General features: G+C 48.4%; 50 protein-coding genes and 1 pseudogene (2 of these 51 cut by a window edge). 13 read left to right on the forward strand and 38 right to left on the reverse strand.

The features are described 5' to 3' along the window. A protein-coding gene (locus H065_RS0103580; protein ID WP_017811648.1) for a sensor domain-containing diguanylate cyclase crosses the window boundary here: on the forward strand, positions 1 to 1,646 show its 3' portion. The gene continues 898 nt to the left of window position 1, outside the view; the window shows 1,646 of its 2,544 coding nt (coding positions 899-2,544); the start codon falls outside the window, past its left edge; the stop codon is at positions 1,644 to 1,646. Between the two features lie 482 nt (positions 1,647 to 2,128). After that, the gene (locus H065_RS0103585; RefSeq protein WP_017811649.1) at positions 2,129 to 3,130 is read left to right on the forward strand and encodes a cation diffusion facilitator family transporter; all 1,002 of its coding nucleotides are present in this window, start codon (positions 2,129 to 2,131) and stop codon (positions 3,128 to 3,130) included. Between the two features lie 64 nt (positions 3,131 to 3,194). Here the strand turns inward: H065_RS0103585 and H065_RS0103590 are convergent, their stop codons facing one another. Next, on the reverse strand, positions 3,195 to 3,857 hold the full coding sequence (locus tag H065_RS0103590) for a C40 family peptidase (RefSeq protein WP_051058682.1): 663 nt from the start codon (positions 3,855 to 3,857) through the stop codon (positions 3,195 to 3,197). Positions 3,858 to 4,085: 228 nt separating this feature from the next. On the opposite strand from H065_RS0103590, the gene H065_RS0103595 reads away from it, so the two are divergent. Further along, positions 4,086 to 5,018: a dipeptidase gene (locus tag H065_RS0103595; protein ID WP_017811651.1), complete on the forward strand. Its 933-nt coding sequence runs from the start codon at positions 4,086 to 4,088 to the stop codon at positions 5,016 to 5,018. A gap of 227 nt (positions 5,019 to 5,245) precedes the next feature. Here H065_RS0103595 and H065_RS0103600 read toward each other — a convergent pair whose 3' ends face one another. After that, entirely contained in the window at positions 5,246 to 5,479 is a 234-nt protein-coding gene (locus H065_RS0103600; RefSeq protein ID WP_017811652.1) for a hypothetical protein, read from the reverse strand. Positions 5,480 to 5,836: 357 nt separating this feature from the next. Here H065_RS0103600 and H065_RS25135 point away from each other — a divergent pair, with 357 nt between their 5' ends. Together H065_RS25135 and H065_RS0103610 are read left to right on the forward strand one after the other, a co-directional pair. Then, complete coding sequence (locus H065_RS25135; RefSeq protein WP_017811653.1) at positions 5,837 to 6,430, forward strand: sigma-70 family RNA polymerase sigma factor; 594 nt, start codon at positions 5,837 to 5,839, stop codon at positions 6,428 to 6,430. Further along, positions 6,427 to 7,506 (forward strand): hypothetical protein, encoded by a 1,080-nt coding sequence (locus H065_RS0103610; RefSeq protein WP_017811654.1) that lies wholly within the window; start codon positions 6,427 to 6,429, stop codon positions 7,504 to 7,506. Before H065_RS25135 ends, H065_RS0103610 begins: the two co-directional genes overlap by 4 nt. Before the next feature lie 108 nt (positions 7,507 to 7,614). On the opposite strand, the gene H065_RS0103615 is transcribed toward H065_RS0103610, so the two are convergent. From H065_RS0103615 to H065_RS0103635, 5 genes are all read right to left on the reverse strand, one after another. Further along, positions 7,615 to 8,355, reverse strand: a complete 741-nt coding sequence (locus tag H065_RS0103615) for a hypothetical protein (RefSeq protein ID WP_152425792.1) — start codon at positions 8,353 to 8,355, stop codon at positions 7,615 to 7,617. Positions 8,356 to 8,699: 344 nt separating this feature from the next. After that, entirely contained in the window at positions 8,700 to 9,698 is a 999-nt protein-coding gene (locus H065_RS0103620) for a Gfo/Idh/MocA family protein (RefSeq protein ID WP_017811656.1), read from the reverse strand. A gap of 714 nt (positions 9,699 to 10,412) precedes the next feature. Then, positions 10,413 to 10,931 carry a hypothetical protein gene (locus tag H065_RS0103625; protein WP_017811657.1) on the reverse strand — a complete coding sequence of 173 codons (519 nt, stop codon included), beginning with the start codon at positions 10,929 to 10,931 and terminating at the stop codon, positions 10,413 to 10,415. Between the two features lie 190 nt (positions 10,932 to 11,121). Then, entirely contained in the window at positions 11,122 to 12,627 is a 1,506-nt protein-coding gene (locus tag H065_RS0103630; protein WP_017811658.1) for an alpha-glucosidase/alpha-galactosidase, read from the reverse strand. Between the two features lie 172 nt (positions 12,628 to 12,799). Next, on the reverse strand, positions 12,800 to 13,987 hold the full coding sequence (locus H065_RS0103635; RefSeq protein WP_017811659.1) for an AraC family transcriptional regulator: 1,188 nt from the start codon (positions 13,985 to 13,987) through the stop codon (positions 12,800 to 12,802). 236 nt (positions 13,988 to 14,223) lie between these two features. On the opposite strand from H065_RS0103635, the gene H065_RS0103645 reads away from it, so the two are divergent. Then, positions 14,224 to 15,393, forward strand: a complete 1,170-nt coding sequence (locus tag H065_RS0103645; protein ID WP_017811661.1) for a stalk domain-containing protein — start codon at positions 14,224 to 14,226, stop codon at positions 15,391 to 15,393. A 121-nt stretch (positions 15,394 to 15,514) separates the two neighbouring features. Beyond that, a pseudogene (locus tag H065_RS28530) lies at positions 15,515 to 15,967 on the forward strand (stalk domain-containing protein); the annotation flags it as partial. Positions 15,968 to 16,099: 132 nt separating this feature from the next. Here H065_RS28530 and H065_RS28535 read toward each other — a convergent pair. Both H065_RS28535 and H065_RS0103655 read right to left on the reverse strand, forming a co-directional pair. Next, positions 16,100 to 16,618, reverse strand: a complete 519-nt coding sequence (locus H065_RS28535; protein WP_443146856.1) for a poly-gamma-glutamate hydrolase family protein — start codon at positions 16,616 to 16,618, stop codon at positions 16,100 to 16,102. 420 nt (positions 16,619 to 17,038) lie between these two features. Beyond that, on the reverse strand, positions 17,039 to 18,445 hold the full coding sequence (locus H065_RS0103655; RefSeq protein WP_017811663.1) for an NAD-dependent malic enzyme: 1,407 nt from the start codon (positions 18,443 to 18,445) through the stop codon (positions 17,039 to 17,041). Positions 18,446 to 18,788: 343 nt separating this feature from the next. Here H065_RS0103655 and H065_RS0103660 point away from each other — a divergent pair, with 343 nt between their 5' ends. Beyond that, positions 18,789 to 19,325, forward strand: coding sequence for a hypothetical protein (locus H065_RS0103660; RefSeq protein WP_017811664.1), 537 nt, complete (start codon positions 18,789 to 18,791; stop codon positions 19,323 to 19,325). A 239-nt stretch (positions 19,326 to 19,564) separates the two neighbouring features. Here the strand turns inward: H065_RS0103660 and H065_RS0103665 are convergent, their stop codons facing one another. The 3 genes from H065_RS0103665 to H065_RS25140 form a co-directional block, all read right to left on the reverse strand. Beyond that, positions 19,565 to 20,422: a MetQ/NlpA family ABC transporter substrate-binding protein gene (locus H065_RS0103665; RefSeq protein WP_152425798.1), complete on the reverse strand. Its 858-nt coding sequence runs from the start codon at positions 20,420 to 20,422 to the stop codon at positions 19,565 to 19,567. A gap of 138 nt (positions 20,423 to 20,560) precedes the next feature. Further along, a complete protein-coding gene (locus tag H065_RS0103670; RefSeq protein WP_017811666.1) occupies positions 20,561 to 21,241 on the reverse strand; it encodes a methionine ABC transporter permease in 681 nt (226 codons plus the stop codon). Continuing rightward, complete coding sequence (locus H065_RS25140) at positions 21,234 to 22,043, reverse strand: methionine ABC transporter ATP-binding protein (protein WP_017811667.1); 810 nt, start codon at positions 22,041 to 22,043, stop codon at positions 21,234 to 21,236. The genes H065_RS0103670 and H065_RS25140 overlap by 8 nt, the downstream gene beginning before the upstream one ends. Before the next feature lie 215 nt (positions 22,044 to 22,258). Here H065_RS25140 and H065_RS0103680 point away from each other — a divergent pair, with 215 nt between their 5' ends. Beyond that, positions 22,259 to 22,858, forward strand: a complete 600-nt coding sequence (locus tag H065_RS0103680) for a hypothetical protein (RefSeq protein WP_017811668.1) — start codon at positions 22,259 to 22,261, stop codon at positions 22,856 to 22,858. Positions 22,859 to 23,121: 263 nt separating this feature from the next. Here the strand turns inward: H065_RS0103680 and nirD are convergent, their stop codons facing one another. From nirD to H065_RS0103765, 16 genes are all read right to left on the reverse strand, one after another. Next, entirely contained in the window at positions 23,122 to 23,442 is a 321-nt protein-coding gene (gene nirD / locus H065_RS0103685; protein WP_017811669.1) for a nitrite reductase small subunit NirD, read from the reverse strand. Positions 23,443 to 23,534: 92 nt separating this feature from the next. After that, positions 23,535 to 25,958, reverse strand: a complete 2,424-nt coding sequence (gene nirB, locus H065_RS0103690; RefSeq protein WP_017811670.1) for a nitrite reductase large subunit NirB — start codon at positions 25,956 to 25,958, stop codon at positions 23,535 to 23,537. 492 nt (positions 25,959 to 26,450) lie between these two features. Beyond that, positions 26,451 to 28,133 (reverse strand): alpha-keto acid decarboxylase family protein, encoded by a 1,683-nt coding sequence (locus H065_RS0103695; RefSeq protein ID WP_017811671.1) that lies wholly within the window; start codon positions 28,131 to 28,133, stop codon positions 26,451 to 26,453. Between the two features lie 536 nt (positions 28,134 to 28,669). Next, the gene (locus H065_RS0103705; protein ID WP_017811672.1) at positions 28,670 to 29,152 is read right to left on the reverse strand and encodes a 2-thiouracil desulfurase family protein; all 483 of its coding nucleotides are present in this window, start codon (positions 29,150 to 29,152) and stop codon (positions 28,670 to 28,672) included. A 99-nt stretch (positions 29,153 to 29,251) separates the two neighbouring features. After that, positions 29,252 to 29,869, reverse strand: coding sequence for an SLOG family protein (locus H065_RS0103710; RefSeq protein WP_017811673.1), 618 nt, complete (start codon positions 29,867 to 29,869; stop codon positions 29,252 to 29,254). Between the two features lie 125 nt (positions 29,870 to 29,994). Beyond that, positions 29,995 to 30,207 carry a hypothetical protein gene (locus H065_RS0103715; protein ID WP_017811674.1) on the reverse strand — a complete coding sequence of 71 codons (213 nt, stop codon included), beginning with the start codon at positions 30,205 to 30,207 and terminating at the stop codon, positions 29,995 to 29,997. Positions 30,208 to 30,364: 157 nt separating this feature from the next. After that, positions 30,365 to 31,120 (reverse strand): hypothetical protein, encoded by a 756-nt coding sequence (locus H065_RS0103720; protein WP_017811675.1) that lies wholly within the window; start codon positions 31,118 to 31,120, stop codon positions 30,365 to 30,367. A 37-nt stretch (positions 31,121 to 31,157) separates the two neighbouring features. Continuing rightward, entirely contained in the window at positions 31,158 to 31,943 is a 786-nt protein-coding gene (locus tag H065_RS0103725) for a glucose 1-dehydrogenase (RefSeq protein ID WP_017811676.1), read from the reverse strand. Between the two features lie 236 nt (positions 31,944 to 32,179). Then, positions 32,180 to 33,406, reverse strand: a complete 1,227-nt coding sequence (locus tag H065_RS0103730; RefSeq protein ID WP_017811677.1) for a VWA domain-containing protein — start codon at positions 33,404 to 33,406, stop codon at positions 32,180 to 32,182. Between the two features lie 101 nt (positions 33,407 to 33,507). Further along, complete coding sequence (locus tag H065_RS0103735) at positions 33,508 to 35,823, reverse strand: DUF5682 family protein (RefSeq protein ID WP_051058687.1); 2,316 nt, start codon at positions 35,821 to 35,823, stop codon at positions 33,508 to 33,510. A 62-nt stretch (positions 35,824 to 35,885) separates the two neighbouring features. Then, positions 35,886 to 36,986, reverse strand: coding sequence for an AAA family ATPase (locus H065_RS0103740; RefSeq protein ID WP_017811679.1), 1,101 nt, complete (start codon positions 36,984 to 36,986; stop codon positions 35,886 to 35,888). Continuing rightward, positions 36,983 to 38,851, reverse strand: a complete 1,869-nt coding sequence (locus H065_RS0103745; RefSeq protein ID WP_017811680.1) for a HEAT repeat domain-containing protein — start codon at positions 38,849 to 38,851, stop codon at positions 36,983 to 36,985. Before H065_RS0103745 ends, H065_RS0103740 begins: the two co-directional genes overlap by 4 nt. Before the next feature lie 19 nt (positions 38,852 to 38,870). Next, positions 38,871 to 40,325, reverse strand: a complete 1,455-nt coding sequence (locus H065_RS0103750; protein WP_017811681.1) for an SWIM zinc finger family protein — start codon at positions 40,323 to 40,325, stop codon at positions 38,871 to 38,873. A gap of 124 nt (positions 40,326 to 40,449) precedes the next feature. Continuing rightward, positions 40,450 to 41,235, reverse strand: a complete 786-nt coding sequence (locus H065_RS0103755) for an SMI1/KNR4 family protein (RefSeq protein WP_017811682.1) — start codon at positions 41,233 to 41,235, stop codon at positions 40,450 to 40,452. A gap of 215 nt (positions 41,236 to 41,450) precedes the next feature. After that, positions 41,451 to 42,221, reverse strand: coding sequence for a type I 3-dehydroquinate dehydratase (aroD, locus tag H065_RS0103760; RefSeq protein WP_017811683.1), 771 nt, complete (start codon positions 42,219 to 42,221; stop codon positions 41,451 to 41,453). A 270-nt stretch (positions 42,222 to 42,491) separates the two neighbouring features. Next, complete coding sequence (locus tag H065_RS0103765) at positions 42,492 to 43,502, reverse strand: potassium channel family protein (RefSeq protein ID WP_017811684.1); 1,011 nt, start codon at positions 43,500 to 43,502, stop codon at positions 42,492 to 42,494. Between the two features lie 109 nt (positions 43,503 to 43,611). Between H065_RS0103765 and H065_RS0103770 the strand changes: the two genes are divergently transcribed. Both H065_RS0103770 and H065_RS25150 read left to right on the forward strand, forming a co-directional pair. Continuing rightward, positions 43,612 to 44,220, forward strand: coding sequence for a TVP38/TMEM64 family protein (locus H065_RS0103770; protein ID WP_017811685.1), 609 nt, complete (start codon positions 43,612 to 43,614; stop codon positions 44,218 to 44,220). A 96-nt stretch (positions 44,221 to 44,316) separates the two neighbouring features. Then, positions 44,317 to 44,982, forward strand: coding sequence for a TVP38/TMEM64 family protein (locus H065_RS25150; protein ID WP_017811686.1), 666 nt, complete (start codon positions 44,317 to 44,319; stop codon positions 44,980 to 44,982). 212 nt (positions 44,983 to 45,194) lie between these two features. On the opposite strand, the gene H065_RS0103780 is transcribed toward H065_RS25150, so the two are convergent. Then, the gene (locus H065_RS0103780) at positions 45,195 to 45,953 is read right to left on the reverse strand and encodes an MBL fold metallo-hydrolase (protein WP_017811687.1); all 759 of its coding nucleotides are present in this window, start codon (positions 45,951 to 45,953) and stop codon (positions 45,195 to 45,197) included. Positions 45,954 to 46,091: 138 nt separating this feature from the next. Here H065_RS0103780 and H065_RS0103785 point away from each other — a divergent pair, with 138 nt between their 5' ends. After that, on the forward strand, positions 46,092 to 46,499 hold the full coding sequence (locus H065_RS0103785) for an Lrp/AsnC family transcriptional regulator (protein ID WP_017811688.1): 408 nt from the start codon (positions 46,092 to 46,094) through the stop codon (positions 46,497 to 46,499). Between the two features lie 174 nt (positions 46,500 to 46,673). Here the strand turns inward: H065_RS0103785 and H065_RS0103790 are convergent, their stop codons facing one another. The 9 genes from H065_RS0103790 to H065_RS0103830 all read right to left on the reverse strand — a co-directional run bounded on the left by H065_RS0103790 (position 46,674) and on the right by H065_RS0103830 (position 57,113). After that, positions 46,674 to 48,287: a gamma-glutamyltransferase family protein gene (locus H065_RS0103790; protein WP_017811689.1), complete on the reverse strand. Its 1,614-nt coding sequence runs from the start codon at positions 48,285 to 48,287 to the stop codon at positions 46,674 to 46,676. A 23-nt stretch (positions 48,288 to 48,310) separates the two neighbouring features. Continuing rightward, positions 48,311 to 49,192 carry an aminoglycoside phosphotransferase family protein gene (locus H065_RS25155; protein ID WP_017811690.1) on the reverse strand — a complete coding sequence of 294 codons (882 nt, stop codon included), beginning with the start codon at positions 49,190 to 49,192 and terminating at the stop codon, positions 48,311 to 48,313. A gap of 274 nt (positions 49,193 to 49,466) precedes the next feature. After that, positions 49,467 to 50,015, reverse strand: a complete 549-nt coding sequence (locus H065_RS0103800) for a type 4a pilus biogenesis protein PilO (RefSeq protein WP_017811691.1) — start codon at positions 50,013 to 50,015, stop codon at positions 49,467 to 49,469. After that, positions 49,999 to 51,561: a pilus assembly protein PilM gene (gene pilM / locus H065_RS0103805; RefSeq protein WP_017811692.1), complete on the reverse strand. Its 1,563-nt coding sequence runs from the start codon at positions 51,559 to 51,561 to the stop codon at positions 49,999 to 50,001. The genes H065_RS0103800 and pilM overlap by 17 nt, the downstream gene beginning before the upstream one ends. 10 nt (positions 51,562 to 51,571) lie before the next feature. After that, positions 51,572 to 52,327: a prepilin peptidase gene (locus tag H065_RS0103810; protein ID WP_017811693.1), complete on the reverse strand. Its 756-nt coding sequence runs from the start codon at positions 52,325 to 52,327 to the stop codon at positions 51,572 to 51,574. A 265-nt stretch (positions 52,328 to 52,592) separates the two neighbouring features. After that, positions 52,593 to 53,081 (reverse strand): prepilin-type N-terminal cleavage/methylation domain-containing protein, encoded by a 489-nt coding sequence (locus H065_RS0103815; protein ID WP_017811694.1) that lies wholly within the window; start codon positions 53,079 to 53,081, stop codon positions 52,593 to 52,595. Positions 53,082 to 53,152: 71 nt separating this feature from the next. Next, on the reverse strand, positions 53,153 to 54,361 hold the full coding sequence (locus tag H065_RS0103820; protein ID WP_017811695.1) for a type II secretion system F family protein: 1,209 nt from the start codon (positions 54,359 to 54,361) through the stop codon (positions 53,153 to 53,155). Next, positions 54,361 to 55,410 carry a type IV pilus twitching motility protein PilT gene (locus tag H065_RS0103825; protein WP_017811696.1) on the reverse strand — a complete coding sequence of 350 codons (1,050 nt, stop codon included), beginning with the start codon at positions 55,408 to 55,410 and terminating at the stop codon, positions 54,361 to 54,363. The genes H065_RS0103820 and H065_RS0103825 overlap by 1 nt, the downstream gene beginning before the upstream one ends. Before the next feature lie 38 nt (positions 55,411 to 55,448). Further along, complete coding sequence (locus H065_RS0103830; protein ID WP_017811697.1) at positions 55,449 to 57,113, reverse strand: GspE/PulE family protein; 1,665 nt, start codon at positions 57,111 to 57,113, stop codon at positions 55,449 to 55,451. Positions 57,114 to 57,363: 250 nt separating this feature from the next. Here H065_RS0103830 and H065_RS26815 point away from each other — a divergent pair, with 250 nt between their 5' ends. Beyond that, positions 57,364 to 57,671, forward strand: the start of a protein-coding gene (locus H065_RS26815; protein WP_017811698.1) for a DUF5057 domain-containing protein. It continues 4,213 nt past the right edge of the window; the window shows 308 of its 4,521 coding nt (coding positions 1-308); the start codon lies at positions 57,364 to 57,366; its stop codon lies beyond the right edge, outside the window.

The following is a 57,671-nucleotide window of genomic DNA, read 5'->3' on the forward strand; positions in this document are numbered from 1 at the left end:
TGTGGGGACTGATTACCTGTCACCACTATTCACCTAAATATATTTCCCATCGTCTGCGCAATCTGTGCAACTTCCTTGGTTCGTTCTTCTCCAGTGAGCTCTACCAGCGCCAGCAGCTGGACAGCTACGAAGGCGAATTGCAGCTGCGCAAACAGGCACTGCGTATCTCCAGCATCTTCACCGGGGCTACCAATGCCGTACGTGTCGCTGAACAGCTGCAGGATGAAGAGGAAACGTTGCTCGACCTCATGAGCGCTTCGGGTGCTGCAGTCAGCTACCAGGATAAGCTGCTGCTGTATGGTGTTACACCAAGCCCGGGCCAGATACGTGAACTGGCCGGTTGGCTGGGCAGCCGTTCCCGGGATTACGCTTATGCGACTTCCCGTCTGAGTCTTGAATATGAATCGGCCAAAACCTACAAGGACAAAGCTTCCGGTGCGTTATACCTGGCCATTTCACCTGGTCAGCAAAACTACATTATCTGGTTCCGCCCGGAAGTGGTACAAGTTGTCGACTGGGCAGGCGATCCAGCCAAAGCGGTAATTCAGGAAGACGATGGCGTTCGCCTGTCGCCGCGCAAATCGTTTGAGAAATGGAGACAGGTTGTACAGTCTACTTCTCTGCCTTGGCAGAACAAGGAACTGAATATTCTCCCGGAACTCAAGTCCATTGTGCACCAGCAGACCGAGAACCAATTGCGCCAGATCGAAGATCAGGCTCTCCAGGATGCCCGTACGCTGCGCCGTAATGAACAGCGGTATATGCAGCTGATGGAAATGTCGCCGGTCGCCTTCTTTACCCTAACGAATCGGCATATTATTTATTCCAATAACCAGGCAGCCGAGCTGCTCGGAGTTGGGCAATCCAGCGAACTGGTCGGGCGCGACTTCCTGCAGTTTGTTCAGGATAATTTCAAATCGGATATGATCAGTTATCTGGATCAGTTGGAGCAGAATCTGATCCATATGATCTCCAATAATTCCTGCTTCCAGAACGTAGAAGGTGAATCGATCAAGCTGGAACTTACTCTGGCTTCGATCAGCTATGGCAGCAAGCCATCTGTCATGATCATCGCACGCGAAGCCCAGCAGGAAGCCGGACTTACCGAAGCCTACACCGTCATGAGTGATCAGCTGCAGAGCTATATGGCTACCGATCCGCTGACCGATATGCCCAACCGTATTGCCTTTGAAAAGAAAATGCTGGATGACTGGTATACCGCTATCCAGCAAAATCAGCAGGTATCCCTGCTGCTGATCGACATCGACGATCTGCGTGAATATAATGCGATCCACGGATTGAATGGTGGCGATCTCTGCGTTCAATGGGTCGGCGATGTACTGAATGTAGTCAGTTCTAAATATAGCGCCGATATTGCCCGCTTCAGTGGCGGCACCTTTATGATGAAAATCCAGGGTTGTGCCGAAGAGCAGGTCTTCGAACTCGCTGACGAAATCCGCAGTAATGTACTTGCTCTGCAAATTCCGACAGATATGTCCAACTCAGGCGAATACATCACTGTCAGCGTCGGCGGAATCATCCTTACTCCAGACCCGCTGATGCATCCAACCGATCTGATCCTGCGTGCTGAAGAAGCGCTTATGCAGGCGAAGAATATGGGCAAAAATCAGGTTTCCTTTCTTTAATTTATTCAGCTGACCAGAAAGTGGTTCTGACAGCAGCATATTCACCCTCTATCCGTTTGTGGATAGAGGGTATTTTATTATGTCATGTGCTAGATGACTGTATGTGCCTGAGCATATGATTGTGGACGAAATACTCCTGCTATGCAGGTAGCGGTTGTCGGGATCTCCATTCTTAACCGGAGGGAATGGTAGAATTTCTTTCCGAAGCGGTTTCTCACCAAATCATTCACCAAAAATGCCGACTCCTCAATATTTTTTCAGAACCTTCCAGTATATCGCCAAAACAAATTGTTATCCGCATACCAAGCCGCTTCAAAATTGCTAATTTTATGACAGTTATGACTCAATACATATGTTATTTGTAGAACATAACCTCCCTCCTCCACATCTCGTTTCATTTGGAGAAAGGTTTAGCTTTGGATATAATCGGTTAGATTCGTCCTATACTCATACATAATTCATTGACGGCAAGGAGGGCTATTGTGGCTCAGGTAACAGAGAAAGAAACTATCGGTTCACTTATCAAAAAAGGCAACAAATCGTCAGCGATCGCCATGATCGGCAATGCCATTATCGCCCTGTTCAAAGGCGGGGCTTTTCTATTCAGCGGCAGCGGCGCCATGTTCGCTTCGGCGATGCATTCTCTGGCAGATGCGGTAAACCAGGGGTTTGTATTTGTCGGCAGTATTCTTTCGGAGAAGAAACCGACTCCGCGGTTCCCAACCGGATTTGGTCGGGTAATTAATATCTTCTGTATGATCGCGGTGATCGTGGTCACGATTATGGCTTATGAGACGATTCATGAAGGCATTCATCTGCTTCAGCATCCGGCTACTTCATCAGGCGGTGCGTGGCTGAATATTGTGGTGCTAATCATCAATATTCTCGTCGATGGCATGATTCTGATCAAAGCCATGAAAGAGATTATTCATGAATCACGTGCTCCCGAAGCGCATGGATTCGGCATTGTCAGCAGTGCATTCCGTAATGTAGGTCGTGCTGCACCGCCGACACGTCTTGTATTCTATGAAGATATTGTCGCTGTGCTGGGTGCTCTGCTGGCACTGATCTCGGTCGTTGTGATCTCACTGACCAACTTTGCACTACTGGATGGTGTCGTAACCCTGCTGATCGGCTGTCTGATGATTGCAGTCGCTTTCCGGGTTGGTTATGACAATATGATCGGTCTGATCGGAGTTGCGGCTCCACAGGATGTAGCAGATAAAGTAACGGCTACCATCTTCGCAGACAGCCATGTAGCGGATATCCAGTCGCTGCGCATTATCCAGGAAGGACGCTATTATCATGTGGATGGCGTTATCGAACTGATCAAAGGTCTGACACTGGCCGATGCGGATGATATCAAGCTGCGGGTACAACAGTCACTGCTGGTGAATCCGGATATCGCGGATGCAGCACTCAGTATTATTGAAGATGATAGTATACAGAGCTGGAAAGCAGGCAAGACCGAGACTGAAACTTAATAAACAGACTATACTCGTAATCAAAATAAGCTGCAGTGTCTATTAGAGACGCTGCAGCTTATTTTTACGGGTTGGCAGGTGCTTCGCGGTAGTAGCTGGCGATCATGTCCAGCTCCTTCGACTTCACGATACGGAAGGGATAAATGTAACCCTGCCGCGTCTTTGTTCTTCCTTTGGCCCAGATATCGATCCCGCTGGTGAACAGGTACGCCTGATAAATGAACTTGGAGCAATAATTGTGCTGAACATTATCCAGACCGGTATGGAGCCGGTAAGCTGTCACCTGCCGATAATGCTCCTGCGCCCAGCGGGCCGCCTGCTCTCCTGCCTCTGGCTGTCTGGAGCGGAATACGACGAACCGGTCACCTACATAGAAGCGCTTGATATACCATTCTACCGTGTCCGAGAATACCGGGCCAAACGGATGCACATGATATACACGTCCATCCAGTCCAAGTATGCCCATATGTCCGGCGTAATAGGTCGATTCAGAGCTGGGGGTGTAAATAATATCGCCTGGCAGTAGCGGTGTCTCTCGGATACGGGAGACCGGAAGATCGTGCTGCTGACGCCGAACAGCAGCGCGGCGGCGCGGCACCTCTACCAATGTACGATGCAATACTCCGCCTACAGCCAGGTAGATTTCTGCCCACTTGATCCGGTTATCATGATCTTTATCAAACAATCGTCGTCCCAGGGATTGTATAGGTTGATACCATTTTCTCATGCTGCACCTCGAATGTATGGATACAGGATAACGGGATAGGCAAACCAACCGTACGGCTTCAACTATCGCAGTCATCCCTGCCTTTCTTTTTTTGAAATTCACTTTGGTGGAATCTTTGCTGGCTCTCTCTTCTTATACCCGGCTATGCGGCTCCCTTTACCATCTCGTCTTTATATGTTGTAATTAGAAACAATATATTCCAAATAATAGTTAGGGAGGCTGGGCAGCATGCATGTTATCGATCTTCATTGTGATGCATTATATAAGATATGGGAATCCGGTGGCAAGCTTCACTATACAGATGCACCAGAATTGGAGACCAATCGTAATCGTCTACTAGAGGGACAGGTACGTCTGCAGGGATATGCCGTATTCGTAGATCCTGAGCTGCCGGATCCGCTAAAGTTCCAGTCCTGTCTGGATCAGATCCATTATTTCTATGCCGAAGTACTGGAAAAGCATCCGGAAATCGTACATATCACCGACTGGAGCCAGATTTCCAGATTACAGCCTGGTCAGATCGGTGCATTACTAACACTCGAAGGTGTCGATCCGATCGGTAATGATCTGCACAAAATGCATCTGCTCTACCGGCTCGGCGTGTGTTCGGTAGGACTCACCTGGAATTATGCCAATCTGGCAGCAGATGGCGCACTGGAACCACGTGGAGCGGGACTGACGACTTTTGGCAGGGAACTGGTCACCATGTACAACAAATATAATATGCTAACCGATGTGAGTCATCTGTGCGAGCGTGCTTTCTGGGATGTTATCGAAATCGCCGATCACCCTATCGCCAGTCACTCCAATGCACGCGCCCTGCTCGATCATCCACGCAATCTGACCGATGAACAGGCGCTGGCTATGTTTGGTCGGCAGGCAATGGTGCATGTCGTGTACTGTCCCTACTTTGTACAGGATACCGAGATTGTCACTATTTCGCAGCTGATTACACATATCGATCATTTCTGTGCACTGGGCGGGGTACAGCATATCGGTCTGGGTTCGGATTTTGACGGGATCTACACACATATTCAGGGACTGGAGCATGCAGGTCAGACGCAGCGCTTGATTGATGAGCTGCTCAAACATTATACGGAAGAACAGGTGCGAGGGTTCGCCCACGAGAACTTTATCAGACATTTGCCCATGTCTGTCTAGCAGGAATGCCTTTGGGCAGGTGCGTACTGTCCGATAGACAGGGAAAACAGATACGATGATATAGACAGAAGATGCCAAAGAAAGCCTGATCGGTCAGTACTTCTGACGATCAGGCTTTCTTTGGTACAAGCTCGAAATAAGCTTTACTTTAATTTACTTGTGATGTTGGTACACCTACTGTCTGCGCAGCTCGTTCATTCTTGATGATTTATAGTCATTACAGGCAGTTACATAAACGCACGAATAAAATAAAACACCGGAATCGCTACAACGTAAAAGGCAGCCCGCTGAATTCGCTGTTCGCGTGGAATGGTGAGCAGGCTAATAACAACCCCCGCAGCCAGCAGTACGACACCTGTCATCACCGCCATCCGGGTCTGGAAAATAATGTAGACTGCCAGAGCAGCGAGAATAAGCAGCGAACCTACCCATTTGTTAACGCTTGCATTCATTGTGTTCATTGAATACACCTCAAGTCAAAAGGATTAGGGATCAAGGCGGTCCACTGCGTTCCCGGAGTGTCTCACCGAAAGCAGAAAGTAGTCAGGCAACCTGCCAAATAAGTGGATAAAATCCTGTATTGTGTAAAAGGAGATCAGCGTAATGTAAAACGAGGATGTTTCTATTATGTATTTCAACCAAAATCGCAGGTTTCTATCAAACAATATACATATTTAGCAAAAAAATATATAAATAGCCCCGGCTGGAGTAGATCTATCTGTTTTATGACAGGCTAAAATATTATTTTTCTCCAAAACCGAACCTTTTTCGCATAGCGGACCAATATAGAGTATACATATCAGGAGGTGAGCACGACGATGAATGAGCTGGAATTGCAGGATTGCCTGCATCAGATGGAACAGGGAGACCGTGACGCATTTCGTACATTTTATGCGACATACAAAGATTACATTTACCGAACCGTGCTGCTGCTGGTGAATCGGCGCGAAGATGCTGCTGACGTAGTAAGTGAAGTATACATGGCCCTTTTCCGGTCGCTGCAGAACTATAATACAGACAAACCTTTTCAAAAGTGGTTGAATGGTCTGATCGTCGCCCAGACCTCCAACTGGAATCGCAAATTGTGGCGCCGCTTCCGGCTCCATTTGCGAACAACTGCCTCCCGTGAGGATGAACCTATAACACAAAGCGGTGCAGAGACAACCGTGATCCGGCAGGAGAGCGAACATGAGCTGCTAAGCCTGGTTCAAGAGCTGCCCTCCAAACTGAGAAGTGTTGTGATTATGCGTTACTATCAAGAGTATTCTTTCCAGGAAGTTGCGGATGTGCTGGATATCCCGCTCGGTACAGCCAAATCCAGACACCATCAAGCTATAGCCAGATTGCGCAAAGATCCTGACAAACTGAAACAGTTGACCCGATACTATACGGAGAGAGGGGAATCCCTATGAATAAGGAACAGCAGAATACACGGCTGGAGCAGCATTTGCAGACGGTTCTGTCCGGCAATGTGCATACGATAACTGCTCCACCGGAAATGGATGCAGGAATTGAGCAGCTGTTTGATCAGTACGCCGCCAAGCGGCAAAAGCAGACCCGCTACCGCAAATATACCTCTGCAGCCAAAGTTCGCAAACCACGCGGACGGTATTACCAATGGCAGATGGCTGTACTGCTAGTTCTTGGCATCACTGTGCTGGGCGGTGGCACCTATGCAGCGAACATGGCTTATTCCATCACAACCGGAAATTCTATTATTTCTTACAAGATCGATAACTTGGAACCCATTACGCCAGAACAGACTAACGATATTCGAAAGATTGTTAGTGAAGTGCGCTCCCAGCTGGCTCCCGGGCAATCGGCTTATGTGCACAGCAGCAAATTTAACGCCATGGCTTATATGGGGTCGACGGTTATCGTTAATCAGCCGCATAAATTCTCGGAAATTGACAGCTGGTACCCAGCCATACAACCTATCACAGGGCCGGTGGCTACACCGAGCTATGTACCGGAGGGATACAAGTTCGCTTATGGTCTGGATGAGTACTATATAAGCGGTGCCCATGTGAATGACAAGAAAAAGCAGGTACATCTGATCACGAATCTGCTGGAAAACAAGGCAGCTCATCCGCTGCGAGATTATGCCTGGACACCAGTACCTCCGGAAGATGATACAGATCGTTCTTTACAAGTACCTATGCTGATTTATAGTTCACCATCAGGTAAAACTATTCAGCTCTCTTACTTTTCCATGATTCATTCTGACAGTAATAATATATCTTTTGAGAACTCCAAAGATTCCAGTCTGTCCATAGTACATTCCAGCAAAGGCAAAATGTTCTACAGTACAACGCCGAATCAATCTCTGGAATTCTCTGCCAACCCGGAACCGGGACTTGCCCAATATTTGAACTGGGCATCCCAGCCGGATGATCAAGGCAAGGTGCATACGACATTCAACCTGACGACAGATGACCCGTCCCTATCGAAGGAAGAACTGATCAAAATGGCGGAAGGTCTGAAATAATCCATGTAAAAGAAAAACCAAGTTCACAGTTTGCGGATACTGTGGACTTGGTTTTTGTCATGCAAAAGTGTAAATATGTATCTGTCGCCAGATGCTTTGTTGTCTTTCTTACTTTCGGTACTGATAGGTGATAAGCGCTGGAGAGGAATGAAAAGGAAGCAGAGTCAGCAACTCCATTCTCTCAGGATCTGTATTGTCTATCTCCATCTCGGCGCATACATAGCCCTGCTGCCAGGCATGATGCAGCTGCTGCTGAACAAGAGAGAACCTCAATCCATTAGTATCCCCCTGATCGGACCATCCCAGTTCTACACAGTTCTCCGCTTCTGATTCATGCATCAAAGCATAACCCCGTATCTCATCCCTGTGCGGACTATAGGCAATATAACTTCCCTCTTGTATGATATCGTCTGCCTGCAGAAGCTCTGTCCACTTTCGGATATCCAGAGGAGCTGGTGGATTAATCGTATGTACCCTTCTGTAGTCATCATATACCCTCTGGGCCAGACGAGAATAATCCGGGTCATGTTGTTGCCAATCCCGGAGGTTCAGGATAGAAAGCGCCTTGTAATGCTCGGTATATTCTGTTGGCGGTATAGCTTGTATTGCTTCCTGTATATCAAGAGTCGAAGTGTAAGTACGTCTGACCTCCATGAATTGGCGGCTTTTATAAAATTCAGGCTCTGGATCGCCATCTTGCTGGATCGACACTTGCAGATAGGATTTGGCAGATCGCTTTATAGCTTCATCCAGCAGCAGACCTGCTGCCTGGTCATTCCGATCTTCCGGATCAAGGATAAGCGTAATATAGTCGGCATAGGGATGAAAGGAATTATGCCAACTTATCAATAATCCATTTATTTGGTGCTCTGAATAGGTATAGATTGCATAATTTCTCCGGGATGAATCCTGCAGCATATTTTGCCTGTACAAAGTGCCTGTTTTATGAAGAAAAGATTCCAATTTAGCCCATTGATCAGAATGGTATTCCTGAACTTTATTTGCTTGCATATGTAATTCACGCCTTTTTCTCTATAATAGAATGCCAAGCGATGATATGCCAAAAACAATCCCTTTATGTTGGACGATAAGGGATTGTTTTTGGTGTTCAACTGTATATGTCAGTGTACGATTGCAGTTATCACATTTGCCGTTAACCTTATAAGCATGATTCGGTCAGCTGGCTACCCGGCTTATTGCTCGCCCGGATACTTCAGTCCCCACTGGCTGCGGACTTTGTCCAATAGGCGCATAATATCCAGGGACTCTTCCAGTGGGATTACATCGCTTTCCAGTTTGCCTTCGCGAATCAGCTTGCCGACTTCTTCGGCTTCAAAAGCATAACCTTCGGCATCGCGGTCGTCGTTGAACGTCTCCACTTCTTCTCCACCTACAAACAGCGACGCTGACGCGCCGAACAGGAATTGCGGCAGATAGATATAACCTTCTGTACCATGTACATACGCTTCATTTGGGAAGCCGAGACGAACAGCACCGTTTAGTGTCGCGGCACGGCCGCCTTCGTAACCAAGCAGGATCGAGAACTGCTCATCTACTCCGGTCTCACCAATATGTGCCGTACTGAATACTTCGGTAGGCTTGGCACCCAGTACCATCGAGGCAAATGAAACCGGATAAATTCCGGCATCCAGCAGCGCCCCGCCACCAAGTTCGGGATTGAGCAGACGACTCTCCGGGTCCCAGCCAATCCGGAAGCCAAAGTCCGCTTTGACCAGACGTACTTCACCGATCTTGCCATCACGGATCCACTCGCGTGCGCGACGGATCGGCGGCAGGAAACGAGTCCACATTCCTTCCATCAGGAACAGCTTTTTCTCTCTTGCCAGAGCGATGACTTCTTCCAGTTCACCCGCATTGATGGTAAAAGGTTTCTCGCACAGTACATGCTTGCCTGCATTCAGGGCATCCAGCACGTTCTGCTTATGTAATGGATGTGGCGTTCCTACATAGATAACATCCACTTCCGGGTCCTGCAGCATTTTATCATAGCTGTCGTACGCGTTGGGGATATTGTATTTGCCGGCAAATGCATCGGCGCTTTCCTGGCTGCGGGAGCTAACGGCATAAGCGACGCCATTGCTGCTGTGCGGCAGGTCAGCCACGAATTTATTGGAGATACCGCCTGTGCCGATAATTCCCCATTTGATCTTGTTTTCGGTTGATTGGGACATATGAATACTCTCCTCCTTGGAACCGGATGCCGCTATATTTCAGCATCTGATTGTATACGTTGCAGGCTGGTTACCTGCTAGATTGTATTTCACCAATACCTATCTACATTAAGCGTAAAGTTTTTGGATGGATACGTATATCAATATTCTGATAATTTGTATTAAATATTTGTTATCCGGTTGTCACTTTTTTCCATGTGGAGAGGGAGATGCGTGAATACCATCGTTATATATGGACGATTCGGCTAGAGTACTAGGAGGAGGGTGTTAGCACTTGGGAATGGGGGCTTTATGTAGGTTAAGCAGAGTAGGTCGCTTCGGTCGCTTCAGCATTTATTTGCTTGGGAATTCATCCACTCCAGAAAGGAATAAGAGCCTGTCCTCCGGTTAAGCCTGGAGATCCTGAATGGGAAACAGCCACAGGGGATCTCCAGGCTTAAAGGTCGTCCTGGCTCTTATTTCCTTTCTTCCGTTTTGTGCAATTGCATACTTTAGTCGGCGCTTATTTGTTAATGGTTGTTTTATAATGGGCTTTTTATTAATTTCGTTGTGATTGTTATTATTTTTGCTATTACTCTTGCTTTTACTCTTATTGCTGTTGTTATTGCTTATATGGCTCTTGCTTGCTGTATATGTAATGGCTGGACGGGAATAGAAGTTTGAATATGCAGCACATGAGCATTTTTTGGACTTTTCCACGGAAAGAACGGAATGTTAACTGCTTTCCTTGAACTGGCCGGCAGTGATCTGCAAGTTCATATAGGCACCGGTATCATTAGTTACATAGACTCTCCAATTACCGCTGATGTCTCCAGCAGGTGTGGAATGAAAGGTACGGGTTAATTTCGCTTTGCTGGCCAGCTTGATATAGCCAAAGTCATTGTCGTTTTGTGAGACTTTGAATAGCACAGGAGATGTTCCCTTGTTGGTCACTGTGACATCGATCGCGTTGCGATTTTGGGCAGTACAGGTAAATGTACCGGTATAGCTTCCTGTCCCGAAGTGACTACTTTCCTCTATTAACACTGGTTGGTAAGGAGTTGGTACATCATGATGCAATGATGGTATTTCGGTGGCTGCCGGGCTTGCCGGTACTGTTTGTGACAAGTGCACCGGATCGTTTTTGTCTATAGATACGACAGTATCACTACGAGATGAGAACTGTGGGTAGAGCAAGAAAATAAGCAGCACAGCAGCTGCTGCAGTCGAAGCAATAATCACTAATTTCTTCACATGTCTGTCTCCTTTGTGCAGCGTCTAAAATGAAATGCAAGATATTGCCATTTAGTCAAATTCTGATTATACGGACATCAATTGGCGATGTCAAAGCATATGGGAATACTATGACGCTTGCAAGGCTTCATTATATAACAAAATCGGCAGACCGCCTCTTGCTCGCGGTCTGCCGAATATGGTGTTCCTATTATTGCTGCACTTTCTCGCGGTCTTTGCCTTTGTCGGCTTCACCGGCATTACGGGTAGCGGCATCGCGATCCTGCTGCATCTCTTCGACTGTTTTTACTTTGAGACGAGCAGCACCTTCGTACTCTCTAGTCGGGATTAGATTGCCTGCGGCCTGACGCTGTTTGGCGGCTGCGATAGCTTCACCATACTGGGGCAGCCAGGCTTCACCGGCGACGAGCATCTCGTCGACCATCTGCCAGATCTCCGGCGGGTTACATACAGCGCCGACAAGCGGGTCCATGAGAAAAGCCTGACGCAGCAGCTGATCATCTCCCTGTACAGCCGCTTCAACCGCCAGCCGCTGCACGGAGATACTGACATTACACACAGCTGCAGGACCAAGCGGCAGCTTGCCGACATGCGGCATGGAGATACCGTTACGATCGACATAGCCCGGCGCTTCGATAACTGCATCGTCCGGCAGATTGGCGATAATACCATTATTGATCACATTAAAATGTCCACGGTATACGCGTCCGGTCTCCAGTCCTTCGATAATATACGAACCATGCTCTTCACTGCGCTCTTCCGGAACAAATCGTTTGGGCTCTTCTTTCATCCAATTGGGGAAATCGGTCTCAAACCAGTTCCGTCCCTCGGTACATACCCGCAGGTAGCCGCCGGTCTCGCCATTGATCCAGTTATTCAGATCGATCCAGTCGCCAATCTCCTCTGGACGCTTGCGGTACCATGGCACATATTCACTTAGATGCCCATTGGATTCGGTACTGTAATAGCCGAATCGGCGCAGCATATCGATCCGTACTTTCTCGGTACGGCTGTATTCCGGATGTTTTTCAAAAGCTTCCAGCAGACCGGCTGTCAGATCCTCGCCTTTATGCGTCGCCTGGATATACCAGGTCTGGTGATTGATACCCGCGCAGATGATATCCACGTCCTTTTTGTCCAGACCGTACACTTCGGCAATCTGATGGTGACCATGCTGTACACCATGACATAATCCCACAGTGTTCACTCCGCCGTACACATTGCATGCCCAGGTTAGCATCGCCATCGGATTGGAATAGTTAAGCAGCAATACATCTTCTGCAGCCACTTCGCGAATATCCCGGCAGATATTCAGCATCTCGGTGATTCCGCGCTGACCGTACATAATGCCGCCGGCAGAGAGCGTGTCCCCTACACACTGATCCACTCCGTATTTGAGCGGAATATCTACATCGGTGGCAAAAGCTTCCAGCCCACCGACTCGAATGGTACAGATGACGTATTTGGCATCTTGGAGCGCTTCACGCCGATCCGTGGTGGACTGAATTGTAATAGACCGTCCATTTTCACGAATATCCCGCTGGCACAGCTCGGTCACCATCTCCAGATTATGCTGGCTGATATCCGTAAAGGCGATCTCGATATCGCTGAACTCTGACACAGTGAGCAGATCGCGCAGCAATCCGCGGGTAAAACCGATACTGCCTGCACCGACAAAAGCAACTTTGAATGACATGATATACCCTCCATTTTCATCTTCGAATACATGCTGACTTGGCTTGTTTATATTCTACTTTTGATCAGGAAGTAAGCGTTATCAATATCATGACCGTTTTGGAATAAAGGTGTCAAAAATCCTAACCTTTATTCCTGGTCAGCTGTAGATACATCGTTGGAGTGTTCGGTTATCAATCATCGGAACTAGCGTAATCTCTCACAAATCGATCGGATTGATTGCGATAATCAGCAGGTGTAGCGCCGGTATGCTTTTTGAACAATAGGTGAAAATACTGACGGCTCGCAATGCCTACGTAATCGGCAATTTCCGGGATCGGAATATCGGTCTGGCTGAGCAGCATCATCGCCTTGTCCATGCGAAGATCGTTCAGATAGGCAGTCGGGGTAATTTGCATATGCTTTTTGAAAATACGATGCAGATAACCGGGATGCACATTCACTGCAGCAGCGATCTGATCCATCCGGATCGAACGATCGTAATTCTGGTGCATAAACTGAATGCTGCGCCGGACATACGATTCGCTCTGCGGCAGACTGCTCAGCTGCGTCTCTGCATATAGACGGGCGATACGTACGAGTAGCTGGGCAAACAGCAGATCACCCAGCATCGGAGATGGCCGCTGCTGATCCAGCTCCAGTACAAGTGATTTGAGTGTGTAATAGACTTCTTCGGGATCAGATAGTACATAATAGTCTTTTGGTTCCAGGAGCAGCGCAGACAGCTCCTTTTCTTCATGGATCATGTCATGCAGCAGCGAAGAATCACTGCTGGAAGATACAAGACCAAATTCAATATTTAGCATCCGGCAGGTGGAATCCGGCGGGACAATCAGCCGATGCGGGACACTGGCATCAATCACGATGAATTGCCCTTTGTGAAGGTATACCGATTCGGATTGTATCCAGCTCTTCTCTGCTGGCGAGCATTTCTGTTGATACACAGACGCTCGTTCAATCTGAAGCTCAATCCGGCAGCTTCCCGAGATCATATACATGATTTCGGTCGAAGGGTGATGATGATAGGCCATCTCGTAATTGGTCCACTGCTTGTAATAATACGCCTGAAAATGAGGACGATAGCTGCTACTGACGATGTCACCGCGGTATAACGTACCAACCTGCCCAGACAGCTGAACCGGATCAGCAGCGTTATTCTCTACCTTATCATCCTTCCAGAATAGAGACTTCGAGGCCGTATGACCTCCACTGATTTCCGGCATTTCGGGTACAGCAGAATTTCCATTACGCTTCCGTGCAGCAAGGCGTGGATTGTGCTGCTTTGTGCTCTGAGCAGGATTGTCGTGCTTGTTCCGCTTTGCGTGATCGATATCAGAACCATCATTTTTCGGCTTATTCATCGTATGGCCTCCCTTCTCTATCTGCTATTGGATTGTCTCACTCTCCTGCTGTTATTGATCTATATATGTATACCATATATCTTTGCTGCTTTCTCTCCGCTACGCATTGCTCTACGAAATAGATATTTCTAATGTGCCATCCCAATTGACCATGTTGCAACTTTATAAGCATTCTTTCGTCCATATAATTGTAAAACATATAATATTTACCTTGTATAATGAAAGGATTTGTCATCATGAACAAAAAAGCATGGATCACTCTGGCACTTTCCTCGGCACTATTACTGCCGATATCTCCAGCTTCTGTACAGGCAGCCAGCTCCCCGCAGCTCATTCTTCATTATGCCGGGGGTGGTTATACCAGTGAATTTTCGGAGACTCTTCTCGTTCGTAACGGGGTCAACTATGTGAATATCGGCTATTACCCCAGTTCGCTGGGACTGGAACTCAAAATAGATGCTTCTGGCAAGCGCGCTTCTTATAACGGCTGGAATAAGAAATTCGCGGTTCGTGATGGTAGCAAAACCGCCATGCTGGACGGTAAAATTGTAACTATGCAAGCACCGGCTCTCATTCGCAAAGACAAGAAAACGGATACTTCTTCCATCTATGTTCCTTTACGGTTCGCCGCGCAGGCACTGGACGGCAAGCTGGTTAGTCCCAATGCTCAGCATAATACTTATCAGATCAACGATATGCATACCTATGAGGTCGTTACGGATGTATACAAAGGAACTACCTATACCCTGACCAAGCTGAACGGCGACCTGTATGCCAGTCGGGGCAAACAAGATCCGGTCAAACTGGCTTCTATTCAGACGGGGTTAGATTCCACAGGTATGGAATTTCGCTCTACGCCAGGCGGTCTGCTGCTGATCACGGTGAATGATTCGTATGGAGAGCCGCATATTAACAGCCAGCAGTTCCAACTGCTGTTCAGAGATGGCAAGCTGGTCCGGCAGACAAGTGTTGATTACGGTTGGGGACGCAGCAATACAGTGAATAGCTATGATAACAAGCTCGTCATGAACGATGGCACGAATCTTCGTATTATCGAAGATGGTACCGGCAAAGTATTGCAAACCCTGAACCTCGTAGAGCTGGCTGGCAAAGGCAAAGATCAGAAATACAGTGTGGAAGCGATCGATCAGGATATGCTGTTGATTCGCAATGCCCGAGATCACCAGCTTCAGCTAATCAACCGGAAGAACGGAAATAGTGTGCTGTTGTATCAGCAGTTCCTAACTCACGAACAACAGCAGGGCGTTGAAGAAGATATAGGACCAATGAGCGGTGGCGACCGGATTGACTTCACCAAGCGTGTGGGCAATACCCTATACTTTACTTACGCTGATTTTGATAAAGGAACCGTAAAAACCACGTACAATCTGGATAAACTGGATTGATCTGATGAGCTGGCTGAATGTTTGATGTAAAATTCCATTTCTTCAGGCTCCTATCAAACGATAGAACGAATGAATACGTTCATGGCGAATATAAATGCTGAATTTATACTGCAGGAAAGGAATGATTAGGATAAATAAAAAAATACTGACTACTTTATTGCTGTCATCTGCTCTTCTGCTTCCCACTGCTTCTCCCCAAACGGTACAGGCCGCTACCACAGAAACGAAGTACGAATGGATCTACTATGGAGACGACGATTCTGGCTATAATCAACAGCTCCCTGTGATTATACGTAACGGCGTACCCTATATCGAATTCAAATTTACAGCTATGATGGCCGGTCTGGAATACTCACTGGATTCTACCGGCAAGCGTGCCGGATTCAACGGCTGGTCCAAAAAAATTGGAGTCCGCGACGGCAGTAAAATCGCTATGCTGGATGGTAAAAAGGTTACCATGGAAGGTGCTGCTTTTCTGAAAAAAAATCCAAATTCCGAAGAGATGGACATGTATGTGCCTTTTAAATTTGCTGTACAGGCACTCGGTGGCAAATACGATGGGTATGATCCTGCTACCCATACCGTTAAAGCGTCTGATATCCACGATTATTCCAGTGTTAGCAAAGTGTATAAAGGTGTAACCTACACGGTTACCAAAGCAAACGGTGATATATTCAGCACTGTTGGCAACAACAAGCCGATCAAATTAACCTCTCTGAACGCCAGTCTGGATCTGAGCGATATCAATATTCGTTCTACACCCAAAGGGCTGTTGTTGATTACGGTCAATGATTCCTACGGCGAACCTCATATCAACAGCCAGCTGTTTCAGGTTCTGCTTAAAAAAGGACAGGTCATTCGCAGAACCAGCGTAGACTTTAACTGGGGAAGTACTGATCGTGTGGACAGTTACAATAATAGGATAGTCCTGAATGACGGCCAAAAACTGCGTATTATCGAAGACGGCACTGGCAACGTGCTGGAGACGATCAATCTGCTTGATCTTGCCGGTAAAGGAAAAAACCAGCTGTATAGCATCGAAGCTATCGACGATGCTATGATACTGATCCGTAATGCAGGAGATCGCCAGCTGCAACTGATTAGTCGCAAAACCGGCAAAAGCGTAATCCTGTTCGATCAGCTGCTTACACCCAAACAACAAGAACTCGTCAAACTCGACTCTGGACCCATGGGAGCGGGTGATGGTCTGACTTTTATCAAACAAAAAGGGGATACGCTCTATTTCACGATTAGCGCTGAAGGACTAGCCAAAACAACCGCAACCTATAGCCTCAGCAAATTAGCTGCTCTGTAAAGATGGAATTGTCAGCTGTATGATTTATATCCTTGAAACGATTTACCAGGATTCATTATTGTATGAACGAAAGCATACTTTGTAGAGCGTGTAGATAAAGAGACGTTGACCTACACCTTTTTTTGGAAATTAGTAAACAAATACTTGTAACCTGAAAGTACCCTCTGATACAAAGAAGAAGCCGAAAAACAGGCATCTCTCCTGTTCTCCGGCTTCTTCCTTTACGAATAGAATACGAATCATACATAGCTCTGTATGCATTATACATAGTCCTATATACATCATGCATAATTCTGTTCATCATCCTATATCGTTCTTTTCCCCATCTGTTTAACGATATTCTTGCGGTACACGGCGGGCTACACCCGTCTCAATAGCTGCGCGGATTACACCATCACGTACCAGCTTCACGACCTGATCGTTAAATACCCCCGGAATAATATACAGCTCATTCAGCTCGTCTTCCTTGACTACCGAAGCGATCGCTTTCGCAGCAGCAACTTTCATCGCTTCATTAATTACGCTGGCCCGGCAGTCCAGAGCACCACGGAAAATGCCCGGGAAACACAGCACGTTATTGATCTGATTCGGATAATCGCTGCGTCCGGTAGCCAGTACACGTACATAAGGCTCAGCGACTTCCGGATCGATCTCGGGATCGGGATTTGCCATCGCGAATACGATCCGGTCTTCCGCCATGGTCTGAATATGATTAATACTCAGCAGACCCGGACGCGAGACACCAACGAATACATCGGCTCCCTGGATGACTTCGGTCAGATCACCGCGGAGCTTGTCGGGATTGCTATTGGCAGCGATCCAGTTCCACATCTCATGCGGATACTCTTCGTCTGCGACCAGCGCACCGCAGCGATCGACGGCGATCAGATTGCGGGCACCTGCAGACAGCAGCATTTTCACACAGGCTGCACCTGCAGCGCCTACACCGAGTACGACAATCTTGGCAGTCTCCAGCGATTTGCCGACGATGCGCAGGGCATTAAGCAGACCTGCCAGTACAACTACTGCCGTACCATGCTGATCATCGTGGAATACAGGAATATCCAGCTCCTCTGTCAATCTGCGCTCAATCTCAAAGCAACGAGGCGAGCTAATATCTTCCAGATTGATCCCGCCAAATGTAGGCGCCATCCATTTCACCGCATTGATAATTTCTTCCGTATCGGTAGTGTTCAGACAGATTGGAAATGCATCCACATCGGCAAACTGCTTGAACAGCATCGCTTTACCTTCCATCACCGGCATAGCGGCTTCAGGACCGATATCGCCCAGACCGAGTACGGCGGTACCATCCGAGACCACAGCGACCATATTGCGTTTAACCGTCAGGGAAAAGGCTTTTTGCTTATCTTCGTGAATAGCCATACACACTTTGGCTACCCCCGGTGTATAGACATGGGACAGATCTTCACGGTTTTTGACCGGAGTCTTGGGCTGGATCTCGATTTTACCACCCAGATGCGCCAGGAAGGTACGGTCCGAGACGTTGACTACTTTGACGCCGGTCAAAGCACCTACCGATTGCAGGATCATCTCACGCACACTCTCCGGCAGATTGACCGTCAGGTCACGAGTCGTACTCTCCGGGCTGGCATGAATAACGTCAATCGCAACTACGTCGCCGCCCGCTTCCCCGATTGCACCGGCTACTTCGCCAAAAGTCACCTGTTTCTTATCCATCTGTAAACGTATGATCATACTTGTTCCGAGAGCCATGGGGGAATCCTCCTGTTCAATAGTCAGAGATTATGTTAAGGAAGCATGCAAATAAAAAGATAACGCTTACAATAAAGTTCGGACTTATTATAGCACAGTTTGCCGACAAAGAAACCGGGCAGATGGGATTTTCATCCAGTGGTCATTTAAGGCTCTTCTTTTAGCTATTTTTTGCGCTCTCCTCCCCGGCATGGAAAACAAAAGAGTCCTCCTCCATCAGCAGGTTTACCCTTTCCATTCTCAAAATCATCCTGTCGGTGTATGGGGCTGCATGGCATGGCTGCGTTACAATTATTGCAGATAAGAGAACTTCATTCATTGTTTAACGAAAGGGAGATAGGGAATGATTGCTTACCTGATTGTAGCGTGTGAAGTGTTATTCTGGGTATTTGTTATCGGCGGTCTGGCCGCACGGTATGTTCTCGGAGCCAAGCGCCTGAGTACATTTCTGCTGATCTGTACGCCGCTGATTGATCTGGTTCTGCTCATTGCAGCCTTTATGGATCTGCGCAATGGAGCTACCGCCACGATGGCGCACGGTATTGCTGCTGTGTATATCGGGGTGTCGCTCGCTTATGGACACCGGATGATCCGCTGGGCGGATGAACGGTTCGCTTATCGGTTCGCCGATGGGCAGAAGCCGCAAAAACTGTACGGACGCGAGCATGCCCGCCATGAACGTACCGGCTGGATGATGCATCTGATCTCATGGATTGTCGGTAATGCACTGCTGCTGTTCATGATCTGGTATGTAGACGATGCTTCTCGGACTGTTGTACTGAACTCGGTAATCCGGGTATGGGCGATTGTGCTGGCTATCGACTTTGTGATCAGCTTTAGCTACACCCTATGGCCGCGCAAGCAAAAAAGCACAGCGTGATTGAATGTTAAGGCTGTGCAGTAATCCACCAGATGTATACTTAGTTCGATTCGTAGCTTGAACAGCAAGTTCCTTTACCGGGTACTGCTGTATTATCCAGGGAGATTGACCAGAAAGGCTGTTCCTGCTGACCTGTTTATTATCGGTCGCGGGAACAGCCTTTCTGGTTTTGTGACTATGGCGTTATTGTGCAGATGCTGATCCAACATATGAATCAACATCTGCTGTATCAGCTGATGTTACTTGAATGCAGGTACAGCGATATCCGAGTAATTGTCTTCCAGGAATTTCTTCACTTCCGGACCGGCCATATGCTCTTTGAGCTTCTGGATCGCTGCGGAGTCTTTGTTATCTTCACGGGCAACCAGTGTAATCGCAAATGTAGAATCTGCTTTTTCCGTTACCAGTGCATCCTTGACCGGAGTCAGGTTCAGCGGCTTGGCATACGCTGGAGTCATGGCAACCAGATCGGCTTCGTCGTACATACGAGCCAGCATCAGCAGATCGACTTCCTTGAATTCAAACTTTTTGGGATTGGATGTAATATCCGCTTGTGTCGCATTCATGCCTACGCCGTCTTTGAGCGTAATCATACCTGCCTGTGCAAGCATCTGCAGGGAACGTCCGATATTGGATGGATCATTGGCAATAGCGATCACTGCGCCTTCCGGCAGCTGGTCAATGCTCTTGTACTTTTTGGAATATGCGCCATAGATCGCATCGTAGATCGGCTGGATCGCGACCAAATTGGAGCCTTTGCTTTCGTTATATTGCTTCATGTAAGGAACATGCTGGAAAAAGTTAGCATCTACTTCTTTGTTTGCTAGTGCATCATTGGGCTGTACATTGTCAGACAATACGACAACTTCCAGATTGATGCCGTCTTTTTGGAGCAGTGGCTTCACGATATCCAGAATATCAGTCATTGGCGGAATCAGAGTAGCTACTTTGAGTGTCTGTTCACCTGTTGTTCCTGCTTCCGTGCCTGCTTTGGTATCAGCGCCTGTAGTAGCTGCTGTATTGTCAGCTTTTTGTCCGCATGCTGCAAGCAGCAGTGTCATTGCGAACAGTAGAATAAGTACTGTCTTTTTCTTCATCATGAATCAAGTACCCCCGTGTTTAATTTGTAATAATGATCGTGTTCCATTACTGGTCATTCCTGTGATGCTCCCATATATCCATTACCGAACAGTCGGTCTGTCTGGATAGCTGGCAGCTTGTTATTGAATAGAAGATTACCTTTTGTCGATCAATCTGGAGATCAGACTCCCTGTAAATTGTACTGCCTGCACGAGAATGATCATCAGGATAATCATATAGACCATCACATCTGTCTCAAATCGCTGGTACCCGTACCGGATCGCAAAATCCCCGATTCCTCCTCCACCGACAATACCCACAACGGTCGAGTAGGAAATAAAACTGATGGCTGACGTCGTTAATCCGAGTACCAACCCGGAACGTGCCTCCACGTACAAAAAACGGAACACGATCTGCAGACCGGAAGCTCCCATCGAACGTGCCGATTCTACAACTCCACGCGGCACATCCAGCAGCGCCTGCTCGACGAGCCGTGCATAATAAGCAATAGCGATAATCGATAGCGGCACTGAAGCTGCCTCTGTCCCGATGGATGTACCTACAACCATACGGGTAAACGGAATCAGGAACACCACCAGCAGCAGGAACGGAAACGAGCGGATAATATTGACGAGACTATTGAGTATGCCAGCCAGATACAGATTCTCGTACAACTGTCCTTTTTTGGTCAGGTACAGCAGAGTACCCAGCGGTAGCCCGATCAGTACAGCAGCTGCAATCGAGATGCCGACCATGGTAAACGTATCTCCGATCGCTTGCCAGATCTCCGACTGATAACGATCCATCATTTCGCCAAATGTACGTGTGTTATCCATTCTCGTTCACCCCGCATGGTGAAACTGCTGCTTCGCTCGAAGCTGGAGCGTCTGTATCTGTTCGTCCCAGCAGCTGTTCCCGATAGGACAGCGTATAATCCGGTGCTGGAGCAAATGAATCCTGTGCCCGTGAATAGCTCTCGGTAATCCGGCCATGCTCCATAACGGATACGGTATTGCACAGTCGCTTCACCACATCCATCTCATGCGTCACGATAACCATCGTCACACCCAGCTGCTCATTGATCTGCTGCAACAGCTCCAGAATGCCTGACGTCGACCGAGGGTCGAGCGCAGATGTTGGTTCATCACACAGCAGTACACGCGGATGATTGGCAATCGCTCTCGCAATCGCTACCCGCTGCTTCTGTCCGCCGCTGAGCTGCGCCGGGTATTCGTTAATCTTGTCCAGCAGTCCTACCTGTTCCAGACATTCCCGTACCCGCTGCTGGCGGCGTGCTCCGGGTACACCGGCCAGTTCCAGCGAAGCCGCCACATTCCCGCCAACCGTTCGATTATGCAGCAGATTGAACTGCTGAAAGATCATGCCGATCTGCTGGCGTGCCGGACGAAGGCGGCGCTCCGGCAGATCGGTCAGCCGCTCACCATTTACAGTAACGGTGCCCTGATCGGGACGTTCCAGCATATTGATCATGCGCAGCAACGTCGATTTACCTGCACCACTGCTGCCCACAATACCGTGTATATCCCCGGCTTCAATATGCAGAGTTACTTCTTCTACAGCTGCCTGTCTGCGATCTGTTCCATCAAAATATTTGCTTACGCCTTGCAGCGCGATCATTGTCTTGACCTCCCCTGCCTCATAGCCGGCCTGTTGAGGAATACTTTGTATTACTAATATTGTTAGTCTGTTATACCCGGCACTTCTGCTACATTATAAGCAAATGTATATGCTGTGTCACTAATTTTATTATTAACTATGAAAGAAGAAGCAGAAAACGATATAATGAAAAAAAGAGTGTCCACTATTTTAACAATAAAGGGGAATTTTATACAATGATCAAAAAATATGCAGTTGCCAGCCTGCTGACTACCCTGGTGGCTGTGAACTTGACCGGCCCAGCTGAAATGGAAGCGGCGCCCTATAAAAAGGAACTCGTAGGTTCCCTGACTTCACAGCTCCAGATCAGCCCACAAGTATCTACTGCTTCCGTACCTATGCTTACTCCTCTGGCATCCACGTCTTCGGTCATGCCACTGAACAGCAAAACAGGCAGCATGTTGAAAAAAGGTTATATTCCCGGTTACAAACTCCGCTTCGGCATGACCATGCAGCAGGTACAAAAAGTCTACGGTACGCCTGTACGGTCGGATTATTATTTGGGTGGAGAGTATTTCAAACTGAGCAATATGCCCAATGCTGTCTTTTTCTTTGAAGGACCAAATCGCACCTTGTCCGGGATCATGATAGTTCCACCCGGGTTCCAGGGCCGTACATTTGCAGATATTCGCAAATCGCTCGGTAAGCCGAGTAGCATGGGCAACGATATATTGGAAGGGTATGATCAAGTAATGATGTATACCTATGGCAAAGTTACCATGTATTTTGGTGCTAACAATGGCAAATTAATCGATGTTCTTATCGTAAATAAATAAAAGCCAGTAAACCAAAAGGCACCATACTGACAATTACCGCAAGGTAACCGCCAACATGGTGCCTTTTATTTTGTGATTAATTATTTAAAGTATAATTTGTCTGTACAGCAGCTATATAGAACTTACCGCTCCAAGCGGAGGAAAGAGAATTCTGCCAAAGACCGACCTTTAAGAATGGAGATCGACCGCTGCGCGGTCATTCAAGATCTCCGTTCTTAACCGGAGGTCGTGGCAGAATCTCTTTCCGGAGCGGATGCCGCCAATCAGACAGCAATCCAGACCTGTCCATCTTCAAGTTTGACGTCAAAGGTACGTACCTGGCCTTCATCAGGTGCCTGTACCAGACCATTTTCCAGATTAATCTGCCAGTCATACAGTGGATCATATAACACATGTCCCGATACGATTCCTTCGGCGATCGGTCCGCCTTTGGGATGTGGATTGCGGTTTTCCAGCGCATATACCTGATTGTCCGACGTACGGAATACGGCAAGTTCGATTCCTTTCAATTCCAGTACCCGGCCGATCCGGCTCATGAATTCTTCTACCTGTCCGACAGGGTAAAATGTCTGTACACTGTTCATCGCTGTATCTCTCCTTTTATATCTCTGTAATGATACCTATGCATTTATAGTATGGTGCAAGCTTGAATGTTAGTTGGAACCAGATATCCGACTTAGACTTCTACCTTTTTGCCAAACAGCGCAGTACGGGTTGCTTCGTCGTTCAGTACTTTTTGCCAAGGATCTTCTACCTGAGCGAGTGCCAAATTGACACGTTCCACCAACTGTTGACGGTTATTCTCATCTTCCAGGATAGCTGCTTTGATCGTATCCAGTCCCATGCGTTCCACCCATTCCGAAGTACGCTCCAGGTATTTACCTGTCTCCCGGTAGTATTGGATAATGGCGCCGCACAGATCGATCAGCTCCTGATCGGTTTTGACTTTGCAGAACGAATCGGCCAGACGAGCCTTGATCCCGCCGTTACCACCGATGAAGATCTCCCAGCCGCCATCATTACCGACGATACCGATATCTTTGGTGCACGATTCTGCACAGTTACGAGGGCAGCCATTAACTGCCATTTTGAATTTGGCCGGGAAGTCCAGGCGTTCAAACCGTTGTTCTAGCGATGCGCCCATGCCCATCGAATCCTGAGTACCAAAGCGGCAGAACTGCGAGCCGACACAGGTTTTGACGGTACGCAGCGATTTGGCGTAAGCATAGCCCGATGGCATATCAAGCTCTTCCCATACTTTTGGCAGATCTTCCTTCTCGACACCGATCAGGTCAATCCGCTGTCCGCCGGTCATTTTGACAGCTTTGACATTATATTTAACCGATACATCAGCGATTTTCTTGAGATCTTCCGGTGTAGTTACGCCACCGTACATCCGTGGTACCACGGTGTAAGTTCCATCTTTTTGGATATTAGCATTCATACGCTCGTTTACAAAGCGGGACGATTTCTCATCCTGGTATTCTACCGGATAGATCATGCCAAGGTAGTAGTTGATCGCAGGACGGCACTTCGAACATCCTTCCGGATTATGCCACTCCATCACGTTCATAACTTCTTTGACGGTTCTCAGCCCTTTTTCACGGATAGCTGCAACGACTTCATCACGACTGTGGGTAGTACATCCGCACATGCCCTGACTCGAAGCAACTGCTGCACCATCACCAAGTACATACTGCAGAATCTGCTCAACTACCGGTTTACAACCACCACACGAACGGGTTGCTCCGGTGCAGGCTTTGATTTCTTCGACGCTGGTCAATCCTTTGTCTTGAATGGCACTGACGATATCCAGCTTAGTGACACCATTACATCCGCAGACGATTTCATCATTCGCCATGGTTTCAACCGAAGCTTTTTTCTTGCTGTGGCTGCATCCGCCGGTACCCATCAGTTCGGCGTACAGTTCGTCGGTCATTGGTGCACTTTCACGAATCAGCTTTTGCAATTGAGCCGAGTCATTGATATCGCCGAACAATACAGCGCCGACAATGATATTGTCTTGTAAAATAATCTTTTTATAGGTTTTCTTCCAGTCATCACGTGCAGTGATCACGGATTGATGTTCATTTTCGATAAATACGCCTGCCGAGAATACATCGACGCCCGAGATTTTCAGCTTGGTCGATACGGTCGAACCTTCATAAGGCTGGCATTCGCTGCCACAGATATGCTTGGCAAGTACCATCCCTTGTTCAAACAGCGGTGCTACCAGACCATAACAGGTATCACGGTGTTGTACGCATTCGCCGACGGCATAGACATTGTCCATCGATGTACGCAGATAGTCATCCACGAGGATACCACGCGCCGCTTCGATACCGCTGTTTTTTGCCACTTCGATATTCGGACGAATCCCTGCTGCCATGACCACAAAATCAGCTTGCAGCGTCGAGCCATCCTTGAACAGTAGGCGTTCTACACGATCGCCGCCCTGCAGTTCAGCTGTCTGAGCACCCATACGGAACTTGATGCCTTGGCTTTCGAGTTCTTTTTTGAGCATAGCTGCGGCTACGGAATCGAGCTGACGTTCCATCAGATCATCCATCAGATGGACGACCGTTACATCCATGCCCAGACTGACCAGACCTTTGGCTGCTTCCAGACCGAGCAGGCCACCACCGATAACTGCTGCGGTACGATAGTTTTTGGCTGCTTCCAGCATCTGATGACAGTCCGCAATATCACGGAATCCGACAACACCCTGCTTTTCATGACCGGGAATAGGCAGGATCAGCGACTTGGAACCGGTAGCGATAATGACTTTGTCATAAGGGATCTGCATGCCGTTATCGGTTACGACCATTTGTGTATCCGAATCGATAGCGGTCACTGTTACACCGGTATGCAGTGTAATGTGATTCTCTTCATACCATTCATGGCTGTTCAGTACGATATCATCAATCGTCTGGCTGCCTTCCAGTACATAAGAGAGCATGATCCGGTTATAGTTGGGATGCGGCTCACTACCGATGACCGTAATGTCGTAGGCACCGCCCAATTTGATAATCTGCTCCAGTGTTGCTACCCCTGCCATCCCGTTACCAATCAATACCAAGCGTTCGCGTGTTGTGTTCATATGGATTCCTCCTGTGTTCTCTATTATCTCTTTATCTATCAGCATATCCGACGAATATGGATATTTATACCATATCATGTTACCAATTTCACAATCTTTATTATTTAAAATTAGATGTTTTCTTATGTTCTCAGTATACCTAGGATGCCTGGTTCCAGATGTGACATAGATCACAATGATTCAAATTTAATGCAATTTTTTAGTATTTATTTGTTGATATATCGTGAGCTCAACCTGTACTCAAAACTATTTTTTAGGAAATCCAATAATTGGATATTGATTCTTTTTCAATATAGCTTACGCATTTTCATAAACGAGTGATTACAATCACACATAATCCAAAATTACTGTGACACCCCTACGCCCAAATCGCCGTATCCAAAAGAAAAGCACCCCTCCGATTGGAGAAGCGCCCTTTCTTAATAATATGATTCGCTGGATATAACTTTATACTATGACGCCAGCTTCTCAGCGGTTGAAAAGATCTGCCGTTTACTGCTGCTTTTCTTGTTCCTGCATAAACTCGCGTATTTTCTTCATATAATCCGGCGCATCCATGGGATCGCCTGCAATCAGCTCGATCAGGCAGAGACGATGCTGCTGTTCCTGTTCGGCTTGACGGATTGCTTCATCCAGCTCTCCATTTGTTGTGACACAGGCAGTATAGGCATCTCTGCCAAAGGTGCTGATCAGTTGGGTGTAATTCCAGCCGGGAATTTCATTATACGTCTGCTTGGCTACTTCTTCTTTGACATTCAGGTATTTCTCGATCGTATATCCTCCATTGTTGAGGACGAAAATAATCGGCTTGCAGCCGTATTCCAGCATGGAGCTTAGCTCCTGCACAGTTAGCTGCATCGATCCTTCTCCTGTAAATAACAGCACCCGGCGATTCGGAGCTGCAATGCTTGCACCAAATGTAGATGGTGTAGCGTACCCGATACTTTGCCAACCGCCCTGTCCGATATACATCGCATTATGCGGCAGGCGCACCTGGGACATGCCATAGAATAGCGTACCTGTCTCGGTGATGACAATATCATCCTCCTGAATCAACTGCTGAAAACGTGGATAATAATAGCTTGTATTCAGCGGCTCCTCCAGCTGACCCTGCTGCTCGGTATAAGGGAATGACGTGTTTGGCACAGATGACATGCTCATCCAGCCCAGCTCAATCAGCTCACTAATCATATCTTCACCGCGGATATTCTGGTAAGCCGCTTCCCCGATCATCACTGACTGCGGCTGAATATTAATGACTTTATTCATATCGAGTTGAGCTGTAAAATTGGCGGTATTCGTATCCGACCAGATCAGTCCGAGAGCAATCACGGTATCGGCATTCTCTATCGTCTCTGTCACTTCCTGATTACCAAAGGCACCGCTGTACATGCCGATATAACGGGCATGACTCTCGTCGAATCCGCTTTTGCCCATCATCGTGGAGGCAGCTGGAATATTGAGTGCTTCGGCAAGCTTACGGGCAGGCTCCTGCCACCGCTGACGTAATACGGTGCTGTCGGATAGCAGTACCGCATTTTCCGAAGCTTCCAGCAGCTGGCGGGCATGATTGATCGCTGCCTGCAAAGAAGATTCGCTGGTCTGAAGCGGTTGCTGCTCGGCAGTATGCTGCAGCACTTGCTGAGTAACCAGATCGATCGCGACCATCAGGTAGACTGGTTTGCCGGTCGTTTTGGCAATGTGGATCGCCTGTGGAATCTCGAACATCGCATTCTCCGGGGTAAGAACCGTCGTATAGGCAGTGATCGGCTCATATACCCGCCGGAACACGTCATAGTCTCCATCAAGCAGCGTGTGGTGCATCAGCTTTTTGCCCTGTTGTGCCTGTGTTTTTGGTGTACCAACGATATGAATGATCGGTACATTCTCACTGTAGGCACCTGCGATTGCATTGCAGGCACTCATTTCACCTACTCCAAAAGTAGTAATCATCGCCGAGATTCCTTTGATCCGTGCATAACCGTCTGCCGCATAACCGGCATTCAGTTCATTGCGTGCCGGAACAAAGCCGATACCTTCGTATTTCTCCAATGTGTCGAGCAGCGTGAAATTATAATCTCCGGGTACGCCAAATATCTCCGTAATCCCCTCCTGCTGCAAGCTGTCCAGCAGATAATTACCCAGTGTTGTGCCCGTTTGTGTCAGTGTACTCATTATGATCTCCTCTCGTCTTCTCAGATTCCTAGTCCGTCATACAGATCGTAGCGACGGCTGCATTCTTTATAGTATTACCCGTTTGCGGAATAATTATTGAAGAAAGGCAGATTGGAGTGAAAGCGCAGATTGATAGTGGAGTAAAGTTGGGAGTCTGAATTATGGGTTGAGGCTCTGGATAATGGTAAATGGACACGGTCGGATGATGGATGAGTCAAGCTATGTAGACAGGAAACTGATCCGGTCAACAATCGAAAAACGATACATTGCCAGAATGCAGGCTTTAAAATATCCCTTTATAAAAACATAAAATATAAAGTGCAAATTAGCACATTAACAAAATAAAAAAGCAGCTCTCGAAGAGCCGCTTTTTACATTGAAACTATACGTCGGGCTTTGGCTTTGGCTTTGGCTTTGGCTTTGGCTTTGGCTTTGGCTTTGGCTTTGGCTTTGGCTTTGGCTTTGGCTTTGGCTTTGGCTTTGAAAGGGTAGCACTCACTATCTGTATTTCAACTTGCTTTTGTACAGAGTCAGCATTAGTCCATGCCGTCCTTCTGTTCTGCTGCCAGCAAAGCGGCACAAGTATGTTCGTCGACCACCTCGATACCGTTGCGCCGGAACAATGCAGCCGTCAATCCGGAACCCACGACTTTATTTCCTGTAAATGTTCCGTCATACACCATCTGACTGCCACAGGAAGGGCTGTTTGCTTTGAGCACAGCGACGGTAATACCCGCCTGCCTCGCTTGTACAAGAGCTTGTTGTGCTCCCTGCTTGAACGCGTCTGTCACATCTTCACCCGATACTGTCATGACACGGGCATGTCCTGCCCATACATCCTCTGCTGTACCGCCGACAATCTCTGCTGGATCTCTTGGCGTACTCATGCCGCCCAGCACTTCCGGACAGAAAGCCACCGCTCGACCGGAAGTTACCATTTCGTCCAGTGGACTGACCCGATTGCTTCTACCATCGTAACGACAGGCGATTCCAGTTAGACAAGCACTAATTCCAATCATTGGTGTTCCCCTCCCTTTAAGACGATTATCAGATGAATACAGACCGTAAGCGGCTCTTTTATCATCTATTTTCTTCATCTAAGAATGCTAAGTATACGATCATATCTCCTCAAACGAATCTGTCACTTTCTCCTCGAAACCCTCTTCAAACTGCTCCTCCATACGCTGCTCCTCCATACGCTGCTCATCCGCAATGGTCTGAATATCTTCCGAGCTGATGCTGATATATCGGTAACCCTCTTCTTGTTGTCTTTTCAGTGCTTCTTCTTTGAAAAAACGCGGACTACCTTCACCGGCATCTTCATCGTAAACGAGCAAAATACCATCTGTTTTACGAAACAGCAGTTCATCTCGCGCCTTGAACTGCCAGATGCCCTGATATGGCTGGTTGCTCACAATACCATGGAAATCAATACCTTTAAGTACCTCATTATAGTATTCTTTCTTGTCATCACTCCACCGCTCTTCCGCATTCGCAAAAGCAGACAGAATCGACACCCGCAGCTGCGGATACTGCTGCTTCAACTCGATCGCCACTTCACATGCCCAGAGATCGACACCGTACTGTCCGGGGGTAATCACCCACTCCAGTCCTTCTTCGATCAGCGGAATCAGCTTGCTGCGAATCGCCTGCTGGATATAAACAATGCCTTCATGCTTTTGTCCGAAAATATTCAGTTCATGCGCACGATAGCCAGTGACCATTAAGTTCTTCATATGCTGTGTTCCTCCGCTTCCGTCATTCTTCCGTACTATCATACCACAGGTGGATATAGACAAAATAAAGAACCAGCTCAGTCATACTGAACTGGTTCTCAGGGAAGTTCTGCTGATGCAGAGAATTAGGTTCCCATTTTTTTACGCTGATTGTTTACCTTTTTGGTCATCTGGCTTTTCATCTTCTGGCCGCCGCTTGCAGTCTGACCACCCGGGCCTTTGCCCTGGTTGTTTTGTTTCTTCTGTGCCAGCAGTTTTTTGGCTGCTTCTGCCTGGCTCAGTTTCTTCGCCTCTACGGATTGCTCTCCGGATGGCTGGGATGGTTGTTCTGTAGTCATTGTACTCACCTCAGCTAGATGATAACACACCGTGCGCAGCAACTCTACAGCTACTTTTGGTTAGTGGCTGTTATGGGAATAAAGCATTCCATCTTCAACCCGGAAAAAGCTGCGATAGCAGGAACGGATTGCTTTTGCGGTTGCTTGTTCAGTGACTTTATAAGGAGGACGGATTCAGCAGATATACCTGCTTGGTATCTGCATCGAAAGCTGCCAATATAGCTCCTTGACCCGAGGGTGACATGAATCGGCTGCGTTCCGCACCGCCAACAATCATCTCCGGTCGCAGATGATAATTATGTTGGGTCTGATGGGAACGTTCGTTAACCAGTGGCTGTCCAAGTTCCTGTGCAGTCAGACGATCCATCAGCAAATGGTCGTTGGTTGGTGCCTGATTACCGGTCAACTCGGAGATTCGGCGTAGTTCACCGGTCCGCTGATAATGGGTCCGCGTATACAGATAGCTGTAAATCCCCTCCGCATAGCGGCGGGAATCAAACGTAGCGATACTATTCAGCGCAACCTGCACATTGGCTCCATAATCGGCAGCACTGATATGCTCATGCAAATAATATTCGCTGTTCCGGTTAAAGTCCTCCAGCAGCCAGCCATACACTTCGGAGACGTTGTGATACTCGCCAAAAGCTGCCGGATCGCCCAGATACCGATAACGTCCTTCATTATAATCAAATCCGTGAATCCCATCCTCTGCATACGGACGAGGCGATATGCAAGATAATCCCTCCGTGCCGAACAGATGGATGGTATACGCCTGCTGATCTTCCAGATGCTCATGGGTAAATGACATCAACGGCAGAAAATAACAAGATAACGCCGGATTATCCAGCACCTGGGCAGGCTCGGGATACAGCTGCACTGCAGGACTGGTACTTGATGGGTTCAGGGAAATCATAATCGTTCCACTCCTTATCCGCTACAGGTGTGTAGACTCAGCCATTACCGCCTTGGAATGAAGGATATTTGGTCATACCGCCGTCAGCAAAGAGAGTAATGCCCGTTACATAACTCGCTTCCGACGAAGCCAGCCATACGGCAACAGCAGCAATCTCTTCCGGTTTGCCGATATAACCCATAGGAATCAGCTTTTCGACTTTCTCTTTTTCTTTGGGATCAGAGAATTTCTCGGCGTTGATCGGTGTGTTGATCGCTCCCGGTCCGATCGAGTTGACCCGGATACCGTTAGGCGCATATTCCATCGCCAGGGTCTGGGTCATCATTTTCACGCCACCCTTACTTGCCGTATAGTGTACAAAATGTGGCCAAGGAATAATCTCGTGTACACTCGACATGTTGATGACGCTGCCTTTGATATTGTGCTTGAGCATATATTTAATCGCTTCGCGGCTGCCAAGGAAGGCACCGGTCAGATTGACGTTAATGACTTTGTTCCAATCATCCAGAGTCAGCTCATGCGACGGTACCTCGTTCTCCATACCGGCATTATTGATCATAATGTCCATACTGCCAAAATGGTCATGTGCTGTCTGGATTACCTTTTCTACATCTTCTTCCTTGGACATGTCGCCCTGCAGATCAATTGCCTGTCCGCCAGCTTCCTTGATCTTCTGGATCGTCTCTTCCACACCATCGTGGTTGCTGTGGTAGTTAATCACCACATTAGCTTTTTCCTGCCCAAAACGCAGGGCGATCGCCTGTCCAATTCCTGTTGCTGCGCCGGTAACAATGACTGTTTTGCCTTCCAGATCCGGATACATGATATTGCCTCCTCTATGTGTAATTGTTCTTTGTGAGCCTTTATTTGGCATATTATCGTCTGTTGCCTTACCTGCTATTCGCGATATATCGGTGTATAACCATGCGGAACAGGTTAGCAGTATACAAAGAATCGTTACACTTAAATGAGGACGAATAAACATCCTGCCGGCATTTAGCTGTCATTCAGCTATTATTATAGTATTGATATAGAGAGCCGCAATTTGCAGGCAATCACTTATTGATCCATCTGTATACCCAGTCGTGTGACCAGTTCATTCAGGTCCTGTCCTTTTAGCGCGCCTTCAACCAGTGCAGGCAGAAGAGCAGGCGTACAGGCAAAGCTCGGCGTGCCGTCCCGTGTCAATTGACGAGCCAGATGCTTGTCGTAAAATGGCTTGCCTTCATCGGACAAAGCCAGCAGGCACAGCGTTTTGACGCCGGATTCGCGCATTTCGCGCATTCTGCGTACCAGCCGTGCCTGACTGCCGCCTTCATACAGATCGGAGATCAGAATAAATAGGGTCTTCTTGGGCTCTTCGATAAATTCTTCGCAGTAGGCGACCGATTTGTCGATATTGGTACCGCCTCCCAGCTGTATGCCAAATAGCATATCAACCGGATCATTGGCGCATTGCTCTGTCAGATCAACAACCGAAGTATCAAAAGCAACTACTCGCGTATCCAGAGCCGGCATACTCGCGAAGATCGAGGCAGTCACAGACGCCCAGATGATAGATTCTGCCATGGAGCCACTCTGGTCAATATCCACGATAACTTTCCATTCATGACTGCGGCGTGCCCGGTCAAAGTAATAAAATTTCTCCGGAATCATCTGTCGGCGTGTGCTGTCATAATGCTTGAGATTGCGCTGGATCGTTCTTTTCCAGTCTATCCCTGATAGCGAGGGCAGCGGTGAATGCTGACGACGGTTCAGCGCACCTGTTACTGCACGCCGGATATCCTGCTCCAGCCGCCGCACCAGATCATCTACTACCGCCTGAATTAGCTGTCTTGCGGTCTCTTTGGTCTTCTCGGGGATCTTGCCCTTCAGCGCCATCAATGTGCCGACCATCGTGATATCCGGCTTGACCTGGGATAACACTTCCGGTTCGAATAACAGCTGTTTCCAGCCTTTGCGTTCCATAGCGTCATTCTGAATAATGGAGACAATATCTTCCGGGAAAAAGCTGCGTACATCTCCCAACCATTTGGACAAACGGGGAGCAGATTGTCCATTACCGGCTCCTCTGCCTCCTGCGCCGCCGCTTTGACCGCTATTACCACTACCACCACCGGTATCATCATAGATAGCAGCGAGTGCTTCATCCATAATTCGTTCCTCTGCCGTCAGCGCTCCATGACCTGCCTGGTCAAAAGATTCCAGTTGCTGCTCCGCTTCCGCACCCAGAATTAACCTCCAGCGCGACAAATTCTTGCCCATCTCCGGGGACTGCTCAGTCATCCATGTCACTCCTTTCTCTTCTTATTTTATTCGCGTATCCTGATTTCACTTCTACTTCTACCTCTACTTCCCAGTCTGTTAATGCCGTTTCTGTTTTCTATTTAAAAATCATCGAAATCAAAATCATTCAGATCATCGATCATTTTGGTTTCTTCTGCCTTCAGTTCTTCGGTAAGCACTTCGGCCACCTGTTCTGCATGAACGCCCCAGATCTCTCCAAGCAGTTCGGCAATCATATTTTTCTCATGCGGAGCAAATGTGCTGAATGCGCGGCGAAGAAATACAAGAGCACGAACAAAGTCATCTTGTTCCAGCGCATCAATATAGTCACTGAGCTGTTCCCAGAGACTGATTCGCGACAGCAGCATGTAACGATTGCGCTGGGATAACCCTTCGAACCAGCCGGCGCCAAGCTCTGCCGGGACTCCCGGTGATAGACGTCGCGAGACTTCGGCAGAGGCCTGTGAGGCCTCAAGTACATTCCGCTCCATCAAGAGGGAACAGGCAAACCCGGATAATTTGGCATTCAGATCATCCCTGCTCATCAGTTGCTGCAGTTCATGCAGCCATAAGGATTCATCCACTGCTTCACCATGATCCAGCGATATGGTGTTCAGTTCATGAATCGCACTCATCATCTCGGCTGCCACTTCATCTTTGCACTGGCTGTTATCCGTCAGGAACAGGCAGGCGCGCATAAACAGCTGCTCCAGCAGCGGTACCAGCGGTTCTGTCTGCACACGGCGAATATCGCCATATTGTATGATGGTCGATAATCCTTTGGCCGCAGAAGCAATCTGGATCACATCCTGATTATCTACTGCGAGACGCTGCAGGGTCTGCCGGGCATTTTCCAGCTGGGTAACCATACCGCATTCACAGGCCGTAACAATCAGACGGGATGCTTCCGCAATCGTCGTACAGGCTTCCAATTTTTGCTGGAGTACATAAGCAGCTGCGACTTCGACCGTCTCTCCCAGCAGTGTCGATTCGACAACCTGAATCTCCGCTTCGGGCGACCACTGCAATACCCACTGCTCGGCCCAGGAAGCCTGCTCCTGCCCACTGCTTTTCAGCTGGGCAAATCGAATTCCAAGCAATTGCAGTCGATGCAGCAAAAAGGACCGATTGAGATCCAGATAAGCCGAAGCTTCGGTACGAACACGTCGATTCTCCCGCAGATCAAGTACAAGATCAGTGGCGACCGTCGTTTTGTATTTGCCAAGCTTCAGCTCCTTGAACAGGCGATTCAGATCATCCTGGATCGGTGTCTGGCTGACTCCTTCGGCCAAATGACCGATTGAGGTACCTACATTGATATGAGCGAGTGATTCGGCTACAACGGCCAGATCACCATGCCCGAGCAACGTCTGGGCAGCATCGCGCAAATCACGCAGCACCGGCGCACTGCCATGATGCAGGGCAGCCAGCGAACGGGCCATCCGTACCGCTTCAATCACTTCGGCTGTTGAGCGGTGGGTTCCGGACTGGCGCAGATGGCGTGCAACCGATGATAAATAAAGATGAGGCAGTTCATCCAGCGCACCACTCTTCATCTGCTGCCACATTAGTTCGTAATAATAAGGAGCCTGGTTCCCGGCTCCATAACCCGACATCGAGGACAAACGGTAATACGAATAAGGCATCAATGTCAGACGGGTAGGCCGCTGCGGCAATGTCTTCATTTCCTCATCCGTCATTATATGAACCGATGTACGCAGAGCGGCTGCATGATAAGCTCCGCAAATAACCAGAATACGATCGGGCTGATGCCCCTGCTGTATGGCATCCTGTATTTTGCGGCACATGTAAGCTTCACGAACAGCATTGTAAGCATACTCTACCGTTGCGTGGATCTTCTCCTGCTCTTCGGTCAGCTCCCGCATCTGTTCGGAAAAGGCCAGAATCGTTTCGCGGTAAGCATCCGGATTCAGATTATGCTCATAGCTGCGTTCCCAGTACATCTCATAGTCATCTTCGCCTGCCAGCTTGGCAATTTGATCATACAGGGAACCATGCTGGTTATCAGAGAAAAGTTCCTCCCTTTCTTCCAGTGACAGCGGCTCTGTCTGTTCATCCGGCTCTTCGGCAGTCGGAACATCCCCTAGAGCAGGGCGCTGCTTTCTCGCCAGATCCCGCTGTTCCTGCAGCGCAATCATGACCGAAGAAGGCAGATCGATAAAAGAAGCCTCTGCTCTATGCTCGGCTGCCCACTTCATAGCCTGATATTCCGGTGAGTATTCTGCCAATGGCCAAAGGGCAGTTCGGACCGGTAGTTCTGCCGTAAAGGAAAGTATGGCTACCGGTGGACGTGTTTTGCGATGAACCAGATGCCGGATTTCGGGTGTAGCATCTGCGGGACCTTCAATCAATACAGCTGTCGGCTGGATACGATCCAGCTCACTCAGCAGATGCATTGCACCGCCGGGGGACAGGTGGCGGACGCCAAAAATATGCACTCCGTTACCGTTACCGGTACTCACTGGTTGATCTCCTTGCAGGCATGATACAGTCCATGCCAGTCTGCACCGCGTTTCTTCATTACATTATCCAGATATTCCTTCCAGACGATCCGGTCTTTGTCATCGTCCTTGACGATAGCCCCCTGAAGTCCGGCTGCCAGATCTTCATCCGTCAGTTCACCGCTGCCAAAGCTGGCAGCAAGAGCCATACTATTGGTCAACAGGGAAATCGCTTCTGCTGTCGAGATGACGCCAGCCGGTGATTTCAGCTTGTTCTTCTTATCCAGTGTCATGCCACTGCGCAGCTCCCGGAAAATCGTTACGACTTTGTACAGTGCTTCCTCTGCCGGAACGGCTGCCTGCAGATCATATGCCGATGCAATCTCGCCGACACGTTTTCTGACAATTTCAATCTCGGTCTCGATACTGTCCGGTGCGGGCAGTACGATAATATTAAAACGACGCTTGAGCGCAGCCGACATTTCGTTTACCCCGCGATCTCTTGTATTGGCGGTCGCGATAATCGAGAATCCTTTGCGGGCATTCATTTCTTTGCCCAGCTCGGGGACAGAGATGGTCTTCTCCGACAAAATCGAGATAAGGGCATCCTGCACTTCGGAAGCACAGCGTGAAATTTCTTCAAATCGAGCGATTCCGCCCGCTTCCATCGCCCGCATAATCGGGCTCTGTACCAGTGCTTCTGGTGTTGGACCATTCGCCAGCAGCATCGCATAGTTCCAGGAGTAACGCACATGCTCCTCGGTTGTGCCTGCTGTTCCCTGAACCACCAGACCGGAATGTCCGTAAATGGCAGCTGTCAAATTCTCCGACAGCCAGGACTTGGCAGTACCCGGTTCACCGATCAGCAGCAGGGCACGGTCCGTTACCAGTGTAGCAATTGCCATCTCTACCAGTCTGCGATTACCAATATATTTGGGTGTGATATCCACCTTGCCGGCTTTGCCACCAGTAATAAATGTCAGTACAGCCTGCGGTGACATCTGCCATCCAGCCGGAACTTTTCCGGTGTCTGTCTGACGAAGCGCCTCCAGTTCATGGGCATACAGCTGTTCAGCAGATTGTCTCAGTACTTCATGCAGCGATTCCTGGTTACTCATGCTCTCATCCCTTTCAGTGTGTGAATAACATACTCCAGCTGTGTCGCGGCTTCGTAGCGGAACCTGGAGCCTGATTTGCTATCTTCATGAACCAGCAATGCTTCCAGGCGTTCGATATCTTCTACCGGAAGCTCCAGCAGAGAACGTACAATATAAGGGTCCAGCGTATACATGCTGGTATTGCGCTTATCATCCAGCGTATACCACAGCAGCTCACGCTTGTCTTCTCGGGAAATGCCGCTCCGATCCAGCCCCTGCAAAATAATCGGTGCCCAGCGATTGCGGAATTCCGGATTCTTTTTTAATTTGTCGATCAAGTATACTTGTATATCCGGCATACCCGGACGTACCAGTGCTGCTGCCAGCTCCGAATCATCTATTTTCACAGCCCAGTCCAGCCAGCGTGCATCCCATTGCTGTTCTACTTCTTCCATAGGGATGAGCCGGAGTGTATAAGCCATACGTTCTTCCTCGGACCCATACGCCGTGCCAAGCGCCGGCTCGACCTCGTCCCGAATCAGCAGACTGTATATGGATTGTCTCAGCTTGGGCAGTCTTGCTCTGCGTTTCTTGGAAACTACACCTGCCTGAAGTAATCCTTCCTTGCCTACATAATGCTCATAGAGTTCGGCAGGCGACAGCAGGCGATGTGCCATCCGAAACACATAAGGCAGATAGGCCTCCCGGTAGTCTTCCAACTGGAACATCAGCGGCAGCATCTCACGCTCTCCATACTGTTCAACATAAGAGACTACCTGATTCATCAGCAGATACCATCTATCCTGGGCAAATTGGCTGTAATGATTCAGAATCAGATAATACAATTTGTTGAGCAAAGCATGATCCAGTGATGAGAATAACGATACATACGCTTCAATCCGTACCTGCAGCTTGTTCAGCTGCTTCTCCTCTTTTTCTGCCAGTATCTGCTCCACATCTTTCCAGTAATCCAGCAGCAGCTTTTCAGTTAATTCCTCAGCCATGCCTTCTCTAAGCCCATTGGTGACCAGTTCGATATCCTTGCTGTGAAATGCATGATAAAGGCAATCCATAGCATCTTGGGAACGACTGCCGGCAAGGGCAGCATAAGCCGCTTCACGAATATTTTTCTTTTTGTCACGAGTCCAGAGGATCAGTGATGGCGTGTATGCCTCATGACCTTTGAGCATCGCTATTGCTGTCGTTCGCACTTCCTCCGAACCGGATTCTGCTGCATCGGCATACAACTGCATATAATCAGCGCCGCCCGTACGATAAATGACTTTGAGCTTGCGTGCTTCCAATCGTCCACCCGATGGGTCAAAGTGATCCAGCATATACGGAATAATCGATGAACCATAAGCCGGCAGAATCTGCTCGGTAGCCATTTCGGCAATCTCGACATAGGCATCGTTCAATGCTCCAAGTGCAAGTGGCAGAGTACGCAGATCCTGGAAAATGCCTGCGGCAAATGCTTCTTTTACAACTTCATAACGGCCGCCTCCTGTTGTAGTGAGCGCCTGCTGCAGTGGAGCGATTTTGCGATATGTATAGGTCGTGGTTAGCGAAGCTGGGCGGGATGCTACGGGATGCAACTCACCTGCTGCTGTTGTGCTGCCCTGGGTACGCAGTACGGAAGATAGCAGCAGGGCCAGACGCTGCAGCTTGACTGCCGAAGCAGATTCTTCTCCGGTCGCACCCTGTGGACTGATCAGTTCCCGGATTCCCTCGGCAATCTTTTGAAATACTGCCGCCCGTTCTCCGAGCTGCTCTACACGGGGCAGCAACTTCTGCAGACGGAAATCCCCTGCGGACAGCTCACTGCCTGCAATATATAAACGACGCACTTCCTGATAGACTTCCTGTAATAATGCTGTACTCATCATTTTCTCCCTCCTGTCCTTCTCAGTATAAAAGTCTGACAATCGTATCATTCGTCACAATCGATAGCGGCTGCAGTACCAGCTCACCCGTATCCATGCGATGTTCAAAAATGCCAAGTACAGCTACATCACGCAGCTGATCCGCAGGCAGGAAAGAAAGCAGCTGGACCGTATCCGGGTACACACCTCCGACGGTACTCAGTACCATATGCTGTCCACTGCCATCCGTGATCGCATATCCTCCACTGGATATGCCGCAAATCTCTGCAGCATGAATCACTATAGCCGGATGCTCATCGGCGAGTGGGTTTTTGAGCTGGTTTTTGACCTGTTTGACAATATCGGCGTACGAACGCTGAGCCTGTTCACGTACCTTCTGGATATCTTCCGGCTTAATCGCTCTGGTCGTCATTCCATCCCAGCGTACACGTGGATTAAGATCGCCCGGATATCGATACAATGCAGGTACAGCAGCTATTTCCATAAAGCTATCCTCTTCCCGCAGATGCTTGGCTGCACGGTAAGGACGATACTGCAGGGTACGGTAAATATGGGAGGTACCCATCTCCATCCAGTATCCCAGATCAATATATTCCTGACGGCCGGGATCGTCATAGCTGATAAAGGATAGCTGGATCAGTTCGGCCTGTTCGGTCATTTTGCCGTATTCCTGAAGTTCACTCAGCTGCCAGGCATGTCCAAGCCATTCTTCTATTGTGGATTCCGCATCCAGTGCCAATTCCGGATCATCCAGCTTGGCTTGCAGATGACGACGGCCTTTTTGAATAAGTGCATGCAGGCGGGTCATCTGGGCGATGATATATGTATAATGCTGTTCACGATTGTTCTTCTCCGCTAGCAACAGAGCCAACCGGCGCAGCTCGTTCTGGGCTCCAGTCAAATAATAGTTGCCCATCTGTTTGACCTGTTCATTGATCATTTTGACGGTTTTGGCATCGATCGTACCGAGACCATCACGAATCAGGGTCAACAGCAGTTTTTCGAGAGCATCCAGTCCATCCAGCTGGGCCTGTACTTTTTTCTTTAATGCATTTTTGCTGGTTGCTTTCTTTTTGGCGGCTTTGACAGGGTCCTGTTCCTGGGCAGCCGTCTGGGTCTGCTTCTCTTCCCGTTTCTCTATCTTTTCACGTTTGGATGCAATGTCCTCCGGGACTTCGGCGACAGTAAATGATTCACCTGCTGCATAGGCATACATAATCGCCAGTGCATGCTTGCAGGGAAACTGGCGGCTTGGACAGCTGCATCGCGTAACCGGTTTGTCAGGCTGAATAAAGTCGGCCGAGCAGACATAATTGCTTTTGCCACTGCCTGCGCATTCGCCAAATAGCAATGTATCATCTGCTGTACGATTAAGCTGCACCAGCTTTCTTTTTTGAATAAGTCCTCTGGCATTTTTGATTGCGGCTGCATTCGGTGCCAGTCCGTCTATGTAGGCCTCCGTAAGTTCCAATCCCATTTAAAAAAACCTCCCTGATCTATCGTGTAACATACGCATTCCTAAATATGAGCGTGTTACACGAATCTTCATTTTTATTTTAGAACAAGTGTTCGTATTTTTGAAGGGGTATTTTGTCCTATTGTTATTGTATATCGTGTTCACGCATAAATTGCAGCAGACGAACCAGGAAACTTCCATTTCCTTCCTGAGATTCTTCCTTTTCATAAAAGACAGCCACTTCTCTGCCATAGGCGTAATTAAACCGAACATATCCATTGAACTGGCGGAAAAAGTGCAGTCCGCTATACGCATTATCAATGATCAAATCCGGTTTCATAACCGCTGTACATTCACGGGCGATATCTGCCAGATTATTTACTGTACTCCCAGATTCAGCATCTTCTGTGCCAACGGACGGACCATTGGATATAGCTTTTTGTGTATCCAGCATCAGGAACAGATGCTGCTGTCGATTATTCCATGGTTCAAAATAGCGCTCTGTCTCCGCAAGATCCCGCGGACCATAGGCAGCCTCTATCCACTGCTCCATGCATTCTACCCACGACTGGTCTCCACAGCTGCGCCGCTCGATGATCTCTGAATGCCGGGGCAGCCAGATCAGGGATTCCACTCCCGGATACACGGCTACAAAATCGCCATCGATCGTCGTGGCGATCACAATACATTCAGCCAATTGCTCTCGTGTAATCGGACTCTGCTCATCATGCTCCCACAGCTCGTATTCCGCAAACTCCCGCAGACGCTCACGATCGGGATATTCCACGTTCAATAAGCCGCAATAGGTTCCCTGCCCATACTGCTCCAGAAACTGTATATAAGATGGCGGCAAAATGATGTTCCATTCCTGTTCCAGCAGATGTAGCTTCTGTCTAGTTACCGTCTGCAAATGATTGGATACCAAGTACATATGTAATCCCTCCTGATTCGGATATCTGTTCCTATCTAATCATGTCAGCCTGTATCAATGCAAAAATGGCATACATATTCGCATATGTATGCCATGAGTTGCAGCTGATTCTACGCTGCGATGTATCCTGTTGTTTGCCTACTATCCATATAGCTGCTGCTCGCCTCACAAGCCATGCTACTGTTATACATTCGTATCATAAAAGGAAACTTTCCCTACAAATTGGCATGGAACAGCTTGAGAGTCTGGCGCAGATCCTGTACAGGCACCTGTCCCGGTGCGGACTCATTGCGCAGGGAACCGAATGTCAGCGCCGAGCCGAATAATTCGCCGGCTATCCGGCTAACCATGCCTTTACCGGACATGGAGATTGTGATGATAGGATGATCGGTCTGTTCATGCATGGTGCAGGTAGCGTCCAGCAGAGTCAGCACATCGCTGGTTTTCTGCGGCATCATGGATATTTTGGGAATATCTCCGCCAAGCTCCAGCGCCTTATGCATACGGGACAGCAGTTCTTCCTTGGGCGGTGTCTGCTGGAAATCATGATTGGAGATAATCACATGCATATCATGCTGATGAGCCATATCAATGATCGAACGAATACGATCTTCATTCATAAACAATTCGATATCCACCAGATCTGCCTGACCCGCAAGAATTACTTCCTCGTTCAAACGGAAATAGGCGTCCTCTTCAATATCACGCTCTCCACCTTCCCGGCTTGTACGGAATGTGAAGATCAGCGGACGGGATGGCAGAATCGCCCGGATGCTGTTGAGCGCTTCTTTGACTTTGCCGGTGTCTTCTACCTCTTCATAGAAGTCGACGCGCCATTCGACTACATCTACATCCGCTGCCTGCATCGCCAGCGCTTCCTGACGAATTTCCTCTATCGTTGTGCCAATAAGGGATACGCAGATCTTCGGTATGCCTTCTCCGATGCTTACATGCTTGGCAATTACGGGTTTGATTGTCTGAGCCATTTTCAACTACTCCTTTGTCTAGTCTATACCAGTTGAATGAAGTATATACGGAAATTGAAGTCAGCACAATTGCATTACCTTGGCGAACCGAATATGCGCCACTGCCCGAATAACCGCCTGTGCTCCATTCGTTCTGCTATTGATCCTATACCCCTTTATACCACTCCTGAAAGGGCAAAATAACTGCAGATTCGTCCGTCTCCATATTCTTATTCAATCACGCAAACTACTATTCATCTGTGCCTGCTTTTCAGCATCTGGCCCATAGGTTCAACCGGCAATTTTGCGATAGGTTTCGTCATCACACAGTATGAACAATCGGGCTTCCGCGGGGATCGTCTCGGATAGCTTGCGATTAATCGTCATATCATTGCGGTCACTGATCAGCGTTGCTCCCAGAGACAGCAGCTGCTGAAAAGCATCTCCGTATGTTTTCCATTCCGGCCGCGGGACAATCGGGAACAGATCTTCACCATAACGGCGGTTGAGCAGCTGGTTGATAATATCGTTATTGCCTTCATTCAGCGCGGATCGTACCGCCAGTCGGGAGATAGCATCATGGGACAATACAAATTCATTAATATGAATATGGTGAAAATTCTTGATATGGTTTTCCAGCATAATTTCTACTGTAGTATGTACCTGGGGAGACAGCCGTTCAATACTGGATGCTACCAGCAGCGACTTGCCATCGACCAGTGAAGCATCATCAATCCGGGAATCCGCAAAAATAATAGCCGACTGCGCATGCTGGATATTCGCCTGGTTCAGCGTCTCGTCCCGCGTCGGATCTCCATGAACATAATGGACTTGTGAATGGTCATGCGGATGCTTTTCCAGTTCATCGATAATGATGATATCCAGCTCCGGATTGCTGGAAAATAGCTCGTCAATCGCATACTGTGCTTTTTTGCTCCAGTTGATAATGATCACATGATTCTTGCCGGTATACGCCAATTTGCCCGCTTCCTTTCTGCGATTGTATTCTCCAAGAGAGTCGATAATTTTGCCAATAATCAGACTGAGCAGGCCAATACCAAAGATATACAGGAAAATAGTGAAAATCTTGCCCGCGATCGACTCCATGAAATAATCCCCATATCCTACCGTCGCCATCGTCGTCAGCACCCAGTAGAGCGCATTGAACCAATGGGTAAACGTATCTGGCTCCAGGGCATAAGCGATCGTCGAACTGAGCAGTACAAACAGGATCGTTGTCGCGGCCAGTACGGATTTGCGCATCCGCAGCAGCTTACGGGATATCCTGATGATGATATGCATAGCTTCTCCTCCTCTACTTTCATAAAATATCACGATAGACCATTCTGCGGCTACACATATTGTTATAATAAATAGAAATGATCCTACGAATTGAAAGGATATACATACCATGGATATATCGGAACTACTATCTGCTATTAACGAGGAGAATCTGAGACGCTGGATGAACGATTATCGGTCACTCGGTCCGCTGATCAGTATTCTGATTCCTTTTCTCAAATCCTTTATTCCGCCGATGCCTACTATTGTCGTACTCGGGGTTAATGCCGCTGTATATGGGCTATGGCTGGGATTCCTGTACTCCTATATCGGTATTATCGGAGGCTCGCTCACGGCTTTTCTGCTGATTCGCAAGCTGTCGCAGCACCGTTATCTGGCCCGGATCGTACAGCGTCCACGAGTCGAACGGACAAGGCGCTGGGTCAGGAATAATGGGTTCAATTATGTATTTCTGCTGAGTCTGTTCCCGGTTGGCCCATTTACACTGCTCAATCTTGCTGCCGGTCTCAGCGGAATCCGTTTCCGCTCGTTCCTGATCGCTATTTTATTCGGACGGGGTGTAATGGTATTTGCAGTGTCTTTTATTGGAGCAGACTTTGCACTGTACTGGGAACAGCCCTGGTATCTGGTGTGGGTAGTATTGTTTATCGTTATCTGTCTGGTCATCAGCCGCCGGATCGAAGCTTATTTCAGCCGCAAAGACCAGGATAATATGTAAAAAGATTCTCTTTCACACCATGTCACCGGGGGTGCAGATGGGTAATAACCTATTAACAATGTTACCCAGCGAACGATGGAGAGAGGATTTGACTGCATGGAAATAACAACACAGCTGCTTTCCGCGCTGAATGAGCAGGGAATTACACAGCTTATGGAGCAGTACCAGTCGTTCGGGCCTCTAGGCAGCATGCTGCTGGCTTTTCTGATTTCCTTTATTCCTCCACTCCCTACAATTGTAGTAATCGGGCTCAATGGAGCTTCCAATGGATTATGGGCAGGATTTGTATTTTCCTGGATCGGCATCATGGCTGGTATTCTGACGGTATTCGGTCTGGTACGTCAGCTGTCCCATTATGAATATGTTCAGCGATTTGCCCACCGCAAAAGTGTCAGTAAAAGTCTCGAATGGATCGAGAAGAACGGATTTATTTACCTTTTCATGCTCAGTCTGCTGCCGTTTGGTCCGTTTACGATGATGCATATTGCTGCAGGGCTAAGTGGCATTCGCTTTCGCTCTTTCCTCGCAGCGACTGCGCTCGGACGGGGAATTATGATTTTCACCGTATCGTATATCGGCTCCGATCTGAACAGCTATCTCGAGAATCCATGGCAGCTGGTACCGGTAGTTGCGTTTATCGCCATCGGCTTCCTGATCGCACGGAAAATGGATAGCTGGTTTGGACGCCACAATGCGAAGACGATAGTTATCGGCGAATTGGAATTAGAGCAGGAACCTCAGGGCTGCAAGACCGGATTGTAAGCAAGATGATCGCGATAACCAATCATCGTTAACGAAATTATAATCCGAATTTATAAAAAAAGAGACCTGTAGAGGGTCTCTTTTTTATTGCTTGTTTGGGTATTTGTATCTTCATTTCATCCTTATTAACAGCAGATTTCACGTACATTCATCTGGTCATCTGTTTTTGAAAAGGCTGCTACATCTTTATCGTCAGCATCGTTTGATCATTATCAAAAAGTATATGCTTCGCCATCTTCCGGTACCAGCAGCCGATCGGACATGCCTTTTTCCGTAGCATAACTTTTCAATTCCGCTCTCGACAATGCCCAGTGGTTCACGGCTTCCATATGCACCGAGAGGATAGGTGCCTGCGGTGCAGCCTGATACACTTCATATATATCTTCTTTACCCATGACGAGCGAACCGCCCTCCAGGAACTGATTATCTCCGCCATTAACGACGATAACCTGCGGCTGGTGGGTATCGATAACTTCCTGCACTGCGCTGTACCAGACGGTGTCACCGACGATATACAGATTCTTCTCCTCGGGATGCTTGAGTACGATGCCGCATACCTGACCGGTTCTTTGGAGGATCTCGCCGCGGCCATGCTCGCCTTTGGTTTTGATCAGCTGAATTCCTTCGAAAAGTGTATTTTCCTGCAGTACTTCTACATTGACGAATCCATCCTGCTTCACCTGCACGGCGTCTTCTTCGTTTTGTACGAACATTTTGATGTCTTTGGGCAGCAGTTGTTTGGCAGCGTCATCGTAATGATCCAGATGGAGATGCGTCACGATTACTGCGTCCACGTCGATAATGTCCTTTACCGGAACAGGCAGACCGACCAGCGGATTCATCTGGTCATCGCGCAGTGAAGGGGAAAATGGTGGATAAACACCTTGTTCGGCCAGAAACGGATCGACCAGAAATTTTTTGCCTGCATATTGGATCACCAGTGTGGCATTGCGGATAAGTTGTATATTCATGATTAATACTCCTTTGTATGGAAATGAGATTTGTATTTGGCTGTATCTCTATTTTATACTGGGAGCAATTATGGTTTACATGGATAAGATCAAGTCTTTGAAGCATTTGACTTGATTTCTGAAAGGATTGGGATAGATATGGATCAAGTTGACAAACAGATTATCGAGGAGCTGTCCCGTAATAGCCGGATCACGATGAAGCAATTGGGTGAAAAGGTACACCTCACCGGACAAGCAGCTTCTTCCCGGGTAGCCCGGCTGGAAGATCAGGGTATTATCGAAGGTTATACGATCAGGGTTAATCAGGAAAAGGTAGGCTATACGGTACATGCTTTTATCAGTATTTTCACGCAGAACACGTATCATCAGCCTTATCTTTCCTTTTTGAAAACGCAGGAACCATTTGTGATTCACAACTATAAAATCAGCGGAGACAGCTGTTATTTGCTGGAATGCCAGTTTCCGTCCAATGCAGTGCTGGACGAGTTTCTAGTGGGCCTTAATCGGCATGTCAATTACAAGCTGTCGATTGTGATCAACAAATGATTGGTTGCTGGAGTAGTGGTATTTGAGATAGTGACTGCCAGTAATGAATATGTCTCCAAAAAAGCAAGGGTAGATCTCAGGCATGGATTGCTGGCGTCTATCCTTACTTTTTATTCTTGTTGATATTTATATAGTGCTGCTGATATTTTTAGGGCTGGATAAAAAGATTTAGAATCACCAGGAAGCAATAGCACCATCTGTACGCATTTCTGTGCCACCGATCAGGACGCCGGTCTGTTCATCGCGAAGAATGATCTGACCGCGTCCAAAGCTGCCGGCACTGTTGGCGCGGCGGATCTGGTGTCCCATACGCATCAGACTCTGGGCGAGATGATCTGGGAAGCCGTGTTCCACTTCTATGACTTTGCCTTCCAGCCATTGCCATCTTGGTGCATCCAGAGCTGCCTGCGGGTTCAGGCCAAAGTCGATCATATTCATCACAACCTGAACATGTCCCTGGGGCTGCATAAATCCACCCATCACGCCAAATGGGCCGATCGGCTTGCCGTCCTTGGTCAGAAAGCCGGGAATAATCGTATGGTATGTTTTTTTGCCCGGTTCCAGACGATTGTCATGAGCAGGATCAAGTGCAAACGAATGACCGCGGTTTTGCATGGCGATACCTGTACCCGGAATCACAATTCCTGAGCCAAAGCCCATATAATTGCTCTGAATATAAGACACCATATTCCCTTCGCTATCAGCTGTCGCAAGGTAGACTGTCCCTCCTGCCTGCGGCTGGCCCGGCTTCGGCTCAAGGGCTTCATCTCCAATCAGTACACGCCGCGCGGCAGCATACGTATCCGATAGCAGATGCTCGGCTCGCGTTGTCATTTTGTCTTCCTGTGTAATGTATTGAAGTCCATCACTGAATGCCAGCTTCATCGCTTCGAACTGCTTGTGATGGGTATCGACTGTATCACGACCGGTGAATTCGTAGCCTTTGAGAATATTCAGTGCCATCAGGGCAATCAGTCCCTGACCGGCTGGCGGGATCTCCCATACCTCATAGCCCCGGTAGTTAACCGAGATCGGATCGATCCATTCGGGAGCAAAAGCTGCCAAATCTTCTTTGCGCAGAAATCCGCCGTATTGCCGCGAATGCACATCGATCTGCTCAGCCAGTTCTCCACGGTAAAAGGATTCCGCACCGGTCTCTGCAATACTGCGGAGTGTGGCCGCATGCCCAGGGGAACGCCACATTTCTCCGATTCGCGGTGCACGTCCATCCGGTGCGAAGGTATCAAACCAGCTGCGATATTGTTCACCGGTCAGGGTATCCGAGAACCGCTTGTAGGCGAGCTGCCAGTAATAGCCGAGTGTTGGGGAAACAGGGAATCCCTGCTCGGCATAATCAATAGCAGGCTGCAGCACTTCACTCAGCGGCAGCTTGCCAAAGCGGTCCGAGAGCGCTTTCCATGCTGCCGGAACACCTGGAACTGTGACGGGTGTCCAGCCATAGGTAGGCATCCGCTCATGTCCGGCAGCTTTTACCGCATCTATAGAAATGGATGCAGGCGCCGGACCATTGGCATTCAGACCATGCAGCTGGTCTTTGGCCCATACGATGGCAAAAGCATCTCCACCGATTCCATTGGAAGTCGGTTCTACGACCGTAAGACAGGCAGCAGTAGCTATTGCGGCGTCGATAGCATTGCCACCTTTGCGCAGAATATCGAGCCCCGCCTGTGCTGCCAGCGGCTGGGAAGTAGCAACCATTCCGTTACGTGCATAGACCGAATGACGCTGGGATGGGTACGGGTGGGACAAAGGATCATAGGATATCATCGAATACCTCCAATTGATTGGGATTATACATCTATGAGAAATTCATTTTGTTGTAGCCATGGATTGGCTGCTATCAGAGTAGATGCTTTTTTTAATACGCCAGGATGTCTGGGAGCATTATTCATACGATATTGCAGTGCCCAGCGAAGGATGCAAAAGGCGGTGAATGATTCCAGTTCTTCCTCGGCTGACGGGTTGATATTCAGATAGGCTTTGCGGAAAACAGCCGCATATCTGCCAGAGACATAGAGCTCCAGAATAAGCAGCGACCAGGCCAGATCGATTCGTGCATCGCCCAGCTGTACATTGGTCCAGTCAATGATTGTATAGTGCTGATCCAGCATTACGATATTATTGAGATGGTAATCGGCATGGATAATCCGATCCTGACGCATTAGAGAGTCTATCGGTATTCTGGACAAACATTCACTAATATCCGAATGCTGATCAAGTTGTTGAAAAAAGTACTGTACTGGATCATACAGAGGCAAGCCGACCTGATGCAGCCGAGCAGGTTCAAGTTTATGTAAATCGGCGAGTGCTGCTGCCAATCGTGCTGTATCACGGGTACTGAGTTTGTTAACCGGCATCCCATTATAGCTGGTGATCAGGATATCATGTCCTTCTGGATCGGTTCCATAAGCCACAGGCACCGGTACAGGAATGCCAGTATGCTGCTGGTGCAGCTGTTCGAGTAGATCATACTGCAGTTCCACATTAGGACGAGAAGATTGATTCCAATGCTTAAATACATACTGTCCTGTCGATGTGCCCAATAACACGACCTGCGCTTCAAATCCCGGATGCAGCGGGCTGGTTCGAAGTATGCCCTGTTCCTGCTCCAGCAATAGCTGATCCATTGTCTCGCTATACCGTTTCCATTCAATCTGCCCAAAATAAAGCATAGCTTCACCTCCGTTCAGCGATTACGAGCCAAGCAACGTAATTTTCTTCATCCATAACGGTTCTGCATATCCCATAGAATACCCTTTTTAATTCCCATGATGATTACCAGATCTGCCCATTATACTCAAACCCAAACTATCCCACTTTTGCCCTGATTCAGCTGGGAGCAGCAGAATTAGCAGGGCAAAAGGTAAATAGTGATCAATATGTAGGTTGATCCGGTAAAAAACAAAAACCGCTGTCAGACACTCCTGTCTGCAGCGGTTTTTTATTTTATTGAACCGTATAATAAGCGGTAAATGTTACTTTGGCCGTTAGAATCGGCTGATAAGGCTGTTCAAAGCTGAAAGAGTCAATCGTGACGAGACGCGGCATCTTTTGCAGCTGATTCATCCATTCATGAATCTGTGCATAACCGCCTTCGATCTCGGCATTCATCTGAACTTGTCCGGCCTGAATTCCAACAGGAACACCGACACTATTACCGGCATCTCCCGGCAGGATTTGCTGGAACTCGATATTGGCCAGACGTGTACGACTTTTGTTGCTCACCTGTTCCAATGCAGTTAGCAGCTGTTCACTCGCATCCTGATCCGGCACAGCTGTCGTAACGGCAGCATTGTCAGTCTGGTGGCTTTGCAGCTCGGCGATCCGTGTCTGTAGCAGCTGTCCTTCCTGCTGCAGTTCCGTAATATTCTGTGTATACGTGTCGGTCTGTTCACCAAGTGGACGGACAACCAGCATATAGACAGCGAGCAGGATAATGAACAGCAAGGCAAGACCCAATATAATCGAAGAGCGATATTTATTCAGTTGTTCCATTGCTATCCTCCTTCTGCTCGGCTGCAGCACTGGCAGCTGCCGCTGCACTTCCTTTGAGCGTAATGGTATACGAAGCCGAATACGATTGCAGACTGCCGGCCGATTTGACTCCGGCGGTTAACGCGGTATTACGAACCAGCTTGTCTACTGTAACCCGATCGGTAAATGGCATCTCCTGCAGCTTCACCAGATAAGCAGACGCTCCTGCCATCGTAGGTGTCACGAGCGTCAGCTGAATGGTATCACTACGGGTATAGTTGATTTTTGCGATCGCAGAAGGATTCGGCTTGGCAAGAGACAGTTGATCCAGCACACTGACTGCATCGAGCCGATAATTCATTACCGCGTCCATAACAGCTTGAGGGCCTACGGCTCCTCCGCCTCCGTTCAACTTGTTCAGTTGCAGCTGAGCCAGCGTATTGTTGTCACTTAGCTGCTGAATCTGCACTTCCTGCTCGGCGATGGTTCCTTTATAACTGACCCAGCCAAAGATCGAAAGTGCCATTAATAGCACCCATACCGCAGTCATGCCAATCACCAGCCAGGAGAATTTCTCGGTCTGCTGGGCTTCCCGGCGCGGCAGTAGATTGATCGATTTGCGATCCTCACTGGTCAATGCGGCGCCGACAGCCATACGGTAATCATTCAGCTCAGAGTCAACCGTATCCTCTTGCTGGAAATCCACTTCCCGAATCTCCAGGTCTCCCATGGACTGCTGCAGTTCCGCAACCAGCAGTGCTCTCTCCTGGTGTGAACCGGTAACAACAATCTCTTCAATCCGTACGGATCCATCATGAAGGCTATACTGATAAAAGTTCAGCATTCTCGAAATCTCCGGCGTTATATCTGCAACTTCCTGGGCAGACAGCTGTACACTGCTTCCCTCGCCACCATAGATTTCACTGTTCATTGCAAAATTAATCGTTCTCATAAATACCGGATAACCACCGCGGAACATATAAATGTCCAGCAGTCCGGCATTCAGTTGCAGCAGCATCGCATTGCCAAATTCGGCACCCTGCGCCTGTACAACCGCTTTCGCCAGCGATGTCGCTGAGAACTCGACGGCAGCGATGCGAATACCGGCTTCCTGAAGCGGTGCCATATAATCTTTGACCAACTGGCTCGGTGCTGCGAACACCAGCAGCTGCGTCTGCTCCTCATCTGCCGAGGTGATCATATAATCATAGACCGGATTCTCAAAAGGCAAATGCATGCCTGTCTCCACTTCCAGTTCAACCAGCTGAGCCAGTTGCTTTATGCTGGTATTGGGCACACTCATAGTACGAATCAGAATGCGTGAAGGCGGGATCGACAGAGTCACCGATTTGCCTTTGAGATTCTCACGGACCGCCCATTCCTGGAGAAGCCGCTGAAGCGCTTCTGCATCTTCAATCTGATTCTCCACGATCACGCCGGATGGCAGTGCAAGAAAACGCTTCTGATCCAATTCCCATGATTTTTTCTTTTTTAATGAGACATAGCGGACCCCGGTTTGCTCAATCGAGAGACCTGCATGTGATGAATGACGCTGAAGCTTCTTCAATTGTATCCTCCTATCCGATGAGCGAGAGATACCCGCTTATAATATGTGAACCATAGCCATAGGCAATCAATGTACCTGCTGCCAGAAAGGGACCAAATGGAATCGGCTGACCACGTCCGTTGCGCCCCGCTACCCGCAGGATCATGCCGTACAGCAGACCCAACAAACAGGCGGCGAATAGTGCCAGCAGTACATTGGGGAACCCGATCACCCAGCCGAACAAAGCAAATAATTTAACGTCTCCCATCCCCATACCGCCTCTGCTGAGGATAACGATCAGCAGCAGAATACTACCCCCAGCCAGCGCTCCACCCAGATGACTCCAGAGTGAACCTGCAGGCGTCAGGATAATCAGCACGACCAGAATCGGCAGAAAGAACAGCAGTACTTTGTTGGGAATCTTCATATAATGTATATCGGCTACCGTGATGATTACCGACAGACTGACCAGCACCAATCCGATCGGCAGCTGACCCGTGATGCCAGTCTGCAGATAGACCCAGACAAACAGCAACCCGGTTGCCGCTTCACCGAGCGGATACAGCGCAGATACCGATACTCCGCAGTGACGACAGCGTCCGCGGCTGAACAAGTAGCTGAGAACAGGGATCATATCCATGGCTCCCAGCCGGGTACCACAGCGTGAACAGCGGGATGGTGGGTGCACAACAGATTCGCCTGCCGGAACCCGCAGGGCAACTACATTATAAAAAGAGCCGAGTGCCAGTCCGAGGATCAGCAGGTATATTCCAATGATTGCAGTCATGGTGGGTGGGTTCACTTTCTGATGGATTTGGTGTTGGATGTAAATAGGAACCGGAGTCGTTGTCCGGTTCCCTGGTTTAGTTGTGCATTATAGGTGGTCTGCTACGAAAAGAGATTCTGCTATTCCCTCCGGTTAAGAAGGAAGATACGGAATGTTCGCTTGCAGCAGTGTATCTTCCTTCTTAAATGTCGGTCATTAGCAGAATTCTCTTTCCTTCGCTTTGTGCTTGGTTATACTTTTTTCTAACATCTAAGCAGAAATTATATTATTTCTTTGCGCTAAGAACCTGCTCTGCTGTAAAACTTTTCTCTGTTCCTGCAGTACCAACAGTATGAAGCACTACACTTTCCAAATTTCCATCTGGTTTGAAAACTACCTTAGTAGTTTGAGGATCAAGTGCTAATTTAGTACTTGGCAGGTAGATAGTACTATCAATATATCCCGATTTTGCTGAAGAGCCTGTGACTCCATCTTTGGCTGCTACTGCAGATGATGGCTGAAGATCAATTAATTTTATTGTACTTGCAGTAGTGAAATCTCCATTTTTCTCTCCTACTACATACATACGTGCTGCATTATAAATCTGAGAAGCTGTATTTAGATCTGCATCGTCTTTGGATTTACTCAAGATCCCACCAATCAAAGGAATTGCAATTACCGCTATAATCGCCAGGATAACGATAACCGCCAACAGCTCGATCAGTGTGAATCCTTTTTCTTCTTTGCCCATCTTTTTCATCGCTTTGCTTAACATTTTTCTTTTCCCCTTTTGCTTAATTATTGATATCAAAGTAGATCCATCCGCGGATGCTTACTTCACCACGACTAGCCTACTGAATCATACAGTGTGAACATCGGCAGCATGATGGCTGCCACAATAACGCCGACGACGGCTGCCAGAAAAGCGATCAGCAGCGGCTCCAGCAGAGACTTCAGTCGGTCGACGGTGTTCTCTACATCCATCTCGTAGAAATCCGCCACCTTACTGAGCATCTGGTCAAGCGATCCGGTCTCTTCCCCGATAGCGATCATCTGAGTGACCATCGGTGGGAATACCCAGGATTTTTTGAGCGGATCGGACAAGGCATTCCCCCGGCGGAGCGATTCGCTCGCCTGATTGAGATACCGCTCAATGACTTTATTTCCTGCTACTTCGGTCACAATAGATAGCGCCTGCAGCACGGGTACCGAGCTGGCATACAGGGATGACAGGGTACGTGCGAATTGGGCAATCGAGCCTTTTTGATTGAGTCTTCCGAATACCGGAATCTTCAGCTTGGCATAATCGATCCAGTACGCACCGCGTTCGGAACGCTTCATTATGATAAAAGCTGTAATCAGGAGCACCAGTCCGAGTACCCAGTAATACCATTGATGCTGAATACTTTTGCTCAATGCCAGAATAATGACGGTAATCGTCGGCAGCTTGGCATTCATCGATTCGAACATATCGACAAACTGCGGAATAATCGCCACCAGCAGATAGATCGTGACAGCGATCGCCATAATACCTACGGTAATCGGGTAGGTGAGCGCCGACTTGATCTTCTCGTGGGTGACATGACGCTTCTCGAAATAGACCGCGAGCCGCTCCAGCGTACCCTCCAGATCCCCGGATTCCTCACCGGCACGAATCATGCTGATGAACAGCCTCGGGAAAATTTTGGGCGAATCCTGTACAGCTTGTGACAGCGCAATCCCTCGCATCAGCTTGGAATGAACTTCGTGCAGCGTTTTGCGCAGCACTTTGCTCTCGGTCTGCTCGGCGAGTATGCGCGTCGCATCCAGAATCGTTACCCCGGCGCGAATCAATGTCGCGAACTGACGGCAGTATACGATAAAGTCGATCGTCTTGACCGGATTACCGATATAAATCTCCGTCGTCATGAGCGTCTTACGCTGCTCATTTAGTGCGAATACAGTCAATCCACGCCGACGCAGTTCGTCCATGGCAGTTGTTTTATCCGATGCAGTCAATACTCCCTTGAGCTGCTTGCCGTTAATGGTGCGTACCTGATATTCAAATTGCGGCATCAGACACTCACCTCGGGCAGATATAATTTGCCAACAGCCGGATTAATCTGGCCCTGCTGCATCAGATCACGGATGCTCATCTCCAGCGTATGCATACCGGATGATCGGCCGGTCTGCATCATGCTACGAATCTGATGCGTCTTCTCTGTGCGGATCAGGTTGGCAATAGCTGTTGTATTGATCAGGATCTCGGTTGCACAGACCCGACTGCGTCCGGACATCGTGGGCAGGAGCCGCTGGGAAATGACTGCACTGAGTACAGCTGCCAGTTGAATCCGGATCTGGCCCTGCTGATGCGCCGGAAATACATCGATAATACGGTCAATCGTCTGCGGTGCATCGGTCGTATGCAGTGTCGCGAATACCAGATGACCGGTCTCCGCCGCAGTGACCGCTGCAGAGATTGTCTCCAGATCGCGCATCTCCCCAACCAAGAGTACATCCGGGTCCTGACGAAGCGCTGCCCGAATTCCGCTGGCAAAGCTCGATGTATCACTACCCACTTCCCGTTGATTGATCAGCGATTGACCATGGGTGTGTACATACTCAATAGGGTCTTCCAGGGTTACAATATGCCGGGATTGGTGACGGTTGATATGACCGATCATCGCTGCCAGTGTGGATGATTTGCCGCTTCCGGTTGGGCCGGTTACCAGCACCAGCCCTTGTGGCTTTTCAGTGAGTGTTTTGAGCAGAGGTGGTAGCCCCAGCTGTTCTACTGTAGGAATCTGACTGGTAATGAGCCGGACGGCTATGCTGACCGCTCCTTTTTGCCGGTAGATATTGATCCGGAAGCGCGCCATATTTCCCAGGGAATAAGAGAAATCGAATTCTCCTTTGTCCTGAAAATGCTGCCGCTGTTCTGCATTTAACAACATTTCTGATGCCTTCTCCGTATCTTCTGCGGTCAATATCTCACCAGGTTGTGCAGTCAGATGTCCGTGAATTCGCATAATGGGCGCCGAGCCGATAGAAAGGTGGAGGTCAGATGCCCCCAGCTGCTGCATGCTGCTCAGTAATTCGTGGATATTGTGAGTGGTTGAGGCCATTCGTGCATCCTCCCTCCTGTGCCAAGAATATAAGTCTATTAATAAGAAACGGTCTCTCGCATGACTTCTTGAATGGTAGTGACTCCTTCTCGAACTTTCTGCAGACCATCTCTGACTAGTGTGATCATCTGCTGCTCTTCTGCCGCTTCCCGAATCTCTTCGACAGACGCATTATCCGTAATACTCTGGCGGATACGCTTATCCACTTTGAGCACTTCATGAAGAGCTACCCGTCCGCGATAGCCGCTGTGATTGCAGTTACCACAACCGCGGCCTTTATGCAGTTGTTCCGTATGGATACCGTAACTTTGCAGCAGGATGTTCTCCTGCTCGGATGGTGTATAGACGATTTTGCAATCAGGACAGATACGTCGTACGAGCCGCTGGGCGACAACGCCGATTAGGGAAGATGCGATTAGATACGGTTCTACGCCCATATCACGCAGACGCATTACGGTACTGACTGCATCATTCGTATGCAGTGTCGACAATACCAGGTGACCGGTCAGGGATGCGCGCACCGCTATCTCGGCTGTCTCGTTATCCCGGATCTCTCCGACCATGATGATATTCGGATCCTGACGCAGAATCGAACGCAGTCCGGAGGCAAAAGTAAGGCCTATCGCAGGATTCACCTGTACCTGATTAATCCCTTCCAGCTGATACTCCACCGGATCTTCGACTGTAATCGTGTTGGTACTTTCCACATTCAGTACATTCAGTGCTGAATAGAGCGTGGTCGTTTTACCACTGCCCGTTGGACCGGTAATCAGCAGAATGCCATAGGGATTATCGATCATTTCTTTGAACAATTTGGCATTGTAATCATTAAAGCCCAGCTGTTCGAGCGGCTTGACGCCCGTACTAATATCCAGCAGACGCATAACGATTTTTTCGCCGTGCATGGTAGGCAGAGTGGATACGCGAATATCGACCATTTTCAGATCAAATTGCATTTTGATTCGGCCATCCTGCGGCAGGCGCCGCTCGGCAATATTCAGACGGGACATAATTTTGAGACGGGCGGTAATGAAGCCCTGCATCTGTTTGGGTACATGACGCTCGGTCTGCAGCAGTCCATCGATCCGGTAGCGAATAGCGACATCATTTTCACTGGGATCAATATGAATATCCGAAGCTCTTAAGTGAACCGCTTGCTGGATCATCTGATTGACCAGTCTCACGACCGGCGAGGATTCATCCGTAATCTCGGTCTCTTCAATCTCCTCGGCTGTAGGCAGTTCCCCCATCATCTGGCTCATGGAATCGCGCAACCCATAGTAATGGGCTATTGCGCGCTGCAGTTCATCCCGGCTGGAGATCGCCGGCTCAATCCGGAATCCGGTACTCATACGCAGATCTTCTATTGCAAAATAATCCAGTGGATCAGCCATCGCCACCATCAGTTTGCTGCCATCCTTCATAAAAGGAAGCACCTGATAGCGCTTGGCCATACTCTCGGGAATAATCTGGGTCACGGCCGCATCGATCTGATATTTGAACAGATTGACATGCGGAATGCCCAATTGGAACTCCAGCACTTCGATCAGCTGCTGTTCCGTAATATACCCCTGCGCCAGCAGTACATCCCCGAGTTTGCGCTTGGATTTGCGCTGCTCCTCCAACGCCTGATTAAGCTGTTCTTCGGTAATAAGTCCATTTTCAAAAAGAAGGTCGCCCAGCTTTTTCTTCATTATCTTCATCTACGGGTTCAACTCCATCAGGCATATTAGGAGGCTTTATCTGATATATCGTTTATTGTTTTCGAATATCTTAAGAACTACTTTTCGGCATCTAAGTGATAAAATAGTCCTATTATTTAAGTCCTACTTATTCTAATATTATAAATAATATTTAGCAACCGATATATTAAGTAAATTACCTACCTCATTTTTATCGGACTTTCGACTCAATAGTTTAGCAAGAATTTAAAAATATTGGAGGTTTATGTATTTGAAGCCTAAAAGTGCAATAATATTCCTTTCTATCATCCTGCTAGGATTACTTACCATACCGCTTGTACAGATGATTGCAGGCGCATCTACTCCTTATCAGATTCGTATTCTCGAGATCAACGATAATGGTACATTTGCACTGCAGGAGAAACTTCAGGGCAGCTCCAACTTCACTGTCACTACCATGCGTATGAAGCAATTTGTCGCCATGCGTGAAGAACTGGATGGCAAATATGACGCCATCTATATCGGTAGTGGTTCATATAATACAACGGGTGTACAAGGACAGGATCATAATACAACCAA

Origin of the sequence: Paenibacillus shenyangensis (genome assembly GCF_000346635.1) — a bacterium.
GTDB lineage: Bacteria > Bacillota > Bacilli > Paenibacillales > Paenibacillaceae > Saccharibacillus > Saccharibacillus dauci.

Bases quoted from the DNA above. Each gene is read 5' to 3' on its own strand.
- H065_RS0103665 (WP_152425798.1), bottom strand. From the start codon at position 20,422: ATGAAGAAAAAGACAGTACTTATTCTACTGTTCGCAATGACACTGCTG.
- H065_RS0103765 (WP_017811684.1), bottom strand. From the start codon at position 43,502: ATGCATATCATCATCAGGATATCCCGTAAGCTGCTGCGGATGCGCAAA.
- H065_RS0103825 (WP_017811696.1), bottom strand. From the start codon at position 55,410: ATGGCCTCAACCACTCACAATATCCACGAATTACTGAGCAGCATGCAG.
- H065_RS0103705 (WP_017811672.1), bottom strand. From the start codon at position 29,152: ATGATTGGAATTAGTGCTTGTCTAACTGGAATCGCCTGTCGTTACGAT.
- H065_RS0103595 (WP_017811651.1), top strand. From the start codon at position 4,086: ATGCATGTTATCGATCTTCATTGTGATGCATTATATAAGATATGGGAA.
- H065_RS0103720 (WP_017811675.1), bottom strand. From the start codon at position 31,120: ATGATTTCCCTGAACCCATCAAGTACCAGTCCTGCAGTGCAGCTGTAT.
- H065_RS0103600 (WP_017811652.1), bottom strand. From the start codon at position 5,479: ATGAACACAATGAATGCAAGCGTTAACAAATGGGTAGGTTCGCTGCTT.
- H065_RS0103820 (WP_017811695.1), bottom strand. From the start codon at position 54,361: ATGCCGCAATTTGAATATCAGGTACGCACCATTAACGGCAAGCAGCTC.
- nirB (WP_017811670.1), bottom strand. From the start codon at position 25,958: ATGAACACAACACGCGAACGCTTGGTATTGATTGGTAACGGGATGGCA.
- H065_RS25140 (WP_017811667.1), bottom strand. From the start codon at position 22,043: ATGATCGCGCTGCAAGGCGTAAGCAAATATTTTGATGGAACAGATCGC.
- H065_RS0103780 (WP_017811687.1), bottom strand. From the start codon at position 45,953: ATGAATATACAACTTATCCGCAATGCCACACTGGTGATCCAATATGCA.
- H065_RS0103800 (WP_017811691.1), bottom strand. From the start codon at position 50,015: ATGGAACAACTGAATAAATATCGCTCTTCGATTATATTGGGTCTTGCC.
- H065_RS25135 (WP_017811653.1), top strand. From the start codon at position 5,837: ATGAATGAGCTGGAATTGCAGGATTGCCTGCATCAGATGGAACAGGGA.
- H065_RS25155 (WP_017811690.1), bottom strand. From the start codon at position 49,192: ATGCTTTATTTTGGGCAGATTGAATGGAAACGGTATAGCGAGACAATG.
- H065_RS0103630 (WP_017811658.1), bottom strand. From the start codon at position 12,627: ATGTCATTCAAAGTTGCTTTTGTCGGTGCAGGCAGTATCGGTTTTACC.
- H065_RS0103830 (WP_017811697.1), bottom strand. From the start codon at position 57,113: ATGAAGATAATGAAGAAAAAGCTGGGCGACCTTCTTTTTGAAAATGGA.
- H065_RS0103635 (WP_017811659.1), bottom strand. From the start codon at position 13,987: ATGAATAAGCCGAAAAATGATGGTTCTGATATCGATCACGCAAAGCGG.
- H065_RS0103645 (WP_017811661.1), top strand. From the start codon at position 14,224: ATGAACAAAAAAGCATGGATCACTCTGGCACTTTCCTCGGCACTATTA.
- H065_RS25150 (WP_017811686.1), top strand. From the start codon at position 44,317: ATGGAAATAACAACACAGCTGCTTTCCGCGCTGAATGAGCAGGGAATT.
- H065_RS0103725 (WP_017811676.1), bottom strand. From the start codon at position 31,943: ATGTATCCGGATCTGGAAGGCAAAACAGTCATTGTTACCGGCGCAGCA.
- H065_RS0103730 (WP_017811677.1), bottom strand. From the start codon at position 33,406: ATGACTGAGCAGTCCCCGGAGATGGGCAAGAATTTGTCGCGCTGGAGG.
- H065_RS0103610 (WP_017811654.1), top strand. From the start codon at position 6,427: ATGAATAAGGAACAGCAGAATACACGGCTGGAGCAGCATTTGCAGACG.
- H065_RS0103785 (WP_017811688.1), top strand. From the start codon at position 46,092: ATGGATCAAGTTGACAAACAGATTATCGAGGAGCTGTCCCGTAATAGC.
- H065_RS0103770 (WP_017811685.1), top strand. From the start codon at position 43,612: ATGGATATATCGGAACTACTATCTGCTATTAACGAGGAGAATCTGAGA.
- H065_RS0103750 (WP_017811681.1), bottom strand. From the start codon at position 40,325: ATGGGATTGGAACTTACGGAGGCCTACATAGACGGACTGGCACCGAAT.
- H065_RS0103620 (WP_017811656.1), bottom strand. From the start codon at position 9,698: ATGTCCCAATCAACCGAAAACAAGATCAAATGGGGAATTATCGGCACA.
- H065_RS0103815 (WP_017811694.1), bottom strand. From the start codon at position 53,081: ATGTTAAGCAAAGCGATGAAAAAGATGGGCAAAGAAGAAAAAGGATTC.
- nirD (WP_017811669.1), bottom strand. From the start codon at position 23,442: ATGAACAGTGTACAGACATTTTACCCTGTCGGACAGGTAGAAGAATTC.
- H065_RS0103735 (WP_051058687.1), bottom strand. From the start codon at position 35,823: ATGCATCTGCTGAGTGAGCTGGATCGTATCCAGCCGACAGCTGTATTG.
- H065_RS0103590 (WP_051058682.1), bottom strand. From the start codon at position 3,857: ATGAGAAAATGGTATCAACCTATACAATCCCTGGGACGACGATTGTTT.
- H065_RS0103660 (WP_017811664.1), top strand. From the start codon at position 18,789: ATGATTGCTTACCTGATTGTAGCGTGTGAAGTGTTATTCTGGGTATTT.
- H065_RS0103670 (WP_017811666.1), bottom strand. From the start codon at position 21,241: ATGGATAACACACGTACATTTGGCGAAATGATGGATCGTTATCAGTCG.
- H065_RS0103710 (WP_017811673.1), bottom strand. From the start codon at position 29,869: ATGAAGAACTTAATGGTCACTGGCTATCGTGCGCATGAACTGAATATT.
- H065_RS0103790 (WP_017811689.1), bottom strand. From the start codon at position 48,287: ATGATATCCTATGATCCTTTGTCCCACCCGTACCCATCCCAGCGTCAT.
- H065_RS0103695 (WP_017811671.1), bottom strand. From the start codon at position 28,133: ATGAGTACACTGACACAAACGGGCACAACACTGGGTAATTATCTGCTG.
- aroD (WP_017811683.1), bottom strand. From the start codon at position 42,221: ATGGCTCAGACAATCAAACCCGTAATTGCCAAGCATGTAAGCATCGGA.
- H065_RS0103715 (WP_017811674.1), bottom strand. From the start codon at position 30,207: ATGACTACAGAACAACCATCCCAGCCATCCGGAGAGCAATCCGTAGAG.
- H065_RS0103810 (WP_017811693.1), bottom strand. From the start codon at position 52,327: ATGACTGCAATCATTGGAATATACCTGCTGATCCTCGGACTGGCACTC.
- H065_RS0103680 (WP_017811668.1), top strand. From the start codon at position 22,259: ATGATCAAAAAATATGCAGTTGCCAGCCTGCTGACTACCCTGGTGGCT.
- H065_RS0103740 (WP_017811679.1), bottom strand. From the start codon at position 36,986: ATGAGTAACCAGGAATCGCTGCATGAAGTACTGAGACAATCTGCTGAA.
- H065_RS0103745 (WP_017811680.1), bottom strand. From the start codon at position 38,851: ATGATGAGTACAGCATTATTACAGGAAGTCTATCAGGAAGTGCGTCGT.
- H065_RS0103655 (WP_017811663.1), bottom strand. From the start codon at position 18,445: ATGGCTCTCGGAACAAGTATGATCATACGTTTACAGATGGATAAGAAA.
- H065_RS0103755 (WP_017811682.1), bottom strand. From the start codon at position 41,235: ATGTACTTGGTATCCAATCATTTGCAGACGGTAACTAGACAGAAGCTA.